Source organism: Nostoc sp. 2RC (assembly GCF_014222165.1).
In the GTDB taxonomy this organism is placed as follows: Bacteria; Cyanobacteriota; Cyanobacteriia; order Cyanobacteriales; family Nostocaceae; genus Nostoc; species Nostoc linckia.
This window is the reverse complement of the sequence record NZ_JACKZU010000011.1, coordinates 1-52,316: the sequence shown is the minus strand read 5'-3', so window position 1 is coordinate 52,316 and position 52,316 is coordinate 1. Positions and strand designations below refer to the sequence as shown.

Sequence of the window (52,316 nt, the reverse complement as noted above, 5' to 3'; positions counted from 1 at the left end):
CCACACTCCCCCATCTTCCCATCTCCCCACCTCCCCATTCCCAACACCCTACCCAGAGGCATGGCAAATAATAAAATCTATCTCCACAGAGAGGGCAAAAGCTTCAGGGGCATATAAAAAAAGACTACGAATAACTTATCGAGTCTCAAGTATGGCAAGAGCAAGAAGAAGAGCAAGTGGCTTTTTCAGAGATTTTCAAGAATTTGCCCTCAAAGGTAGTGTAGTTGACTTGGCGATCGCCGTAATCATTGGCACTGCCTTTACTAAGGTAATTACCTCCTTGGTGGAGAATGTGATTATGCCATTGATTAATCCCCTAATTAGTGTCACCGGTAAAGATTGGAGAACCATCACCATAAGTCCAGGAATTGCCATTGGTCAGTTTCTTGGTGCAATTCTGGACTTTTTAATTATTGCTTTCATCTTATTTATAGGAATTCGCGCCTTACAAAAATTGAAGAGACAGGAGGATGCTGTTATTGAATCTCCACTCTCAGATCCTAAGCTTGCAGCTCAGGAAAGACTGACTGGTGCATTGGATAGGCTCAATCAGACATTGGAAGCCCGGAATAATCAAGTTTTGTAAATCGGAGTGTGAAAAGAGGACACGGGGACGCGGGGACAGGGAGACACGGAGAGTTCTTTTTGTGTGTCTTCTTGTTCTCCGTGTCCCCGCGTCACCCCCTCCCCGCGTCCTCTTCCAATGCTCTATTTTGCAGGCTTGAGAGCTAACAGCATCTCTAATTCGCTGGTGGATTTGTCGGGGCTGGTGGCGGTGATACCAAAGCCACGAATGGAACCGAGGATGGTATTGGCTTCGGAAGAGATGAGACTATTGATTACGGGCAAAGTTTTAGTTTTGTCCATGTCTAGGTAGAAATAGCCGCTGTTGGGTTTTTGCAAAGAACTTGTAACGGCTTTGAAAGCTTCGCTTTTGTCGAGTGATTCACTTTTGCGATCGGCGATGGCGTCAGCAACAGGGCCACCAACGGCAACAAAAACTGTGTCTTGATCTAACCAACCATGTGCTAATAAAGCTCCTTGTTGGGGGATTTGCCATTCTGTTACGTCTTTACCACCGATATTTCGGTTGGCGATGTTGATTTTTTGGGTTTTGGCTAAGGTATCTAATTTTGTTAATGTGGCTTCGGCTGTTTTGCGATCGCTAGTGTCAAATAATAAAGCACCTCCAAAACCAACACTCGCCAATACTCCTTGATTTGAAGGAATGGCAGCTAAGGCAAATTCACCGTTCATCCAGCCAAAAATATCTTTATCTAGGTCAATATTGACAAATTTCAATTGTCCGCGTACTTGTTCTAGGGCTTGCTTCAATTCTGGAGAATCTTTAGACTGTTCTACCACTGTTTCCCAGCCACGACTGATGCCATTTCCACTCACTAAAGCGAAGGTATCAGCAGGAATTTGCTCGACTATGTTTCCAGGAGTTGATTGATACTGATATTTAATTAGTTGCGGATCTAAGTTGGCGATCGCTTTAACTCGCACTCCTGCATCATCAACACCAACACCCGCCACCACAGATTTCACCTGCTTTAGTTGTGCCAAGGTTTGTGGAGGTAACTGGGTTGCCTGGGGATTTGCGGCTGCTAATTGTTGTACCATACCTGCATAGTCTGGTACATAAATTTGAGCAAGGCTGTTTTTGACATCCACTCCTTTAAAAACACTGCTTGCACCTTCTTTACTAGCAAAGGAAGATTGCCCTTTAAATGTGTCAATTGCTTTTTCTACAGCTTGCTTTTCAGGAGCTAATACTAAGTGATTATTATCTAAAACAACGCTATAAGTAGCTTTGCCATTTTCTGTAGTTTCAATAATTTTTTGACCTTGGTAGTCAGATTCTTTAAATTTAACGCCTTTTTCGGATTTCAATTTATTAGCAAAATTCAAGGCACTGATTTTGTCCTTGATTCCCACTACTACCAAGATATTTGGCTCTGGCTGTACATTTGGTGGTGGGGTAGGTGCGCCAGGAGGCAAATTTAGCTGTACTGGTTTGGTAGGATTTGGTGGTAAAAGAGCAATCATCACGCCGCCAGCCCAAGGCTTGATGTCTTTTTCGTAAGAAATGTTACTGTCACTGAACATTTCCTTATTCAAATCTTCCAGACTTTTAGCTACTAACTTTTGTGCTTCTGGAGTGCCAAACTGCTGTAACTTTTCCCAGGCTTTAGGGTCAGTAGTAATATAAGTAGCCATCATCGCTGTTGAAGGTACTACTTTTGCACTGCCCAGAGCATCTGAGCTACTTCCTGATGGCCCGCCTTTTAAAAATGTATAAGCCGCTATACTTCCTACTATCACTACAGCAGCACCAACAGCAGGAATGAGAAATTTTGATTTACTTTCAGGCATTATTGTTATCTATCCTATTTTACTGAGATTGTTACCGAGATTTATACAAGTGTCATTGTAGAGTTTTCGGATTTATTGATAATTTCACTCATCCATTGCTACTGGAGTTTAGACTAACGCATGACAAAAGGATTCAGCAGCACCTTCGTTGATAAGCTGCATGGGGTGAAAATCTCAAAACTAAAAGCTGAAGTTGAGTTTGCTCGTTGGGCTGTACAAGTCAGGACTTATATCATGTCCGGTTAAAGACTTATCATTAGGACTGACGCTCTTAGGTAGGGATGCTCTTACGCGGAGAATTTTTTTGATAAGTGATTAGGGCGACATGATATTGTCCTAACCACCTTGGCTGTTGCTTTAACAGCAGATGTTCAAATATTTGATTTTTTTTACAAATATTTGTGTAAATTTATTGTTAGTTACAGAATTACCAAGCTAATAAAATTTTATCAATCAATGTCATATTATTAATAGAAATTATGAATGTCTTCCAGAGATAGACAATTTAAATTTACAACATAAAGATTTCTCTAATTCTTCAACTATCTTGCTAGACAAGAGTTGGTTAAAATATCAGGGACTAACCAAACTGCCAAGTCATTAATGGTGATGAAGTAGGTCATAGTGAATATTTATCGTCAGGATAAGGTAGTACTCTTTCAGAGAAGCAAGCTACGTGTAAACGTTGCCCCAGGGTAGGTAGACGGAAATAGGATTTTAGCTCAATTAACGTTTTTTTTTATATAGTTTGTTTTTTTCACACCGACTAGGCTTAGTGAGTACATTATCTGATTCTCAATCAATAAAAAATACCTACAAATTTTTATTAAAAATTACTTAACTGTCTTAACTGTCCTTGCGTTTTTATTAAACTTCTGAAAACATATAGAGGACAATTTCAGTTAAAAGAAGACTATTATGATTTTTCGAGACTTGGAAGGAAATTTTTACAGTATTTCAGAAGAAGTTCTGAGCAAACACATAATCCACGAAGAACTTCCAGAGAATGTAGAATTGGCAGGTAGCCAATCTCATTGGACAAGTTCTGCAAAAACAGCAGCATCCTACAACTACACTGCACCAGAATCCGCAGCATCTTATAACTACACTGCGCCAGAATCCGCAGCGTCCTATAACTACACTGCGCCAGAATCCGCAGCGTCCTACAACTACACTGCGCCAGAATCCGCAGCCTCCTATAACTACAGTGGGGCAGAATCGGCACCTGCTTATCGGTACACTGCACCAGAATCCGCAGCATCTTATAACTACACTGCGCCAGAATCCGCAGCGTCCTACAACTACAGTGGGGCAGAATCCGCAGCCTCCTATAACTACAGTGGGGCAGAATCGGCACCTGCTTATCGGTACACTGCACCAGAATCCGCAGCATCTTATAACTACACTGCGCCAGAATCCGCAGCGTCCTACAACTACAGTGGGGCAGAATCCGCAGCCTCCTATAACTACAGTGGGGCAGAATCGGCACCTGCTTATCGGTACACTGCACCAGAATCCGCAGCATCTTATAACTACACTGCGCCAGAATCCGCAGCGTCCTACAACTACAGTGGGGCAGAATCCGCAGCCTCCTATAACTACAGTGGGGCAGAATCGGCACCTGCTTATCGGTACACTGCACCAGAATCCGCAGCATCTTATAACTACACTGCGCCAGAAGCAGCGTCCTACAACTACACTGCGCCAGAAGCCGCAGCATCTTATAACTACACTGCGCCAGCAATGGTAAGTTAAACCTGCACCATTATGGAATCTTAAGTCAGAATAGTCTGCTATTGGAAAGTTGTGACCCACAACTAACTAATTTGGTTGACTTATTTTATGTACAAAGGCAGAAGACAAAAGAGATTTTTCCTTATTTTATTGTCTGAAGCATTTATTGGACTAAAGGCTTAAAATATCCACCAAATTTTCAAATTATTGGTTCTCCTTGAGGTGAGGTTTAAATCCCCATATCAATGAGAACCTGATAATTTTGGCTAATCTCATAACTATTTTTTTAATAACGCGATCGCCTAAGTTGAAACCATTGTGTTACGGTGTTTTTACTTTTTTAACTTCATCGATGAACTGTAACATAGAAAAAGTATTTGCCAAAAAGCCAGGGTTTTTACCGGATAACAAAACCAAGTTTTTAATTTTGGATAAAGTCGAGCTAAGCGCATATTTATAGAGAATTTATATAACTACTAACTGAAGTTAAATTTATGTGTTTAGATAACAGACAAAGCGTTTTAGAGGAGGCAGACAATCTAGAAAAAAAGATTACTGCTATGAACAGGGGATTTGAGTTAATTCCGCCAGGAACGATAAAAGATAAAAAGGACTATGCAACGTTTTACTTAAATTTGAGTCGGACTAATGAAGAAATAGTGCCTTACTTGGTAGATGGGAAAACAGCTTTTCTGATAAATCGACCAGAACACGCTGAATATGTACTGGCCAAAAATCAAAATAACTACAAAAATCCATATCATCAATACGCGGAGTTGGTGGGACAATATAGACCAACAGGTGCGTTTTTGCTGAATTTAAATAGAACCTCTGGAAATCAAGCGGAAATATTTGAAGGCATAGTCAGCGAACTAGCAAAAGCGGGGACAGTAACTATTTTGCAATGGCAAGAATCCTCGAAACTAGCACCTGTTCAAATTGATATCGAAACGAAAAAAATGATGTTTGCTGTCTATGTCAAAATTCTTTTTAACATAGACGCTGAAGATTGGAGCGAAGCATTTGTAAGTGCAACGAATTTTATAGAAGAGTACTGCGCTAATCAATCACACTTGGCGCAAAATCTTTCTGTCACGGAACTACTACCAATAAAACAAAGCTATCAAGAAGCTATTGAAGTGCAAAATGCAATAGCGGCAAGAATTGGGCAGTGTGCTAGGTTAGTAGCGCCTGATACCCAGGTATCAAAGCAACTAAAAACAACTATCGTCCGAACATTGTTGAATAGCTACAATGGCATGGCAACAGCACTGTGTTGGATAATTTATCAATTAGTGCAATACCAAGAAGTACTAGAGCAAGTATATAGTGAAGTCGATCGCGTTATTGGCGATCGCCAACCCACAGTTAAAGATATTCCCAAATTATCTTATATGCGATTGGTGGTCATGGAAGTGTTGCGTTTATACCCACCGGCATGGATGTTGGGTAGACAAGCAATTAATTCAGACCGAATAGGAGAAACACCAATTCCGCCCGGAGCAATTATTTCCATATCACCCTACACAATGCATCGAAAGATCCAACTATGGGAACGACCAAAAGAGTTTATTCCAGAACGCTTTGCATTAGAAAACTCACAAGCACGGCAAGCGTTCGCTTACTTTCCGTTTGGAGGGGGAACACGTAAATGCCCAGCAGGGCAATTAGTCTTTAGCCAGCTACAAATTATTTTAGCGGCGATGCTGCGCTTGTGTAGTTTTGAATCAACCTCAAACGAGATTTTAAAACCACGCGGTCTGGTATCACTGCGTCCTCATCCAGGAGTATCGATGAGGATAACTATTAGGAAATAGGGAGTGCTGACGAGTGTTTGCCGACAACTGACGCTGGTGAATTTTTGCTTTCTTGGTAGAGTATTCTGAATTTTGAATTCTGAATTCTTGATTTAAATTTTGTCAGAATTTCCAGAAGAATAGGGGCGCAAGGTAACGTCTAGGTTGATTGATATACGTTCGCCCGCAGTTTCTACTTGATTAACTCTATGGGGTAAGAAACTTGGAAATAAAAGAAACTTACCGGGTTTTGGGGAAATAGAATAGTGGGCAGTTTCCCAATTAGAGCGAGAAGTAACTCGTCCACTACGGGGATCCACAAGAGTTAAGTTACCAGATGTTTTGGTAGAGGGGGCTGTGGGAACTTCCACATAGTAAATACCAACAAGGTCAGTTTTAGTATGAATATGTTCGTGTTGAAAACCACCTTGTCTCAAAATCACTGCCCAACTTATATAGTTGTATTGAAAAGCTGAAGGAGTAGAAGAACTAAAACTGACTTTTCCCCACTCTTTCAAAAAAATTTCGATTTGATCGTTAATAAAATGTTTAAGGCTTTTAATAGCAGTAAATTCAGAATTTAAGAAATTTAAGCTGGATTGCCAGCCATTATTAACTGAAGTCAATTGTGAGTAATTCCGCCCGTTTTGCTCTTGATTGCGAACATAAGCTGCTAAATCACGATTGAGGGCTTCACAGTCAGGGAACTCTGCTTCTCCTACTAAGGTAGGAAACAAAACATTTATTTTTAATCCTTGATATTTCATGATTTAAATCTTAGTGTTTGCTGAGATATAATATCAGAAAAATGTTAATTTTATACCAATTTAATGAAGCAAATAAGCTTAACAGAATTTAAGTCAGAGCTTTTATCAGAAGCGAAAGTTAGCCTGGGATTGGCAATTCCTTTAGCAATTGCTCAACTAGCTGAAGCTGGTATCCCTGTTGTAAATTCGGTGATGATGGGTTTACTTGGCACTCAAAATTTAGCTGCGGGTGCTTTGGGCACAATCACTTTTGTGACATTATTAGTTGTTTGTGTTGGGACTCTCACCGCCGGAGGAGCGCTGGCTGCGGAGGCTTTTGGAGCTAAAGATATAGATCGTGTCAGCCGGATTAATGCTGGAGGGCTGTGGTTGGCGATCGCCATTTCTTTACCTGCAATACTCATCATATGGAACTGTGGCTCTATCTTGCCATTATTAGGTCAACAAGAAAGTACTGTAGCATTGACAAAAAGCTATTTACACGCTCTTGTTTGGGGATTACCTGCTGCCCTCTGCTTTTTACATTTAAAACGCATGGCTGCTGCGATTAATTTTCCCCAGTTTGGCATCGTAATTATAGTTACTTCTTTACTCTTGAATGTGCCTGCCAATTATGTGCTGATGTTTGGCTACCTGGGTTTTCCTGCCCTTGGTTTAGCTGGTATCGGTTGGGGAAGTACACTGATTTATTGGGTTAGTTTTTTAGCATCAGCTATGGTGTTTTATTTCCATCCCAAAAGCAGAGATTACAAACTTTTTCGCCATCTAAATAAGTTTGAATTAAAGCTATCGATCAAAATTTTCCACACTGGATGGCCGATGGGAATCCAATTAGGAATGCAACTTGGTTTGTTCATGGTTACAGCTTGGTTGATGGGAAGCTTGGGAACGGAAACTTTAGCAGGTCATGAAATTGCTATTCAGACATCAGACCTTTTTTTAACAATTCCAGTGGGAGTTTCTTCTGCGGCGACAACGAGGGTAGGGCAGATGATGGGAGAGAAAAATCCTTTGGGATCGACTAGAGCGGTATTTGTCAATATCGCATTCTACGTAATGTTTGCCAGCGTTGTGGCCTTGGGTTTTGAGTTATTTTCCCAGCGAATTGCCGGCATTTATTTGGACATTAATAATCCCGATAATGCCGTGGCCATTAGTCAAGCAATTTCTTTTCTCAAATTAGCCGGAATTTATCAACTTTCTTGTGGTATTCAAATAATCGGAGTCGGCGCTTTACTCGGATTACAGGATACTCGCGTACCTATGTTAATTAACATATTGATATTTTGGGGTATTGGGTTAGGTGGAGGATATTTAATGACAATGATTTTGGGTTGGGGAGGCATTGGTTATTGGTATGGTTTAATTCTGGCTACGGCAATTTCGGGGACTATTTTAATAGTGCGGTTCTATCTGGTGAATTTTAACAAAATTAGTAACAGTGAAGTTTCATCTTATATGTAGCGGTTATTTAATATAAAGTTAACTTTTTAGCTGCTGAAAATTGTTGCTTTTCACATATATGATTTCATAGGATATAAACTGTCAAAATTTTTAGCTAAATGTAATGTCTCAACCAATAAACGCTCAAATTGCAAGTGATTTTTCCCCAGAAATAGTTTTACTACAAATGAAATATGGCAGTTGGATCTTCCAGTCAATCTATGCAGCCGCCAAGCTAGGGATAGCCGATTTGTTAAAGGATGGTTCTAGGAGTTGTGAGGATTTGGCAAGTGTAACTTCAACTCACGAAGGTTCCCTCTATCGCCTTTTACGGGGACTTGCGAGTATGGGAGTTTTTGCGGAAACAGAACCCAGTTTTTTTACGCTCACACCACTGGGAAATTATTTACGGAGTGATGTCCCTGGCTCCCTAAAGGCGAAAGTAATTATGAATGGTGAGGAACAGTATCGAGCTTGGGGTGAAATAATTTACAGCATACAGACTGGGAAGAGTGCTTTTGAGCGTTTGTATGGGATGAATCTTTTGGATTACTATGCTCAAAATCCAGAAGCCGGAAAAAACTTTAACCAGGCTATGACTAGTAGTTCAACCCTTCAAAACCCAGGAATAGTTTTAGATTATGACTTTTCTGATGTCCAAACTTTGGTAGATGTTGGTGGCGGACATGGGAAGTTATTAACCGACATCCTCAAAGCCTATCCCAAAATGAAGGGAATTTTATTCGACCAACCGGAGGCAATTAAAGGAGCAAAATCACTCATTGAACAAGCCGGAATTTTAGACCGCTGTCAACTAATAGCAGGTAACTTTTTTGAATCTGTGCCAGTAGGAGGAGATGCTTACATACTTAAGTATATTATTCATGATTGGGATGATGAAAGAGCGATCGCTATTCTCAAGAGTTGTTACGAGGCAATGCCAGAGCATGGGAAACTCTTACTTGTAGAGCAAGTCATTCCATCCGGAAATCAAGCCTCTTTTAGCAAGATCCTCGATCTACAGATGTTAGTGCTTTGTCCGGGTGGGCGCGAACGCACAGAAGCAGAGTATCGCATCCTGATGGAGAAATCAAAATTCCAGCTGATTAAGATTGTTCCTACCCAGTCCCCTCTAAGCGTGATAGAGGGAGTAAAGGTTTAATTTAACTTAGAAGATGTCTGAATCTTTAAAACTGAATATGAAGCTATGCATTAGCGACATCTTGCTTAATCAAAGAGCGGCAGGCTGTGAAGTAGACATAGCAAACTTTTGAGTAATCCAAAGTGACAGTGCAAGAATTAGCGATCGCTCCAGTTATATGAGCCAGTTATATGAGATTTTACTGACAAAAGCTTTATTGTCAGCAATTTTGCAATTAAGCCTGTGATATTTTTTGAGCCGCAATTATCAATTGCTTTATATTCAGCCATTTTGTATTTAATCTTAACTCAGGTCGGTATTTACTGATAAAATTAGTAATCCTTCAAATTAGCGGTCTCAAATCAGTCTCAAAAAGACTCCAACCAGATTATGAGCGAATCCGCAAATGATATCTTGTTCATCTCAAACAAAATAGCCCAATTAACACTGACAAGCTATCCTAAGTTATAAGAATAATTAGGAGTATTTGTACTTAATGAAAATCTACCAAGGTGCAAGAGACTCTTGACTTGATGGCAAAAAAGTGCAAAACATCAAGAAAAGTGAATGCGGAGCGATATGGACAAAAGTCCAAGGATCGGTAGGCTACATTGGAAAATTCGGGTGAGATTAATTTCAATCCCGCAATTCCCAAAGGAAGCCGTCACTCCGATATTGCCCTATTTATTTGGGAAAAACATTTACTACACCGCTATTTTGCTTAACAACATCCAGCCAAGCCAGACTTTTCAGGATTACAAGGTCAGTAAGCATCAATGTCGCAGTCTTATTTTGATACAGATAATAATGGACACAAACCTTTTGAGTTACCAGGAGCAAAACCCCACTACAGCCCCGACCGTCCTGGGCAAGTAGAGCATATTTTTCTCGATCTGAGCTTAGATATTCCTGGGCAAAGCTGTCAGGGCAGTTGTAGCATTCGTCTATTGCCAATTCGCAATGGCATTGACCGTTTGACTTTGGATGCTGTCAATCTAAATATCGAGTCTGTGCAGGTAGACGAGGAGCCACAAAATTTTGACTACGATGGCGAACAGCTTTCGATTCAACTTTCTCAAGGCACTCGCATTAGTAAACCCTTGCTGATTGCCATCACCTACTCGGTGACTAAACCACAACGCGGTATTTACTTTATTCAACCAGACAAACATCACCCAAACAAACCAACCCAAGTCTGGACTCAAGGAGAAGACGAAGACTCTCGTTTTTGGTTCCCCTGCTTTGACTATCCAGGACAACTCTCCACCTCCGAAATTCGCGTTCGTGTCCCCAACCCTCTAGTGGCGATTTCTAATGGCGAACTGATTAACACAACAGTTGATGGTGATTACAAAATCTACCACTGGTCGCAGCAACAAGTTCATCCCAATTATTTGATAACTTTGGCAGTAGGTGATTTTGCGGAAATCCGCGATGAGTGGAATGGAAAACCAGTTACTTACTACGTAGAAAAGGGACGGGAGGAAGATGCTAAACGCAGTATGGGCAAAACTCCCCGGATGATTGAACTTTTGAGCCAAAAGTATGGTTATCTTTACCCTTATCCAAAATACGCCCAAGTTTGCGTCGATGACTTTATCTTTGGTGGAATGGAAAATACTTCCACAACCCTGCTGACAGATAAATGCTTGCTAGATGAACGGGCGGCCTTAGATAATCGCAATACCGAGGGTTTAGTCGTCCACGAACTCGCGCACCAATGGTTTGGCGATTTAGTGGTGATTAAACATTGGTCTCATGCTTGGATTAAGGAAGGCATGGCTTCCTACTCTGAGGTGATGTGGACAGAACATGAATATAGTCTCCAAGAAGCCGCTTACTATCGTTTATTGGAGGCTCGTCGCTACCTCAGTGAAGACAGCAGCCGCTATCGTCGGCCGATGGTCACAAATGTTTACCGAGAACCAATTGAACTTTTCGATCGCCATATCTATGAAAAAGGATCTTGTGTTTATCACATGATCCGCGCCCAATTGGGAGATGATTTGTTTTGGCAAGCAATTCAAACCTTTGTCCAAGATAATGCCCACAAAACTGTAGAAACAATAGACTTACTCAGAGCAATTGAAAAAGCAACGGGACGCAATCTTTTGTTTCTTTTTGACCAGTACGTTTATCGTGGAGGTCATCCCGAATTTAACATCGCTTACTCTTGGGATGGAGATGCTAATTTAGCAAAAATTACAGTTACTCAAACCCAAGCTGCTGAAGGTAAAAATGGCACTAAAGATTTGTTTGATTTAAAAATTCCTATTGGTTTTGGCTATACCCAACAACAAGGAGTTAAGAGTGAGGAGTTAGGAGTTAAAAATAATGCGAAACTCATAACTCCTCACTCACAACTCAAAACTTTCACGGTGCGGGTAAATGAACGGGAACAAAGTTTCTACTTTCCACTAGAAAATAAACCGCAATATATCAGTTTTGATGTTGGGAATAATTATCTAAAAACAGTGTCTTTGGAGTATCAATTACCAGAATTAAAAGCACAATTAGAATTCGATCCCGACCCAATTTCTCGCATCTATGCAGCGGAAGCTTTAGCCAAAAAAGGCGGTTTAGAAGCAACCAAAGCACTCTCCAAGGCATTAAAAAACGATCCATTCTGGGGTGTGCGGGTGCAAGTGGCGAAACAACTAACGCAAATTAACTTAGACCAAGCATTTGATAGCTTAGTTGTGGGTTTGAAAGATCTAGATGCTTGCGTGCGACGTGCTGTAGTGGAAGCACTGGCTCAAATCAAAACCAACGACAGCTACAAGGCCGTCAAAGATCTACTACACAAAGGCGATCCCAGCTATTATGTCGAAGCCGCAGCTTGTCGGGCCTTAGGGGCGATCGCTTCTGCAAACTTGCAAGAAAAACCCAAAGAAGACAAGGTATTAAAGCTACTGAAATCAGTTTTAGAAGAAAAGGCGGGTTGGAATGAAGTCGTCAGGAGTGGTGCGATTGTTGGTTTGGCTGAATTTAAAACCTCAGAAGCAGCTTTAAATCTGCTAATGGAATACACAAAACTAGGCGTACCACAACCTTTGCGTTTAACTGCAATTCGCGCTTTAGGACAGATTTCTGTTGGTCAAAGTCCAGTTAATTTAGAACGAATTTTAGAAAAATTATCAGAACTAGCCAAAGAAACCTTCTTCTTAACGCAAGTTTCAGTAGCCACAGCATTAGGACAAATGGAAACATCCAAAGCAATTGGAATTTTGCAGCAGCTAGCTGAGCAAACATCTGATGGCCGCGTGCGTCGCTATGCTGAAGAAGAAATTTCCAAAGTGCAAAATAATATTGGTTCTGAAAAAACACTGCGTCAATTGCGTGAAGAATTCGACCAACTCAAACAACAAAATCAAGAATTGAGAAGTCGCCTAGAAAATTTAGAGGCTAAATCTAAGTAACATCTTGCGATAACAAAAAAGGCATAATTCGCAGTAGCTATTTGGTAATTCGTAATTTTTTGATGAAAATTATTAATTACCAAATAGCTAATGTTATTTTAGATTTTGGATTTTAGATTTATTGCATCTATAGCTATTATCTACTTTCTTTTTAAAATCAAAAATAGTATCAAAAATCACATAATTATACTCAGTAAATATTCTTTCCAATTTGCAACCAATGTTTTCTAGCTAGACGTTCACAGGAACTATCGCATAAAAACATTTCAGTCAAGAGTCAACATTTCCATTCACAAGTGATTATCGATACAATTTTATTTTCCAGCTAAAGTATCTATCTTTAGGAATACAACAAATTGAAGAGGTAATAAAGTTCTAATGTAGATAAAACAAAGATTACCTCTTGTCTTTGTTGAATGTGAATTTGACGAATCAAAACTAAAAGGTTTACTTAGAAATAATTCGTAAATTCAAAATGCACATGTAGTGTCAATTAAGATACTCTATTGAGAAAATTCTCGATAAATTAGCTTTTTTGGCTGTGAAAGGTGCAATACCTGACTACAAATTCTTTTCGACAACCCCAATAGTCGATTGGGTTAAGTTAAACCTCTGACAAATCTGATTTTTGGAGAGGTTCAATCATCTGTAGGTATCAGCTGATAAAGGTTATTGTACAAAGATTTGACAGCTATTTTGCTGCTCTAATTCACATGTTTAAAGATGTAAATATATCTGGATGTTTACATGCAAGTTGTGTTGGGTTAACTTCATGCGTAAACCAGTTCTGACAATTTTTTATCAATTTAATCCTTGGAACAGTAGTATTGGAGGAATTCAGACGTTAATCAAAACTTTTCTCAAATACGCACCCACAGAATTTGAGGTACGGCTTGTAGGAACAGGAGACGAAAAATTTCAGCTTCATCCAAAGTGGCAAACAGCAGAAATCGCAGGTCGAGAAATTAGTTTTTTACCTTTATTTTCCTTGAAAAATGATAATGTTAGAAGCCTGATTCCCACCACACTCAAGTATACAGCCGCTCTTTTAGGACGTTGTTTGTCCTCAGATTTTATGCACTTTCATCGTCTAGAACCAAGCTTGGCTGCTTGGAATTGGCAGGGAGAAAAAACTTTGTTCATCCATAATGATATTCATACGCAAATGCAAACTGTGGATGAAAAAAAGGCGATTCTCTGGCGAAGATTTCCCGCAGCATATTTCGCATTAGAAAGTGTGTTAATCCGCAAATTTAGCCAAATTCTTTCATGCAATAGTGATGCAATTGAATTTTATCAACAGCGTTATCCTGACTTGCTAAATCGCGTTGCATACATCAAAAATTCCTTTGATGATGAAATTTTTTATCCTTTAAGTCATTTACAACGACAAGCCGAACGTCGCCAATTAGCTATCAAATTGAATTTACATGAAGAAACACGTTTTATTCTATTTGCAGGTCGTCTGCATCCCCAAAAAGATCCGCTACTATTAGTCCGTGGTTTTGCTGTTTTAAATCAACCGCAGACTCATTTACTAATAGCAGGTGATGGAGAGTTAGCAACAGAAATACGTGGCGAAATTGCTCGATTGGGATTATCTGACCGGGTGACAATGTTGGGGGCAATTGATATGGAAGAACTGGCAAAATTACATCGGATATGCGATGTTTTTGTCCTATGTAGCGCTTATGAAGGTCTACCCTTGGTAGTTTTAGAAGCGCTGGCTAGCGGGACACCAGTAGTTACCACTATATGTGGTGAAACCCCAAAATTATTAGCTGCTGACAATGGTGTTGTTTGTAAACAGCGTACACCAGAGTGTGTGGCGGATGCCTTACGGCAAGTAATACTACATCCTGAGAATTATGCAACTGCATCTTGTGTGGCGACAGCACAACCTTATAGCGCTCGCACTGTTATCGAGGATGTCTACAGCAAAATGCTAAGTCGTTGGAAGTTAGCAGAACATGGAGTTGGCTGATGATGTGATTTTGGATTTTGGATTGAGGATCGCCTTGGTGTATTTGGGTTTTAGCAATCCATATATTGCAACACATTGCAATGATTTTTCAAATTGTTATGGCTTAAACAAACATTTTTCAGAAAATAACTAGCAAGACATGAAAATAGCCGTCATTGGTGTGAAAGGTTTACCTCCCAAACAAGGGGGAATTGAGCATTATTGTGCAGAAGTATATCCTCGCATCATCGAACAAGGACATTGTGTTGATTTATTCGCTCGCTCCTCTAATATCAATTATCCTTGGTTTGATTATTATGATTTTTGGGGTGTTCGAGTCATTTCCTTACCCAGTTGGGGTTTGCGTGGGGTTGATGCTTTTATGACCTCGGCACTAGGAGCGATCGCTGCATCTACTCAGCAATATGATATTGTTCATTTTCAAGCTCTAGGCCCATCTCTATTTAGTTGTTTACCCAGAATAGCTAACTCCACAAAGGTTGTAGTAACCTGTCATGGCTTAGATTGGCAACGCGCCAAGTGGGGTAATTTGTCTAGTAAGCTAATTCTTCTAGGGGAAAAAGCAGCTGTGCGTTTTGCCCAAGGGCTAATTGTGGTGTCAAAAGACCTCAAATCCTACTTTTTGGAAACTTACAACCGAGAGACAGTCTATATCCCCAGCGCTCCCGCCAGCTACGGTACTTCAGACCCCAAATTTCCCTACGCCACCTCTTTGGGTTTGACACCAGGGCGCTACATTCTTTTTTTAGGCAGACTCGTACCAGAAAAGCGTCCTGACTTGCTCATCGACGCTTTTTGTGCATTGAAACCAACTGGATGGAAACTGGTTTTGGCTGGAGGTGTCAGCGATACCAGATCCTTTAGTGCCAAACTTCTCGAAAAAGTTGCCAATCACCCAGATATCGTATTTGCAGGAGAACTCCAAAGAAGTCGCCTTTGGGAAATTGTCCGTGGGGCCGGGTTATTCGTCCTTCCTTCTGATGTAGAGGGACTTCCTTTGGCAATGTTAGAAGCAATGCGAGAAGGCATACCAGTTTTAGCCAGTAACATTCCACCCCACCAGCAATTGATTAATGATAATCGGGGGATACTTTTTAGAGCTGGAAACCTAGAATCTTGTGTAGATTCACTAGACTGGGCGATTAATCATGTGCCAGAAATGGCACTAATGGCTAAAAATGCCCAAAGACACGTCCAGCTGAACTATGGTTGGGATCGCATTACTTCCGAAACCTTAAAACTGTACAAAACAATTTTGAATTTGCCTGAGCCGGTGGGGGTATCGGAGATGGGGAGATGAGGGAGATGGGGAGACTTGTACTGAGCGGAGCCGTTGGCGCAGCCTCTCGCAGAGAAGTATGGGGAGACTTGTACTGAGCGGAGCCGTTGGCGCAGCTTCTCGCAGAGAAGTATGGGGGGATGGGGAGATGGGGAGAATAATAACTCTTCAGTCATCAGTCATCAGTCATCAGTCACCAGTCAACAGTCATCAGTCAACAGTCAACAGTCATCAGTCATCAGTCAACAGTCATCAGTCACCAGTCAACAGTCATCAGTCATCAGTCAACAGTCATCAGTCACCAGTCAACAGTCAACAGTCAACAGTCAACAATCAACAATCAACACTCCTCGTTTGCCCAATTACACAAAGGTATATGTAATGGAGAAAAGTATTTCGTCTTTAGTAATGGTTTTGAAGCGGCGGAGTTGGCCGGCTTTGGCGACGTTTGTTGCTGTGATTGGGGGAGCAGTAGCCTACTTAGTTTTTGCTCCAAGTTTGTATCGAGCATCAGCAAAATTGATATTGGATGATAAACGGGTGAGTGTTTCTGAGTTGGGGCGCGACCTCACACAAGTACCTGCGGGTGTACCTGGTGGGCCTAGTCCGTTGGCGGAACAGGCAGAATTAGTCAAATCAGTACCTATTTTAGAGCGATCGCTGGCTAAGGTTTTTCCTGTTTCTCAAAGCAAAAGCAAGTTGACAACTAAGAAATTCAGTAAAGGTTTGCGAGTCAAAATTGTCCCAGCGACGAATATCTTGGTTATTAGCTATCAAACCCAAAACCCGATTCTGGCTGCTAACCTCGTGAATGCTGTTTCTCAAACAATGGTTGAGGAAAGTGCCGAACAAATTCGCAAAGAAGCTGCAAATGTCAGGAAATTCTTGGAAAAAGAGGTTCCTGTGGCTCGTGGGCGGCTGGAACAAGCGGAGGCTGCGGAAAACAAATATAAACAAGCTACTGGTTTGATTTCTTTTGCTGACCAAAGCAAAAGTTTAGTTGATAGTTTAGCTACTTTAGAAGACCAGGAGAGGACTTTATTTACCCAACTCCAAGAAAGGCGATCGCGTGATGCATCCCTACGAGAAATTACTACTACTCAAAGCCTTGGCAATGCTTATGCATCCATACGCGGTGGTCAAGACGAGCAACTCCAGAAACTACGCACTCAATTAGCAGATTTGCAAACCCAGATAGCTACTGTGCGTCTGCGGTTCACAGATAACCATCCAAGTTTGATATTGCTGCTGCAACAACAACAAGCCCTCAATGCTTTGTACAATCGCCAATTAGCTAGTCTGACCTCTGGAAATCGAGCTATTTCTCAAAATCACGTAGCATCCGATCCTCTAAGTCAGGATCTCACTTCTGATCTAATTAGCAATGAAATTGAAAGTTTGGCATTGGAAAATAAGCTCAAAGTTGTTCAGTCTTTAAAAGCTAATCTCCAAGCTCGTTTAGCACAACTACCAATTCAACAACAACCTCTAACTGTACTGATGCGCCAACGAGAAGAAGCAGCAGCATCTTTAAAGTTGTTGCAAAGCAAACTCGAAGAAGCGCGAATTGCTGAAGCCCAATTAGTTGGCAATATGCGAATTATCGAAGAGGCTAAACCACCAACTTCTCCCAGCTTCCCCAAACCTCCTTTGGTATTGGCCCTGGCTACTGTGGTGGGGGGTGTCTTAGCTGTTGGTGTGGTATTACTTTTAGAAGCCACCGATAACACCATACACGATACTTCCGAAGCCGAGGAAATACTAACAAAAATTCCCATGTTGGGAACATTACCATCTCTACCTCACAAAGCTTTGAATCTCCAAGCAGCAGAAGGATTTTTAGACGATATTGCTTTGGTAGAACCTTATCGGATGTTGCTTAAGACTCTAGAGTTTCGCAGTTCTCAGAAATTGCGGAGCATTGTCATTAGTAGTACTAAATCTGGAGAAGGGAAATCAGTAGTTGTTTCCCACTTAGCAGCTGTTTGTGCAATGTTATCTCGACGAACGTTGATTATAGATGCCGACTTACATCGTCCGATGCAGCACAAGCTGTTTAACTTACCAGCTAAACCCGGACTTAGCGAAGCCATCACCAAAGAGCGATCGCTATTAAATGCCGTGCAACTTGGAGATATTGAAAACCTTTCGGTGCTGACTGCCGGCGAACTACACCCAAGACCCTCCCAGCTACTAGAGTCTGAGGCCATGAAGTCGTTGATAGCAGATGCTACAGAAAATTATGATTTCGTAATTATAGATACTCCACCATTAAGTATCAGTGCTGATGCAGCTACCTTGGGTCGCTATACCAATGGTGTTGTGCTGATTACACGTCCTAGTTTTACTCTCAAAGATTTCCTGAAAAAAGCAGTATCAGAATTTACACAAAATCGAATACCAATTCTCGGAGTAGTAGTTAATGGTATGGCAGTTCAAACTGAAAAGTCTTACCGTTATTTATCCCGTCCTGCGATCCATTCAACTCCCCCAAGGGATACCGTCAATTCTGGAAACGGTTCGAGGTCGAAGTGATGATATGCAATAGGAGTCAGAATTCAGAATTCAGAATTCAGAATTCAGGAGTCAGAATTCAGGAGTCAGAATTCAGAATTCAGAATTCAGGAGTCAGAAGTAAATCGGCTGTAGGGGCGTACAGCTGTATGCCCCTACCTATATCTATATCTGTATCAGGTATTTCGTGAAATTTATGAAGATGTTCGCCAGTGAACGCTCCTGGATACTAAAGATTGGGTTGGCAGGTTTGGTAATTGGGTTACTTACAGCATTTATGCCTGTTTATCTGGCGTTGATAGTGGGAGCGATCGCGGTAGTTTTCTCGTTCTTTGCCAGCTTCGAGCAAACTGTACTCGGATTATTAATCTTGCGTAGTGCCCTCGATCCTTTTTCTGCTCGACAAATTCCCTCTTTATTCGCCATTGGTGTGGATGTCCTGACTTTACTTTATGTGACAGTGACATTACTAACTGGCCGGGTAGTACGTACTGATAAGTTTTGGTGGTTTTTTGCAGGTTGGGTAGTTCTCCAAGGTTTGGGAGTCATACTCATACCTTTAGGAGAACAGGATCTAGATGCTGGTGCTTTCTTAAATAGTATCCGCGAGTGGGTGCGTCTTTTTTCTTCGCTAATGGTCTATTTGCTAGTAATGCAACTGCAAAACCGACTTCATCCACAAAAGATTATTTCTACATTATTTTTCGCTCTCATCTTACCCTTGACAGCAGCAACAATACAGATGCTTGTTCCCGCTTCCATGCTACCAGGGGTACTGCAAGCTACCAAAGATCCAATCACTGGGGAAATTTCCCGAATTAATGGCACACTTGGTCTAGCTAATACCTTTGCAACTTTTTTGTTGCTGTTCATAGGTTTGACTTATTGGAAACTAAATCAGTCCCAGCGTCGTTGGCCTTGGATAATACTGCTTGTTGTACTCGGCTTTTTCTATGTGAGTACTAAAACTTTGTTTAGCTTGATCATGCTGGGTATTCTGATTTTGGTTTTGATTGCACCAAGATTGAATCTGATTAATTTGATTGGTGGAGCATTGTTATTTGCAGTAGTTATAGTTTTATTTGCTAGCACTGAGTTTGGACAACAACGCCTCGCTTCTTTAACTCAAACACCGTTGTTAAATCCAGATTTAGATATATCGCGGGCAATTTTGTTGTCACATGGAGACGGGAATAGTTTTAACTGGCGACTTGCTCAGTGGTCTTTACTCATACAGGCTTGGGAGCAGTCGCCGATTTTGGGTTATGGTCTAGCAACTAGTCACTATTTAACTATTTACAATAACTACGCTCACAATGATTATGTCCGAGCTTTAGTAGAAGGCGGAATTTTTGGGCTTTTAGCTTTCCTACTGTTTCTTGGTATCCAAGCTACATATTTAATTCAGTTACTTCAACGCACTTCTTCTACTAAACCTCAGCGAGATTTGTGTCGGGTATTGTTAGCTATTCTTGCAGCTGTGGCTGTCGGTATGATTACTGAGAATATTTGGAGTCACACCACCTTCTTTTTCTATTGGTGGACTTTGTTTGCAGTTGCTACTTGGAATTGGGATCGGCCAAATCTGAATTTGAGGAGTGGGGAGTAGATATAACTGTGTATCTGAATAAATTTTTTATGATTCAGCCCTCGATTGATACTGATAATCATGCTCAAATGACGGCACGACATCAAAGATCCTATCGAGTGGTTTTAGTGCATCCGAGTGCGGGAGTTAACTGGAGTGGAGGCTCGGAGATTTTTGCTATAGAACTCGCCGATCGCCTGAGTACCTACTTTGATGTGGAATTATTAGCGGGCGATCGCTGTAGTCAGTTTTACTATCCAGCTGGTGGTATTGACCGCACAAAGGCACGTCAGATTGTGAATAATTTAGCGATCGCTTCCCTATTGAAACGTTTTTTTACCCATTCTGATATTGCCATCGAACACTTGACAAGTTTTTTACCTTGTGCATTTCGACTACTCACCCACCCTGCTGACTTAATTTTCCCCTGCAACGATTACGGAGGCTTAGCGGTGGCAGCTTTTGTCCGTAGTCTAATTGGTACGCCGTTTATTTATACCGAACATACTGGATTATTAGCCCAAGGGCGATTGCTTGCACGTAATTTGCGATTTTGTCCCGATCATCTCGTGGTTTTTTCGGAAGCTATGGCTAATTTTGTGCAAAATTTACGACCTTCTCAACCTACTACCGTTATTCCCAACGGTGTAGATACAAACCGATTTACACCACAAGGAGAACATCTAGACTTGGGTTTAAAAAAACCTTTAGTTTTGTGTGTAGCTTCTTTGAATCGTCACAGTCACAAGCGAGTTGAACTAGCAATCAAAGCTGTAGCTTCGTTACCAAAAGTTAGTCTTCTTATTTGTGGAGATGGCATAGATAGAGCATACTTTCAATCCTTAGGCGATCGGTTATTAGGAAGCGATCGCTTTGCCATCAAAATCTTTCCTAGTAATCAAATGCCCAAAGTTTATCGCAGTGTCAATGCCTTCACTTTACCTTCAATTAATGAACCATGCGCCCTTTCTTATTTAGAAGCAATGGCTAGTGGCTTACCAATAGTGACCACAGACGATGAAATGCGTCGCTATATGGTTGGAGATGCCGGAATTTTATGCGACGTTACAGATATAGAAAATTATGCTGCTGCCATTGCCAAAGTCTTGAGTGGAGATTGGCTGCAAAAAGCAGTTAGAAATGCTTCACGTTTTAGCTGGGATACTATTGCATTATCTTACCGCAATATCATTTTGCAAACGATTTTGCAACCAGGAAAAATATACTCTAAAAATATTTAATTAAAAGAGAATTCAGAACTCAGGATTCAGAATTCAGAATTCAGAACTCCTAACTCCTAACTCCCAACTCCCAACTCCCAACTCCCGATTCCCCAATCCCTAATTATTATGTCAATTTCTCGGCGAATTGCTTTTGCAGTTAGTGTTTCTTGGCTAAGTCGGGTGTCGATAATTTGCTCAGGCTTAGTTTTGACTCCGACTCTCTTCCGATTTATGGGAAAAGAGGAATTAGGACTATGGTATTTACTAGGTAATAGCCAATCTTTTTTATGGTTGTTATCTTTAGGAATCACGCCAACTTTGACACGACATATAGCTTTGGCAAAAGGAAAAAGCGGCTTCGATCCAGAAGTAGAATTAACAGATGAAACTCAACAACATATTGGAGATTTAGTAGTTACAGGTCGGTTAATTTTACAATGGTTAGCAGTAGCTGTTTTCTTTGTAGCTTGGGTTATTGGTTATGCTTTAATCAGTAAAATTGAGTTACATGAAGTGTCTCAAGAGCAAGTGCTTTGGTCTTGGACATTGATGTGTGCTGGTTATGCCATCGCAGTTTGGTTATCTTACTTTGATTGCTTACTAGCAGGTATGGGATATGTTGGTTGGGATGGTTTGATTGCGGTCTTAACCTATTTTTTAATTATATTTAGCAACATGGTTGCAGTCATGTTGGGAGGTGGATTATTAGCATTGGCAACAATTTCTGTAGTGGCTGGGTTAATGCAGCGGTTAATATTTATTACAATTATTCGCTGGCGTTTTCCGAATTTATTGCTTTTTCAAGGCAATTGGAATATTCAATATGCTAAAGCACTGTTTAAACCTTCTTTATACTGGTGGTTAACTGATTTAGGAGTATTTTTAATTTTACGTACTGATACTTATTTTATTGCTTTATTTAAGGGTTCTCAATTTATTCCTAGTTATCAAGCTACTTATAATTTGATGTCTAATATTTCTCAAGCTGGTATTGCTTTTGCTGGTTCTTCAGCAGTTTTTATTAGTCAAGCATGGCAAGCCGGAAATTTAGCAGATATTCACCGAATGACTTTACGGAATGCACGCATAGGATTGTCCATTGTAGCTGCGGGAGTTGCTTTTTTGCTGGTGGCGGGTGGAGGTTTTATCAAATTGTGGTTGGGTAAGGGTAACTTTGTTGGTCTAGATGTGTTGGTAATTTTTTGTATTATCGTCTCCTTAGAAACTCAACATGTAATTTTAATCACAAGTTCGCGAGCCACGGAGGATGAAAAGTATGCTCCTTGGTCTTTAACTTCGGGTGTTTTGAACTTAATATTTACATGGATTTTGATTAAACCTTTGGGTTTACTGGGAGTAGCAATGGCGACAATGTTCGCACAGATACTAACAAACAATTGGTATGGAGTCTATAGACCAATGGTGCGTTTGTATCTCAACTTTGGCATTTATTTACGTCAAGTAGTTGGTTTATGGGCTACTGTGCTGGTATGCTGTTTGGGCTTGTCTTGGTTAGCAAAGAAAAGTCTGTTGCTGTTAGGAATAACTTCAGAATGGGCTGTAATTGTAACTACCGCAGTTATTTGTGGCGCTGTGCTATCAACTTCACTGTGGATGAGTGTTTTAGAAAACCATCATCGCCAAAGTATTCAGGGAAAGCTAAAAGCTTGGCTGAAGCTGCCTGAATTTTAAAATGAAAAAAGTTGACACTGTAATAATACTGTGGTCATCTGTAGCTATTAGTAAATGTAGTTACTAAGGTAACTCCAAAAAATCAATTATTCCGGTTAAAGCGTTGACTGTGAACCGTCAACAGTCAACGGGAACAGTTAACAGTTTTCTATGGAATATTTTTTTACCTGGAAGTTACTAAGTGCTGCCATCGCTCTCGAATTTGTATATCTGATTAAAGATTTATATATTTGTGAATAATAATTAAGAAAATATAAAATCATCAGATAGATGCACAAGTAGTTGTAGTTTTATAAAGTATAATTAAGAAAAAGATAAACAAATCTAAGCAGTAATATAGGCGAAATTTGCCTCGAACGGCATCCGAAAAGGGTAAAGTTCTGATTGTTTTAGATAAAAGACTATTCCTATCCTGTACGTGCAACTAAGTTGCAGTTCAGGAAACAAGGCAGCAAAAGTGTAAATTTCAACAGTTGAAGAGGCAAACAAAGCCGTGGGTCAGTATCAACCTGCTCAGCTAAAAGGCTACAATCCAGAAGCGATCGCTCGCTACTACCGTTACCGTCCCTGGCTAGCTTGGGGGCGACTGGTGAGAATTCTCTGGTCTTTTGCAGGATTTATACTAAATATTAAGTTGGATGAATGGCGAGATCGAGTAGAGCAAAACAAAGTAAAACGAGCTGTAGAGCTGCGAAAACTCCTCACAAATCTGGGGCCGACTTTTATTAAAGTTGGTCAAGCCCTTTCTACAAGACCAGACCTAATACGCAAAGATTTTTTAGAAGAACTGGTGAAGTTGCAAGACCAGTTACCACCGTTCGATAATGCCATTGCTTATCAAATTATCGAAACCGAACTAGACCGCCCAATTCACGAAAGTTTTAGCGAACTGTCAGCGACGCCGGTAGCTGCGGCTAGCTTGGGTCAAGTATATCGCGGTCGTTTGATCACTGGGGAAGAAGTGGCAGTGAAAGTGCAACGCCCCAACTTGCGCCCCGTTCTGACACGCGACTTATATTTGATGCGCTGGGCGGCGGGTTGGCTAGCCCCTTGGTTACCTCTGAATCTCGGTCACGACCTGACTTTAATTGTGGACGAGTTCGGCACCAAGTTATTTGAAGAAATTGACTATATTAATGAAGGTCGCAACGCCGAAAAATTTGCTAGTAATTTCCACAACGATCCCCAGGTGAAAGTTCCCAGCATTTACTGGCGTTACACCAACACCCACGTTTTAACCCTGGAATGGATTAACGGCTTCAAGCTAACAGATACCCAACGCATCCGGGAAGCAGGTTTAGACCCAGAAGCCATCATTCAAATTGGCGTCACCTCAGGTTTGCAACAGTTATTAGAACATGGCTTCTTCCATGCAGACCCCCATCCTGGTAATTTGTTTGCCATGCCCGATGGTAGGATGGCTTACATAGACTTTGGCATGATGGATCAGTTGGAAGAAACCACCAAAGAAACCCTAGTGGATGCCTTAGTGCATTTGGTGAATAAAGACTACACCGATTTAGCCGAAGACTTTGTAAACTTGGGTTTCCTGACGCCAGACACAAACATTTGCCCAATTGTACCTGCATTAGAAGCAGTGTTGGGAAATGCCATCGGTAAAAACGTCGGCGATTTTAACTTCAAAACCATCACCGATGAATTTTCGGAACTGATGTATGAATATCCTTTCCGAGTTCCGGCGAAGTTTGCTTTAATTATTCGTTCCTTGGTGACTCAGGAAGGTATTGCCTTGAGTCTCAACCCGAATTTTAAAATTGTTGAGGTGGGTTATCCATATATAGCACGGCGATTGCTGACAGGAGAATCAGCAGCATTGCGGCGACGACTATTGAACGTGCTATTTAAAGATGGTAAATTCCAGTGGGAGCGGTTAGAAAATTTAATTGCGATCGCTCGTACCGATGGTAATTTTGATGTCGTACCCACAGCCCAAATGGGATTGCAATATTTAATGTCCGAAGAAGGCAAATTTCTGCGGCGACAGTTGGTCATTGCTCTCACCGAAGATGACAGACTGCACACCGAAGAAGTCCAACGCCTATGGAACCTGGTTAAAGACGACTTAAAACCGAATCGTTTATTCAATGTAGCCATCGGTATTTTGACAGAATTATCCAGAGAAGGTGCAGCTGCGATATTACCAAAAGCGACATTTCTTGGGTCTTTTGTCGGAAACCAGCCGGTTCAGAATTCAGGAGTCAGAATTCAGAATTCAGAATGATTTCTGTATTATCACTCGCTGATGTAACTTACTTCTACATCAGAGAATAACTGAGTTTGAGTCACCCATTAATTCATTCTGATTCCTGAATTCACCAATTTTGAATTCTTCTTTTTATAACCAGGAGTTTCCATGTACTATTTCCCCTTGCAACCGCCTTATTTTCTGTTAGTTGTAGGCTTTTTTGCTGCCTTAACCTCTGGTATTGCATTATCTGGAACATTAAAAGTAATTGTACAGAAATGGCCAAGGGAACGCTCAGAAAATACTAAGCCAAATTCCTCATTAAAACAATTATTTGTGCCATTTCTCGGCATCACTGCTGGTATTTGTTTATTTATGTCTTCAGGGTTAGAAATATTTGGTTTTCCCACTTTGCTAGCGTTAGGAGTTGGTTTACCAATCAGTTTGCTAACCTGTTTATTAGTGTGGTTGCAGTTGGGAAGTATGCTCAACTTTGCCCAAAGTAGAGGAATGCAATCTCTAGATTTAGATGCTGAAGGGTGATGTAGTAGTCTGTCCCATTAATTTTGTAATAAAAAAATGTTCGTAGTAAGGACTTTAGTCCTTGATTTTTAATCACTAAAGTCCTTACTACGAACCCATACAAATGTACAAATAATTTGGGATAATTTATTTTCTGGAAGTCCTTAAGAGAACGAACCGCACAGTTACAACCATAGCTCAAGAAGAAAAAAATGAGGGAGAATAACTCTTAACTCCACATTTATCAGTCAACAGTCATCTCTATTTAGTAATTTTATCTTTAAAATTGCGATAATTTAACTTAAAATTGTTGATTTTTTGTTGAATAAAACTGGTGGTAGATTTTTGCAGAACCGTTAACTTGCTGGGGCGCGTAAAGGTTTGGGGGCGTTTTTCAGGCGATTTTAAATAGCGATAGTGTAAGAAAACGTCGCGGTAGGGAATATCAACATCTTCTCCTGCACAAAGGCGAGTAAAATCTGATGAAGATACACTCATATAGTGAAGATATGTAATGGGTGTTTCCTCAGCGTAAAGAATATTATCTACAACATTAAATTTAGAAGCCCAATGGCAACCTGTAGCGCCTTCATAATTGGCATAGTTGTAGTAAGAAATTCCACTTTTTAAAACTAAATAATTAAGAACTGTTTGGTCGGAATCTGCCCATGCTAGGGCATCGGCTTCACCCGCTTCTAAACTAGTTAAAAAATTTGCTAAAGTAGCATCATCAAAAATATGTTTTTTAGAAGCAAACCAACCAGAACAAAAAATGCGGCCGCTAATATTTTCTTGGTGAAAAATTTGTTGTAATTTATCTTCTGTCCAGTCAAAAATATACTTCAAATCTGATTTATATTGAAAGTCGTTTGTTATCCAATCATATTTATCTAATTTTTCATAAACATCATCTAGTGGTTTCATTAATAGAGTATCGCCATCAAAGAAAATAAACTTGTCAAATGGGCCATCTAAACAACAAAGTTTTCTATGTCTTTCTATGCGAAAATTCTCTGCTAAACCATATTCTCTCCACAGTTTTAATGCTCTGGGATGAGCTTTCCAAATACGAGTACCAAATTCTTCCCAGCGAGCTATTGAAGCATCATCTTCAAATAAAGTGACATTATCCCTAGTTGCTATCTCTGCTTTTACTTTGTCTAGCCGATTATTATATGGAATTACGCAAACAGGAATTTTTCTACCAGCATTTGCTTCGATACTGTTGAGCAAAGCAATTAGTTGGTCATATACTACATCATTGGCTAGGGTATAAATACCATCAATCATTGGGGTACTCCTCATATTAAGTGCGGCTAGCAACAAAGGGAAATAAACGGCGAGTTAATTTTGGAAGAAAAGCAAACTTACCCTCGTGAAGATAGCGATAGTGTTCCCACAATTCCCAATAAGGACTACCGACTTTAATGCGTGTCCCCGCCCAATGCAGATATTTTAGTCGTTGTCCCCTGTCATAGAGGGCGTAGCCTTGCTGTTGGAAATTTCGCGAACCCGCCCAACTACCGGGGCCTCCCCCAGGAATTTTAACGAGATTTCCACGTTTAGCAATGAGTTTGAGAACTAAATAATTTAAAATTGGTTGGTCTGTAACTCCTTCGGAAAAATCAAAATATTCGCGATGGGCTGCACATTGGCGCAAAGTTTCATCCATTTGTTGTTCGGTAATTGTTCCTTTTTTAGCAGCCCAAAAACCGCTGTTGAAAACATCTTCTAGTTGAGCATCTGAAAAAATTTGCTGTTGTTTTACCAATGGCGAAAAAATATTTCGTAACTTGTCATTGGCGTAATGATAATCACAACAGAAGAAATCCACTTCTGCAAGTTTATCTAAATTGTCAGCAATTTTTTCAAAAACGACAATATCAGTATCGATATAAATAAACTCATCTAAAGGGCCAAACCACGCCACTAATTTACGCATTTTATTTGGTAAGGCGAGGAAATCTCGGTCAAAAATTTCGCCAATGCGTTGGGTAAATTTATCAATGAAATCTAAATCTGGGAAAATTTGCACGTTGTGTAAGGTTGCAAGTTGCTCTGCTACCTTGTGATAATTTTCGTTAAAAGGTATGAGATAAATTGTGACTTCTGGGTCATAGTAACGAATACTATTGAGTAAGGCGATGGCATTATCCATCACTCTGTCATTGGCAACAATATAAATTCCCCTGCTCATAAATTATCCTTGCTTGATTAACTTCAGTTTTCGTAACGCTCTGGTAAATAAATTTGGTGTGGGAGCTTCATTATAATTCTTCGGAGGAGTTGTAAATGCTGGGCGCTTTTCTGGTTCGTGTAAATAACGATAATGTAGAAATAAATCTCGATAGGCAAAGTCAATATTTTCTCCAGCACACACCGCTTGGGTGAGATTCGGAGGAATACCAATATAATGAATGTAAGTTAGGGGATTGCCTTTGTCATATAAAATATGTTCTCGTTCTTCAAAGTGTTTTGAAGTGGCAGAACATCCTGTTTTGAGATTATCTGGTAGTTCGCGAGCAAAGTTATAAGTAGAAAGCTTAGACCTCATTACCATGTAATTGAGCAGTGGTTGTTCCCCAGCACCTTCATATAAAATTTCTGCTTCACCATTTTGTAAATTAGATATCAGTGAATTTCTTTGTTCTGTATCAAATATTCCCCGCTTTGAACCGTAAAAACCAGAACAAAATATTTCTGTATCTATGCGCTTTTGTGCAAACACTTCTAGTAATTTAGGAGATTTAACATTGTAGATTTTACTAACGTCTTTAAATTGAAAATCGTAAACCACAAAATCATGGTTATCTAACTTTTCAAACACCGCATCAAGTGAATTCATCACCAAGGTGTCTGCATCTAAATAAATAAATTTATCGAAGGGGCCATCGAAGGCACAAAAACGACGATGAGCGCCATAAAGGCGGAATTTACTACGATTTAATCGTTCTGGTGCTGCTGAGAACATAAATTGATCCCAGCGTTCGATTGATTCTTGGTTATCGTAAATAAATACATTGGGCCGATTAACTATTTCCTCGGCAATTCGCTGTGTTCTATCATCGAAAGGATAGATACAAACTGGAGTTTCTTTACCCAAAATTACATCAATACTGTTGAGTAAAGCTATTAGTTGATCGAAAACATAATCATTAGCTAGGGTACAGATACCATTCATAATTTATGAGTGTTGAACAACAAAGTCTGACAACCAGTTAAGCAGATTTAATTTGTGTAAAATGATTTGACGTGCTTCAGCGATCGCATCTTTAGCCTGATACCATGCATCGGGTGTTGCTGTGACTTCTTGGATATAAGCAATGCCTTTTTCATCTAAACTAGGCAATCTTAAAAAACTACCCGGTGGCAATAATTTATCCGCAGCCGGGCCGCCATAATAAATTGGCAAACACCAAGCAAGCAAACTATCCCAAAGTTTCTCACTGACATACCAATTATTATCAGCATAGTTTTCAATTGCTAAGTTGTAATAATATGGAGCCATCCCATACCATTTATTACCCAATTCCCCCGATTTTTTCGCCGATTGTGGTAAATTACGCCCATACAAATCAAACTTTATGCCACTAGATTGTAGAGATTGTAAAAAGTCTAAACGTTGGCGATGGTTGGCTGTGCGGTTAATTCCTGAAGTAATCCAACTACATGGCGCAACTTTTTGCGGAGGTGGCATTTCATTCAAATCTTGAAATGTGTTTGAGTGATACCAAATAGCAGGCATATAATCGGGAGTAGGGGCAAAATCATCAGGGCCAGAAATGTAACTGCAATATTTATCGGCTACTTGATAATTCTTTTTAGTGATTTCTAAAACTTCATCTAAAGGCGGTTCTCTGAGTAAATAAATAATCCGTTCTTTGGGCACACCACGCAATAGAGAATCAACATTGACGACTGATTTTTGCTGGCGTTTGCGTAACTTATCTACCCAAGATTGTTGCGGCGTTGGTTGGGGAAAATCAAATTGATACATGAGCAGAAAATCTGGTTTGGGTGCTATTGCCTGCATTTGCATGTTGCCCCAAATTCCAAAGTGATGCGGGGTTTGTTGCCAAAGCCAATCGGCTCTAGTTTCTAAACCTCGATAACTGCTAATCATTCCTACTGTAATATTCATGTTAATAATTTGGATAGTGAAGAATTGAGACGCGGGGACACGGTGACGCGGGGACACGGAGAGCAAGAAAATAAAATTAGAGATTATGAAGTTTTAGACGAATGGGTGTTAATTGTCCATTGTTCAGGGTGTGAAATCATAGCTACTATTTGACTAAGTAATTCTTCACATTGCCTGTCTAAATCCAAAGCTTGCTCTTTGCTTAAATAACCACATCTGGTGGCAATCTCAATCCAAGTTTGAGTTTCAGCAGCTTCGGTTTCAGCATCACTCAGCTTACTGATAAATGCTGCTGGATACCTTCTTTTTCGCCAAGACTCAGAAATATTAGCTGCTACAGAACGAGAAGAACGTCTTATTTGATCTGTGAGTGAGTAGCGTTCTTCTATTGGAAAACTTTTAGTTAATTCAAAAATTGTCATTGCTACATTTATTGCATTTTTCCATACTCTTAACTCCTTAAATGAACGAATATTTCCCATTTCTAGATTTCCTCATCACTATCATTTCTTTTTCTTCTCTCCGCGTCCCCGCGTCTCCGTGTCTCCCTGTCTTTATTCAATAATTGGAGGACGTAGAGATTCATCAACGTAACTCAGAATTTTCTTTGCTCTCTTTTCCCAAGAAAATTGCTTGACAAATTCGATACTATCTGGATATCCTTCGATTTTTCGGGGATGAGTTTCTAAAACTTGCTTTAAACTTTCGGCAAATTTGTTGGGGTTATCCGGTTCGCACCATGCAGCGATCGCTTGGGTATTTTGAAATTCTGTTAATGATGGAATTTCTGTGGCGACAATGGGAGTTCCGGAGGCAAAATAGTCAAATAATTTTAAGGGAGATGTGAAAGTTGCGGCTTGTCCCGAACAATGAGGATGAGCTAAAACATCGGCTGCTTGTAGCAAAGATGCTAATTCGTGATGTAAGATATAGCCCAAAAATTTAATGTTGTAAATTTGTTTTTCTTTGGCTAATTGCTGATAATGTTCTACTTCTGTTGGCTTACCACCTGCACAAACAAATTGCACTTCTGGCATTTGTTGAGCTACATCAATTAATATATCAATACCTTTAAATTGCTGTATTGCTCCTGCATAAACTACCAATTTTTGATTGTCATTTCGTAATAATTTTTGACGCCATTCTGCTGCTTTTTCTGGTTGTCTTTCCATAAATAAATGATTAAAACCGTTGTGCAGCCTAATCACTTTTTCTGGCGGCATCCCATTTCTAATCATGCTTTCGCGGATAGTTTCTACAACTGTAACGGCAATTTGTAACAGGGGATTATTGACAATTTCTGGGTCAAATGGTTTTTCTTCGTGGTGGTGATGTTCGTAAATTGCCGGAATGCCATTTTTAATGGCAGCTTTGACAAAATTCCAGTTACGGCTGTGGACAAGTTTGGTAGTTGGAAGTATATGAAATGGTAAATAATATTTGCAGGCGATGGTGTTAGAATCTGTGAATTTACTGGGGAAATGGTCAATGGGCCAAGGCATGGGCAAGGGCGAGACTTTTAATTTGTCATGGAGGTTGTAATATTTAATTAGTTCTATTGGTGTTTTTTGCGGTTGAAAAGGACGCGCTAGATTCACTAATTTACTAGGATTTATTTTTTTATCAAGGTATACCAAAACTGTAGAATAACCCAAGTTAGCTGCGGCATTAGCAGCGTTTGTAGATTGCACTAAATGAGCTTCTGGCTTGGGCAATTCATCACCAATGAAGTAAATATAATGTTTTTTGTTATGGTAATTTTTCATCATTTTAATTACTAATACTTTCCTCGAATTTCTCTAAATTATTAATTAGATATATGGCAGATTCATAACTTTCTGAAAGAAATTGAATTTGTTCTTCTAAGCTGTAAAGTAAATTATCAGACAGCGAACGTAGAGAACTAAGAATAAGGTTCAAAGAAGTACGAAATTCGGCTGATATTTGATTAAAATTTTGATAATGGCTACTGATGACATTTTGATTTTGGTCTGAAATTGCAAGGATTTGTCCGCTAATTTGCGAGTTAATCACGTCATCAAAAACATCAATGGTGTTGAGAATTCTCCAAGCTGATTTATAAGAATCTTCGATTAATTCTTGCCGTTCTTGGGCATCATCTACCAAATCATCAAGTAATAAACGCAAAAATCCAATCATTGAGTTTAATTGCGTCCGAATTTCGTGAGAGATGCGGAGTAAACTTTGATTTGGTTTGGTAATCGTTTCAGGACGTTCGGCAAATTGCATTGAGTAGAGGCGTGAGTAGTAACCACCTTTTTGTAAAAGTTCTTCATGGTTTCCTACTTCTACTACTTGTCCTCGATCTAATACGGCAATTCGATCGGCTTTTTGGACTGTGGAAAGGCGGTGAGCAATTACTAATGTGGTACGATGGCGGCTGAGTTCATCTAGTGCAGTTTGTACTAAACGTTCGGAAACAGTGTCTAAGGCGCTGGTGGCTTCATCTAAAATCAAAATTTCCGGATTTTGCACTAAGGCGCGGGCGATGGCTAATCTTTGCCTTTGTCCGCCAGATAACATAACGCCGCGATCGCCAATTAAGGTATCGAATCCCTGGGGTAATTTGCTAATAAATTCATAAGCATTTGCTCGTTTGGTGGCTGTAAGAATTTCATCATCGGTAGCCTCAGGACACCCATAGGCGATGTTATTTTTTACCGAATCATTAAAAAGAAAGGTATCTTGACTGACAATTCCCATCCGCCGACGCAGGGATACCACATCAAATTCCCGTAAATCAACGCCGTCAATGGTAATAGCACCAGCAATGGGGTCGTAAAATCTCGGTAAAAGATCCGCTAAAGTTGATTTTCCCGCACCAGAACCGCCTACTAATGCTAAAGTCGTGCCACGCGGTAAATATAAATTCACATCTTTGAGGACTAACTTTTCATGGCCTGGGTAAGCAAAGCACAAAGAATTAAAAGATACTCCCTCTTGTAATTTTGTGTAGGGAAGCTTACCGTTGCCCATGAATGGCTTATTATTCAAACTTAAAAATTCATTTGTCACATCCACACTAGCGGCGGTGCTAGCAAAGTTACTGCGAATGGTATTTAGTTGAGAAAGTAATGGCAAAACTCGCAGCAACACTAATAAATATGTCAAAAGTACGGTAGAAAGGGAAGAAATTTGATTGGCAAAAAAGGTTTTACTCAAAATTACAATCATCAGCAAAGCCGTAATCCCCATTACCTCGCCTATGGGTGTGATTGCTTCTGAATTCACCTGAGATTGGAAATCTGCTTTTTCGCGATCGCGGATTAATTTTTGAATGCGTTGAAATTCTTTTTCTTCATTTCCTGTGGCTTTAACTAAGCGAATTCCGTTCAAAGTCTCCAGCACAGAAATTGAATATGCTTTTGACATTTCACTGAGCATCTTGCCGAAAATTTTAGAACGAGAAATTGCATACTGATTTACTAATGTCACTAAAGACAACAACAGTGTAGCTGCAATTGTCAACTGCCAAGAAATTGACAGTAATAAACCCACAAAAACTAAAATAGTGATTCCTAAAACCACTATTTTCACTATACTACCCAAAGCACTGGCAGCACGTCCAATTTCTCCACCAAGGCGATTGATTAAATCACCTACTTTAGTTTTCGCATAATAATCTATATCAATTTCTAGTAATATTTTTAATCCCGTTTCTCGCATATCCGCCGTCAATTTACGAGTTAGAGAACTCGACGCCAAGGCGCTAGCATAGGTAGCTAAATTTTTTAGAATAATTGTAAAGATAATTGCCCCAGCCATAATCCCTATGCGATAATTTTCTGGAGCATTATCAAAGGGAGATATCATCTTTCTCAAGATGGGAGGGGCAGTAGTTAAATCTACTTCTTGTCCGACAATTTTTAAAACCACAGGCACAATTAAAGCTGTGCTAATCCCATTAAATAAAGCTCCAGAAAATCCTAACAATATTGTCAACAGAATCAAACCTGGATATGGTTTTGCAAATCTTAGTAATAGTTTTCTGGTAGACATGGGGTATTTTAATTAATATGATTCATAACTTGGCAATTACTGACTTAAGTGTAGAAGCCATCGCCTCTATGCTATAGTGTTCCACACATCTTTGTCTTGCCTTAATACCTTGCTCATTTGCTGAATCTAAATTGTGAAAAATAAATTGAATTTTTTCAGCAAGTTGTTCGGGACAAGCAGGTTCAACTAAATAACCAGTATTAGCTACAATTTCGGGAATATCTCCAACACGTGTTGATAATACAGGTTTAGCCATTGCCATGCCATCTGTCAACTTCAAAGGAAATTGAGCGCGAGTTTCTGGGGTATCTCGCTGGGGAACAACTACAATGTGAGCAGCTGCTACTAAATCAGGCATAACATCAGCTGGATACTTTGGTAATTTGATAATCCAACGTCCCCATTGTTGTTGAAGTTGGCGATCGTAATCATCGTAAGGACTACCACCGACAATTACCAATCTCAAGTCTGGTTGATTAATTTTATCAAGGGCGGTGAGAACATCTTCTAAGCCTTTATAAGGTCTTGGCGCACCAGGAAACATTAAAATTCGATATTCGGATAAACCATAACGACTTCTACTTGATTCTGCATCATATTCAGTCGGGTTAAATAAAGAGGTATCTTTGCCATTGGGAACAAATGTACCGCCAAAACGTTGCTGCAAAAATTTAGTATGTACTGTTATAGCATCAGCTTGATTTATGAAACCTTCCATCCATTTCACATACAAAGGATGATGAGGATTTCTGAGTGCGCCGTCTGGCTTGAATAAATCTCTTACTAATTGTTTTGGTGCAGGATGATAACGCCAATCATCGCCACCATGCCAACTCATTTCCCAATCATCTATATCGAGAATCAATGGCTTATTGCTGAATATTTTCTTGAGTAAGCCAACCCCAAAACTCGCTATTTGGGGCTTGATAGCATAAATTATATCTCCACTAATTTTGGGTAAAAATTCGTGGATTTGTCCAAAGAATTCCGGAAGATTTTTACCGGGGAGATGATAAACTTTTAAATCTTGTGGTAAATTTCGATATAAATTATTTCCAAATAAAAACCCTAGAATTTCAATTTCATATCCTAAATTGATTAGGGCTGTTGCAAGCAAGTATGCACGTAAAATAGCTGCACTTGACAAATCTGAAACCAACAGGGATATTTTTGAAAAATTTTTCACTATTTTTGTACTTAATTTTTATCAACAAGAATTCAGGAGTCAGAATTCTAAATTCTGAATTCTGAATTCTGAATTCTGACTCCTTTTTATTTAATGCGCCAGGGATTTGTAACTTGATTCGGTAAAAATACTTTAGCTAATCTATCAAAAATCCTGGTGTATAACGAACGGGTAACATTTTTAGCGTACTGCGGTCGATAAGGATAGGTACAATGAAGTACTTTAATTTCATCCTCAACGTTATATGCATCCTGCCATTTGCTGAGATAATTATAGGTAGGTGGTAGTATTTTCATGTGGGGACGGACAGATGCGATCGCCGAAGCAAAAGCCCCTTGATCTTTTAAAAGCAATTTATCTTGGTTATTTTTGACAATTTCAAAATAATATTGAAATTTATCAAAAAATATCTGGTTAATTTCTGTTTTGCGAAAAGCTATAAAACCGCCATTATATTGGACGCTATCTGCTTGTAAAGGTAAGCCCACAGATTGCAAAATTGGTAAGACATTTGGTAAAAGTTCTTCCTGTTTGCCACGCAATAAATTTGTGGCTTTAGCAATAGCAGGTTGCACATCTTCAGTTAACAAGAAATCGTATTCATCCATATACTCAAATACGTCGTTGATATCGGAAAGCAAACAAATATCTGAGTCTAGGTAAATAGTTTTATCAAATTCCGAAGCATCATACAAAGCTAATTTTGCTTGTCTTGAGGCTAAAACAGTATTTTCATTCGTTGGTACAGGCTTTAAAATTACATTTTTGAAAGCCTTTAGCAAAGGATAAAGAACTGGTGGAACTTGGTCAATTAAAATAATTATTGGTTCCTGATGAAACTTTCTCACCGCAGCTAAGAAATGAATACAATCTTGAAAAGGGTAAAGCCCAGTTAAAATTGTAATAAATCCTCTAGTTTCTTTTGGCATAATGTGAATAAATAATTGTTATTTAGTCTGGGGTATGTCAGGAAAATTTTCTCTAAATTACTTGATAACTCAATATGATATAAGAGAGATTGATGAAATTTCACCTGGAAATTTTATTAATTTTAAGAACCAAAAATAATCAATTAAATCTAGCTTTTTGTTTGTAGATTTTCCCAGAGAAATTTTACTGATTAATTCATCCGAAGTTGACTTTATTTAAGTATAATTACCGTAAAAGCACGGTTGTATATTATCATAGTTAAAGTTGCACTAGAGCAATGTCAAATCAAGTATAAATACTCGAACTAACCGATGCAGGTAGCATTATTACTGAGTTAAATGTAGGATTGCTACTCAATACTAAACATTGATGTTGTAAGGGAGATAGAGCTAATGCAGGTAATTCGTCTGGAAGCACTCTCAGACAACTATATATTTTTGTTACACGACTCGAAACAAAACATCGCCGCCGTTGTCGATCCAGCACAAGCACAACCAGTATTAAAAAAACTTGCACAATTAAAAGCAGAATTGGTGGCTATTTTCAATACACACCACCATAACGACCATGTAGGCGGTAATAAGCGATTAATGGAACAATTCCCCCAATTAATAGTTTATGGGGGAGCCGAGGATCGTGGTAGAATTCCCGGACAACAGGTGTTTTTGCAAGAAGGCGATGGCGTGCAATTTGCAGAACGCACAGCTGAAGTCATCTTCGTTCCCGGACATACCCGCGCTCACATCGTTTATTACTTTCCCCCCGAAAATCCTGGCGAAACGGGCGAATTATTTTGTGGCGACACCTTATTTTCTGGAGGTTGCGGTAAATTATTTGAAGGAACGCCGACACAAATGGTGGAATCTTTAAGCAAAATTCGTTCGCTACCAGATGATACACGCGTTTGGTGCGCCCACGAATACACCCTCAGAAATTTGAAATTTGCTTTAAATCTCGATGGCGACAACACCGACTTACAACAGTACTTCGAGCAAGTCCAAGCTTATCGGAATCGAGGAGAAGCCACCGTACCCTCACTTTTAGGAGTCGAGAAACGCATCAATCCTTTTCTAGGCTGGGATCGCCCATCGTTACAATCAGCAGTTAATAGAAGGGATGCAGTGCAAACCTTTGCACGTATCCGGGAAATGAGGGATAACTTTTAAATGTTGGGCATTGGGCATTAAAAATGGGGAAAGGGAAAGGGGTAAGGGGAAAAGGTTAAATTTATCCCTTTACCCTTTACCCTTTACCCTTTAACCTTTTACCGTGCTTCATAGTCTCCCCATACGCCATACTTCAACTTTCTCACGAGAATAGTTGCGATCGCCCCCTGCGTTTCGCTAGGATCTGTAAGCTTTAGGGTATTGGCGAAGCCGCTCTTAATACAGCACGGCGAAAGCCAAATTAATCATATCTTACAGGAAAAACGAAAAACGATGGCGAAACGCGTGCAGTTAGTTTTAAGTCAGGATATCAGTAAGCTGGGAAAATCTGGTGACTTAGTGGAAGTAGCTCCTGGCTACGCTCGTAATTATCTGCTTCCTCAAAAATTGGCTATCCATGCCACTCCTGGTATTCTCAAGCAAGTAGAACGCCGTCGCGAACAAGAACGTCAACGGCAATTAGAACTCAAGCAACAAGCTCTTGAGCAAAAAGGAGCTCTAGAAAAAGTTGGCAGCTTAACAATTGCTAAGCAAGTTGGTGAAAACGAAGCTATTTTCGGTACAGTTACCACTCAAGATGTTGTAGATGCAATTAAAGCAGCCACCGGTCAAGAAGTAGACCGTCGCGGTATCACTATTCCTGATATTAACCACCTTGGTACTTATAAAGCTGAAATCAAGCTGTTTTCGGAAGTAACAGCACAAATTGATATTCAAGTCGTGGCTAGCTAAATTAGGCAGGGGGATGTAGCTTTAGCTTTTCTTTGGGAGACGCTAGCGCTAACCCGCAGGGTGGGAGATAGGGGAGACATGGGAGACAAGGAAGACAAGGAGAATAATTCCTAACTCCTAACTCCTAACTCCTAACTTATAACTTCCCACTCCCAACTAGCTTTCTTCTCAACACTAAAATCGTTTTATGGCTGAAGAACTGAGTTTTAAAGGCGATGGTAGCGAACGCTTACCACCCCAAAATATCGAGGCGGAAGAAGCGATTTTGGGGGGGATTTTGCTAGATCCAGAAGCGATTAGTCGAGTGAGCGATCGCTTAGTTGCCCAAGCATTTTATATTAGCGCTCACAAAGATATTTATCAAGCAGCAGTCAGACTCCACGCACAAGGCAAACCCACAGATTTACTTTCGGTTACAAGTTGGTTAACTGACCACGATTTACTCGCTCGCATTGGTGGTAGAAATAAATTAGCAACTTTGGTAGACCGCACAGTTTCAGCTGTGAACATTGACGCCTTAGCAGGGTTGGTGATGGAAAAATACCTGCGGCGACAATTAATTAAAGCTGGCAATGAAATTGTGCATCTTGGTTACGAAACAGAAACCGAATTACCAATAGTTTTAGACCAAGCCGAACAGAAAATTTTCGGCGTAACTCAAGAGCGTCCGCAATCAGGTTTAGTTCACATTGCAGATACTTTAATTAATAATTTCCAGGATATTGAAGAGAGAAATCAAGGCGTTGCCTTACCTGGAATTCCCTGTGGATTTTATGATTTAGATGCTTTAACCAGCGGCTTTCAGCGTTCCGATTTGATTATTGTTGCTGCTAGGCCTGCAATGGGAAAGACAAGCTTTTCGATGAATATTGCACAATATATTGCCAATTACGAAGTTAATATCAAGGGTGATAATAATATTGACCAGAGGAAAAAACTACCAGTTGCTGTTTTTAGTTTGGAAATGTCTAAAGAACAGCTGACACAACGTCTATTAGCTAGCGAGGCACAAATTGAAAGTGCTTATCTACGGACTGGACGCCTTAGCCAAACACAATGGGAACCTTTAAGCCGTGCTATTGGTACCCTTTCTGAAATGGCAATTTATATTGACGATACGCCGAATATTACTGTTACACAAATGCGTAGTCAAGCAAGGCGACTGCAAGCAGAACAAGGATTACTAGGTTTGATTGTTATAGATTACTTGCAATTAATGGAAGGTGCAGGTGATAATCGCGTACAAGAATTGTCAAAAATTACGCGTCAACTCAAAGGTTTAGCGCGTGAATTATCTGTACCGGTTATTGCTTTATCTCAGTTGAGCCGAGGAGTAGAAGCACGTACTAATAAACGCCCGATGTTGTCAGATTTACGTGAAAGTGGAAGTATAGAACAAGACGCAGATTTAGTAATAATGCTTTATAGGGATGAATACTATTCTCCAGATACTCCCGATCGCGGTATTGCAGAAGTGATAATAGCTAAACACCGCAACGGGCCTACTGGTACTGTGAAACTTTTATTTAACCCACAGTTTACCAAGTTTCAAAATCTCAAACTTTGAACTGGGCATTGGGCAAACAGGGCATTGGACAGGGAAAAGGTTAAAGGGAAAAGGGAAAAGGAATAAATTTAATCTTTCCCCTTTTCCCCGGTTGGTGAGCTTGTCGAACCATACCCCTTTCCCTTTCCCCCTTGTCCTCTTCCATGCCCCATGCCCAATTTTTACTTAACTCCTAGCAATTCCACATCAAACAGCAGCGTAGCGTTAGGTGGAATTACGCCACCGGCACCACGAGAACCATAACCTAAATCTGGCGGGATGATTAAGTTACGACGACCGCCTACTTTCATGGTGCTAAGTCCTTCGTCCCAACCTTTGATTACTTGTCCGACACCGATTTTAAATTTGAAAGGTTGACCGCGATCGCGGGAACTATCAAACTTAGTACCATCTTCTAAAGTGCCGGTATAGTGAACCTCTACTGTTTGTCCGCGTTCAGGAGCCGCCCCAGTCCCCTCTTTTATCTCAACGTATTTCAATCCAGAGGGGGTGGTTACGACATTAGCATCAGACATAGTATCGCTCGCAATTAAGATATTGTTTTCAGTTAAAATTGTGGGCGCTGGGAGTGTTGAGGTTATCTGGTCAGCAATGGCAGTATTCTGTTTACTGCCCACTTGCCCCACAAATAAAACCACAACAAACACCGCAATGAACGCCACACTCAGGAAAATTGCTTTCAAAATCAGTTCTCCCTACTTAGGTAGCCTGGTCAAAACATTACCAACAGAACACATTTAGTTTAAATCACAAAGGGCAACCTAGCGCCAAAGCTTATTTTCTAAATCGCGTACTTGACGTTCTAAACGGTCAATTCTACCCCGAAGTTCGTCTACTTCTGACTGGCGAGCCACCCCCAAATCCTGCATCATATTTCGCATTTGTCGTTGCATTTGGGCGTCCCAGTTTCCTTGCTCTGATTTTAACTGCTGGGCAATATCATCTATAACCGCCTTGGCTTGTTCGGGATTGAGTTTACCATCTTTGACCAAATCATCGCTGACTTCCCGCAGCTTTTCTGCAACTAAAGACGTTGTACCAAGACCCACCATCATTAGTTGTTGCAACCAGTTGTTGCTGTCCATACTCCGTATCCTCTTCAATTTATTTCAAACAGCCGACCTTAGCTCCTGAGTGTAGGCGGTCGAGCTATGCTGGAAGCGTAACTCTAGCCTACAACTCTATTCTGGCAAATTAGCGAACGCAGGCATCAAAGGACGTGGTTATAGAACTCCTCAAATTTAAAGTTGCCCCTAATTTACAGGAAAATTTTATCTACAAAGATGCAGAAATTTGGACAACAGCCAATACGGTTCGGATAAGCAGTATGAACCTCCCTTGTGGTCTGGGAAAAGGTTAAGGGGTAAGGGGTAAAAGATGTATTTGAAACCTTTCCCCTTTCCCCCTTAACCTTTCCCCTTTCCCCTTTCCCCCTTTCCCTTTTCCCGACTTATGCAAGAAGTCTAATATTAGTATTCAGCTAGATGCTGGTTGTAATACATTATTTAACAACCTGTAGTCATTCATACCAATTGTAGTTAGGATAAAGAATGTGTAAATTTTTATCTTATAGCTACGGTATTGTTGATTCGCATATAGGTAAAACTACTGGCATGGAAACTAACGAGTTAAAGTTTGTCTTGAAGTTATTGGGATTTAAGGATTATCGAGCAGAACTCAAGGCCTTTGATACTTTTAAAGCTGAGAGAAATAAAATTTGTAAAGCATTGGGCGATCGCGAGCTGGTAGACTATACCCGCGAGGTTACCACAGTTAAAATTTCACCACCTGGTCAAGCGGTACTTAAAAATCCCGGCGAAGTGCCCATTGCAGATAAAGAACTCAAGGTACTAGAGCAAATTGCTAAAGCTTCAGGTAAAATCGCTCCCAGCAAAATCACTTCAGCAAAAAAAGCTGCGGAACGAGATGCGATATTACAGGTGTTGAGCGATCGTGGTTTGATTGAAGCTGAAAAAGGAATTAAAAAAAATAAACCTGAAGTTTGGCTGACTGAAAGAGCAATTGAGTATTTACGAGACGATTACATTCCCAAAAAAGGCTCTAACCCCGTCCTCAGCTTAGAATTGCTGGGTAATTACCTACGCTTTTTACGAAAAACTCTGCGGGTGAAGTCTGAGGAAGTTTCTATTCCGCTACCTGTCAATGTCGCTGATAAACAAATCAGCGATGAAGAAATTTTACAACTTATTGAAAAATTAGACCGAGAATTGGGTACTGACAATTATTTGCCCATTTTTCATCTGCGGGAAAAATTACAACCGCCATTTTCACGGGATGAATTGGATAAGGCTTTATATCGTTTGCAAGCAAGCGATCAAATTGATTTGAGTTCCTTATTAGATCCAACACCCTACACTCCAGAACAAATTGATGCTGGAATTTTACAAAAAGTGGGTGGTTCGCTGTTCTTTATCACTGTGAACTAAAAATACAGAGACTTTTTTCCTGGACATTAAGTTTGCTCAATTATCCCAATTAATTATGGCATCTATCAACGACATTATTAAACGCGAGGTTAACCCGTTTGACCTAGTAAATTTGAAAACGGGTAATTTTTGGGGTCAAAATCAAGAATTAGAGTCTGTGGTCGAGTCAATTCATCAAGAGGCAATAACAGAAATTGAAGGATTTCTCGATTTAGTAACTAAAGATAATTGTAGTCGTACTGTTTTACTTGTAGGTGATGCTGGTTCTGGCAAAAGCTATCTTTTAAGTAGACTAAAACGCACCTTTAACTCAAAAGCCTTTTTTGCTTATATAGGGCCTTGGGTTGATAACGATTATATGTGGCGTCATCTGCTACGTAATACAGTTGATAGTTTAATTCAAGTACCAGAAGGACAGGAAGAGTCTCAGTTAATACTCTGGCTGAAAAATTTATCTGTTTTCACAAAAACTAATCTGAAAAAGCAGCTTTTTAATGATAGCTTTTGGCAATTATTATTAGGCGATCGCCAAAAATTTGTTAACCATCTTAAAAAGACTTATTTAAAAGCAGGTATTTACAATCCTGATGTGTTTTTTGGAGTGTTACACGATCTCACAGATCCAGAACTTTACCCTATAGCCTGTGAATGGTTAAGAGGAGATAATTTAAGTGAAGAATCAATGCAAGCTTTGAGACTTAGACACTGCATTGATGCAGAAGACGCAGCAAAGAATATTTTAGCTAATTTTGGTAAAATTTCTACTGCAACTCAACCTATTGTCTTATGCTTTGACCAAGTTGAAACCTTGCCAAATTGGACTTCTAATCCTCAACCTTTATTTAATATAAATACTACTATCCATAGCGAAAATCTCAAAAACTTTCTAATTATTATCAGTATAGTCACCAATGCTTATAAGCAAAGTTATCGTTACATTCAACAGTCAGACAAAGCCAGAATCGAACGATTAGTATCACTAAAACCCATTAATTTGAATCAAGCAGAAGCACTTTGGACTTACCGATTACAAAGTATACATCAAGAAGCTAATCCTAAGCCTGATTTACCTATTTTTCCCTTAAATAGACAATTGTTAGAGGAAAATTTTCCTGGTGGTAAAACTATGCCAAGAACTGCGTTTATTGTTGCCAGGTTAGAGTATCAACAATATAAACTTTCTCTATTGAAAGAAATTGTAGTAGTTAATATACCACCAAAGACGCCAAAAAAGTCAGAAGGTCAACAAGGACTAATAGATATTAAAATAGTAAAAAATGACCTTACCTCAAATATTAGCGATCGACAAAAAGAACAAGCTGAATTTGAATTAATCTGGCAGCAAGAATATAAAAAAATTCAGGATAAGCTAGTTAAAATATCTCTTTTAGCAGCACCTGACCTCATACGAATGGTGCAAGAAACTTTAGAGGCATTACAAGTACAGGCAATTAAACCTAAACTCATCAGTGGCACTTATGCCAGCTATTCCTTAAGTTATCAATCGCCATCTAAGCGAGAAAATATAGGAATAGTGTGGACAGAAGATGCTAATATGAATAGTTTTTATAACGTGATGAATGCTTGTCAAAAAGCTATTCAACAAAATGTTTGTCAAAGGCTTTATTTAATTAGAATTGGAAGTATAGGAAATGCAAAACTCGCTGGATATAAAATCTATAGTCAAATTTTCACTGGTACTAACCATATTCACATCAAACCAAATCTTGCTTCAGTTCACTATTTAGCGACATACCATAGCTTAGTTAATTCTGCACAGGCTCAGGAATTAGTTGTTGGTGGTCAAGCTATTACTTTACCAGGATTACAATCTTTAATACGTGAGTCAAAAATTTTAGAACAATGTACTTTATTACAGAATTTAGGAATTATTACTAAACAAGAACCTAAAAAACATAATTTAAATAAAACTAAAGATTTGCGACCAGTCAAAGATTTCTTGTTGAATCTAGTAAAAACCCAAGGTTATATGGGAGTGCCTACTTTAATTTCACAAGGAGTTAGTCAATTTTCTTACGTGGAAGAAAGTGAAACTCAACATTTAATTGATTTATTATGCCAGGAAAAGAAAGTAAAAATTATTAACCCTAAATCTAAGTTGGAAGACCAGTTAATCCGTTTACTCACTCACTAATTAAATAGATTAACTTTGATTAAATTTTAGCCAATGCACTACCTAACAAAAGCCTCTGAAATCCAAACAAAAATTGCAAAATTCGCCTTGGCTAAAGTGCTATGGTTAGATACAGAAGTAGCTAATTGGAATACTCCATATCCCAAACTATCATTAATTCAGATATTAGCAGAACCTACAGACTATACAGGAAAATTTGCTTATATTCTTGATGTATTGAATAAACCTGATTTGATTGCACTGTTTATTCAGCAAATCATGGTTAATTCTCAAATTGAGAAGGTATTTCATAATGCAAGTTTTGATTTAAAGTACTTGGGTGAAAAATCAGCACAAAATATTACCTGTACCCTGAAGTTAGCAAGAAAGATTACCCTCAACAAGTTACAAACATCGAATTTAAAGCTGAAAACTTTAGCGGCGGAACTTTGTCAATTTTCTCATGTCGATTCAGAAGAAGGTAGAAGCGACTGGGGAAGGCGTCCTTTGAGTGACAAGCAGCTACATTATGCGGCTATGGATACAGTCTATTTGGCTGCTGTTCATCGTCGGTTATTAGAAATTGATAGCTCTAATTTTGTAACTAATATTTTTAATTTTATGTCTGATGATTCCAAAAATATATCTTTAACAGCGACTAAAGTCAGAGTGGCTTTTGAATGTCCTCGGCTATTTTATTTACATCAAAAATTTGGCGGAAATACTTTATTTATACCACAAAATAATCAAATTGGTATTGGTAATAGTTTTCATAATTTGGCTGATAGTTTTATTAAGTTAGCTGTTAGCGAATCAAGATTTACAGAAATATTCAAAAATAGTACATCTCAATTAAACATAGACGAAATTGCCTCTCTTCTGCAACAGCTTTTTTATGAAATTAAATTTTCTACTTATTTAGAAAAAGCTGTTGAACAAGACGCAAGTGCAGCGCAACCACTGTACAAAGTTTGGCAAGGATTACAAGGATTAATCAGACGCTTTGCAGAATTACTTGTTGTTAATCGACGTTATTGTAGTGCAGAAGCAGTTATTCGCAACACTTTTGTTTCTCAAGAACGTAAGCTTGAGCATTATTTTCAATTACCTGATGGCACACAACAAAGGGTAGGAGGAGAATTTGATTGTTTGGTTTATAATTTGGAAGTCAAGCGATTGTGCGTACTTGAATTTAAAACTTATCAGCCTGTAGATCCATCAGCACAATTAGCTCAAGTTGCTCTTTATAGTTATATGCTTTGGCATCAAAAAAAGGTAGCAGTTGATTCGGCTGTTTATTGTGTTTTGCCAGAGTTTAAAGAGTATCAATATTCTTGGGAACAGCTAGAAAATAACGTGCATCAATTGATTCCCTATAAATTACACCAGATGCAACAATGGTTAAGTTGGGAACCACCTCATCCTAATTCGCCACCGCCAACAACTCAGCCTTATCTGTGTGAAATTTGTCCGCAAGAACAAAAATGTCAGACTTTTTTTGTTTCGCCTAGTTTACCATCTAAAGATGAGAGAAATGGCGGGCAAGATGCCCACCCCACAATAAAAAATTCTGTTGATGCTCATGCAATTGGTGAAGAGTTAGTTACTACTTTGCAATCATTTGGCATTAGTGTAGATTATCACGGTGCTGCTGTTGGGCCGGCTTTTATTCGAGTGAAACTTAAGCCTCATTTGGGTGTGAAAGTTAATGCACTTTTGAAATTGTCAGCGGATTTACAAGTGCAGATGGGGTTAGCAAATCCGCCGTTAATTGCGCCGCAAGCTGGTTATGTTAGCGTTGATTTACCTCGTCCAGATCGGCAAATTGCGAGTTTTGAAGAGTATATTCAGCCGCAATTTTTACCTCCAACAGTACCTATAAAAATTGCGATCGGGTTGAATATTGAAGGAGAATTGGTAGAGGCTGATTTATCTGATGCTAATACTTGTCATTTTTTAGTTGGTGGTACAACTGGTAGCGGTAAGAGTGAATTTTTGCGATCGCTCCTCCTCAGTCTCCTCAATCGTCATTCTCCGCAACACCTGAAAATCGCCTTAGTTGACCCCAAGCGAGTCACCTTTCCAGAGTTTGAGAAAATGCCTTGGTTATATTCGCCAGTTGTTAAAGATGGCGATCGCGCGATCAGACTGATGGATGAGTTAGTCGCAGAGATGGAATCGCGTTACCACCACTTTGAAAAAGCTGGGTGTGCCGATTTAAGTACTTACAACCAACGCTCTACAAAGATTTTACCTCGTATTGTCTGCATTTTTGATGAATATGCCGACTTTATGGCAGAAAAAGAAATCCGCACATCACTAGAACAAAGTATTAAACGACTCGGAGCAATGGCACGCGCCGCAGGAATTCATCTTATTATCGCCACTCAACGCCCAGAAGCGAAAGTTGTTACACCCATAATTCGCTCAAACTTACCAGGAAGAGTGGCTTTGCGTACCGCCAGTGAAGCAGACTCAGCTATCGTCTTGGGAGGAAAACAAACAGCAGCAGCTTATTTACTGGGTAAAGGTGATTTACTCTACCAAATAGGCGCTCAAATGCACCGCTTACAAAGCTTATTTGTTAAAAATATTCAACTGCCATCAATATAGAAGATATGGCAGGGAACAAATAGGCAATAGGGGTGATTGTTGACTGTTGAGAGATATTGCTGTTTACGCTGCTTGATTGAATCAAAAATGGATAAAGTCGAGCTAAGTATGTGTAGGGTGTTTTGTGGCCAAGCACTCTAGAGACGATTGTCGGACTTTGAAGTTTTAACGTTTAGTGGCAAATACACAGTAAACACTGCTCCCTGATTAGGGGTATTAGTAGCTATAATTGCACCTTGGTGAGCTTCAATAATTCGCTTAGAAATTGCTAACCCCAGACCATTACCACTACCTTTGCGTGCCGGATCTGTTGTATAAAATTGCTCAAAAATTCGAGGTAAATCGCTCTCTTTTATACCTCTTCCCTGGTCTTGAATTTGAATAATAGCTTGTTTACCTTGGCTATATCCAGAAATTAATATTTGAGAGTTTGGTGGTGAATATTTAATTGCATTATTTAACAAATTAAGAATAGCCTGTAATAGCCTTTCTGCATCGCCCTGGATGGTTAAGTTTTCTACATTTACCTGTGTAGAAATCTCCAGAGTTCGCATTTGTGGTTCGACTGCATTAACAGCACGATTAATCAATCCATGCAGGGAGATGCTTTGCTTTTCTAGTTGAGTAACTCCTGCTTCCAAACGCCCTAAATCCAGTAAGTCATGAATTAATTGTGATAAACGCTTGGTTTCACTTTCGATAGTTTGGAAAAAGCGATCGCGCAATTCTGGTTCATCATACGCTCCTCCTTTGAGTGCGTCTACTGTCACCTGAACGTTACTGATAGGGGTACGCAATTCGTGGGAGACATTGGCTAAAAATACTCTCCGCTCTTGGTCTAGGGAAGCTAAACGCTCGCTCATCCGGTTTAATTCCCTTGATAATCGATCTAATTCATTGTTTTCATGGATAATTAGCTTATCGCCAAAATGACCGCTACCCAAACGAATGGCAAAATTTTGCATCATCTCAATTGGTTTTGAGAGACTGCGAGCAAACCGACTGCTAATTAAGGCACACAGGAAAATCGTTACTCCTAGCGTTCCTAAAATACTCCAAATCACCTTCACAAACTGTCGCTTAATCTGCTCTAAAGTCATAGACATGCGGATTACGCCTAACAATTGACCGTTACGCTCAATGGGTCTAGCTATGTAGAGGCGATCGTCCTTTGATAAAACACCTTTAGCAATCCCTTGTTTTACATGATTTTGTAAGGCTTCCTGCATACCAGGAACTTCAGACCAATCTTGAACCCGGCTGTCTAATTTGGGGTCGGAAGTGGCTAATAGAAGACCTTGTTGATTAAAAACACGTAGCGTTACAGTTTGCGGTGCGCCATAACGTTCCACTAGCGTCCTGACGTGGAGAATATTTTTTTCTTCTAGTCCATCTGCAACACTTTCACTTAACGCACTCGTCCAATTATCCAGATCTACTTGTCGCGATCGCATAAAGTAATCATAAAACGACCACAGGATATAACCTGCCATCAACGACGTTCCCAAAGCTGTAAGCATCAAGTATGTAGCTAACAACTTGGTATAAATAGTATTTAATTTAATCCGAGGTATCCAGCTTCTCATGAAAGCTACTCCTCAGAAGGGTTATGCAACACTGCTTTAATACGTGCTAATAGTTCGCGGGTGTTGAAGGGTTTAGTAACATAATCATCTGCACCTGCTTCTAAACCCCAAATTTTATCCATATCCTGATCCTTGGCTGTAAGCATGACAATAGGTACATTAGAAAATGCCCGAATTCGCCAGCAAACTTCCATACCATCAACTTCTGGTAACATTAAATCAAGCAAAATTACATCTGGAACTTGCTTGTGAAACTGTTTGATAGCACTATGCCCATCAGCTGCTGTAGTCACCGTGTAACCTTCTCTTTGCAGAGTATAGGTAAGACTATCACGCAGAGGAGCTTCATCATCTACAAGTAAAATGTGTGCCATTTTTGTATAAAACTAATCTGATTTTTTTTATAATTATAATTTATCTAAAAAACTATTTATCAAGTAAATCCTAAGAAATTTTAATTCAGAGCTAGTAACTATAGTAGGGCGAACGCATCTTATTTACTAATAAAAACTAAGAAAGATTTCAAAATGATATAGATAATTGTAAAAATTGAGTAACTACAATAAATAAATTATTTGGGTTAAAGCGTTGACGGTTCACAGTCAACAGTCAACAGTCAACAATAGCAATGAATATTTTTTTACTTGGAAGTCCCTTTTCTAACCATTTCTTATGGAAACTGCCATATCTTCCCAAAAGGCGCATTCCCAAATTTTCTTTTAGAACTGGGATGAGCTTAACTCTCAGTTTGACTTGTACCTGGAATAGACATATAATTGCGATCGCAATAGAAGGGGAGTAGCTGCTGGCGCAAAAATTAACAGCCAGTACATCTGAATCAACATACTGGCGATGAGCCTGGTTCAGGTGGCAAATAATTAAAACATTTGAAAGCGAGACCTTCACTAAGTTCACACCGCAGAGTGTAAGCTTGGTGAAGTTTTTCGCTTTCATCAAGCTTCACATCGGTCAACGATTCTTTAGGAGCTTGAGAGAGTGTTAACAGCTTTTACCGCAGGTTTGTTATTAATTACAGTTTCAGAACTAGGCGATAAAACATTTTTTATTGCTGTGATTTTGGCAATGCATCACTCGCGGCGGCTAGTATTTACAGGTGTGGTAGCTGCCTTAGCCGCCATGACAATACTTTCAGTGGTATTTGGACAGGCGGCATCTTTATTGCCGAAAATTTATATCCACTATGCTGAAATAACTTTGTTCATTGCCTTTGGAATCAAACTCTTGTACGACGGTAGTAAGATGCCTACCTCTGCTTGTGACACTGAAGTTGTAGAAGAGGCCGAAGCTGCGGTAAAACAAGCAGATTCACAGTTACCAAAGCGAAAAACTTCCCTATCAATTTTAACAGAGGCCTTTGTATTAACCTTCATGGCAGAGTGGGGCGATCGCACTCAAATTGCCACCATAGCTTTAGCAGCTGGGAATAACCCAATTGGAGTGACCATAGGTGCAATTTTGGGACATGCGATTTGTGCAGCGATCGCCGTTCTCGGTGGCAAAATGATTGCCGGTCGCATTTCAGAACGTCAACTCACCTTAATTGGCGGATGCCTGTTTTTCATCTTTGGTATCGTTGCTGCCGTTGAAGGAGTGTAAGGGGAGTAAGGAGGTAGGGGAAAAGGTGAGCCAGCGCGGTCTTGGGGGTTTCCCCCATGAGCGACTGGCGAACCCCGAAGGGGTTAAAGGGTAAAGGGAAAAGAGATCGATTTAACCTTTCCCCCTTCCCCTTTCCCCATTCCCCCAATCCTAATGCCCCATACCCATCACTTCGGTTTACTTTCCACTGGAGGTGCGCTAGATGAAGTGGGATTGGGTATCAGAGGAGCTGTTGCAGCTTTGTTAATTTCGTCTTTGTATTGAGCGGGTGCTAAAGCTGCGGCGCGATCGAATAAAGGTTTTGCCTCTTGGTTTTTGCCCTGTTGCTTGAAAAGCATTGCTTTTGCCACAACTGGGCGAAAATCTTTCGGATCTTTTTTAATTGCCTGGTCATATGCAGAGGCGGCTTGGGTGTAGCGTTTCTGGGAAGCGTGAACAGAACCTAACAACACTTGCACGGCCACAGTGTCGATGCTTCCTGGTTGATTTGTATTTGCTTGGGCAGCATCGGTGAGAGTATCTTGCAACAAGCCAATGGCTGCTTCGGGGCGTTGCTGGCTGAGTAACAGAGCCACCATTCCTTGTAAAGCCTTCAAATCACCGGGTTTGGTGTCTAAAACCGAGCGATAAGCTTGGGCGGCTCCTTCGCGATCGCCTATTTGCTGTTTGGCTTGAGCCAGCAGGACTGAATATTCTGATTGTTCGGGATTGAGTTTAGCAAGCTTTTCTAGAGGTTCAATCACAACTTGGATATCAGATGGTTTGACCTCACTTTTTTCCTTTTGACTGAGTAATTGTAGCCGCGCTTCTAATAAACCTTTGAGCGCAGTCTGATTTTCTGGTTCCCTTTGCAAAACCAGCTCGTATCCCCTTACTTGGTCTTCCAGTTTTGATTTTTGCTGGGAGTCAGTTAAATTGCCTCCAGTGCTAGCGGTATTCTGGCTAGAGAATGGCGTATTATTCAATGCTCCCAATAAAGGAATCACCGAAACACCAACAAAAGCGAGAATTGCCAGCACCAGGATAACTTGAACTATCCAGCGATTGCGCGGTTGAGACACAGTTTTGTCTTTCTCCTGAATTCTAATGACATTATCATTTACACAAATCCTAAAGTTAAAAATTTCCAAAACTTTACGGAATACCGCTCATAGTCTGTGAATTTTATAACAATTAACTATCCACACTGCTAAAGTAAGTGATGACTTTAGGAGGAGCCGTCAGAATTGTAGCTGTGATATGCTTCCGAAACTAGTGTCTGGAACGCTAGATTAGACTTTTAGTGTTTACACACTCAATTTAACGCCTTTAGGATTGTGTAGAGTACTCTAGTGTGACTTTGTAAAAAGTAAATATACTTTCTTTACTCCACACAAACGCTCTTTTCAGCTGCCTTTTTTTTAATCCCACAATGGGATGTGTCTGTGCCGCAAGGAGTTTTTATGAATTCCGACCTGATGCCATTGCCCGAATCTTCCAATTCTTCTGCCTCTAACCAGGGAAAAAATACCATAGAGGTAGCCGCTAATGTTATTGATACAACAGCAAACCAGTCCTCTAAAGTTGAAAATTCCCCTGTTAACCCCACTGAAACTGACTCAAATGGGAACTTAGTGAATCGACAGCAACCGATTCCGCCTCCCAGCGAGCCAATGCAATATCGAGCCATTGGCTTAGTCCGGGGTCGTTATCTTGCTAGCAGCGAACAATTTACCCAAGGTACGCTGCTGACCACAGATGGTGTAGAACTCAATGCCGTCCTGCTAGGGCGGATTATGAGCCTAGTCAAGAATCACTTAGACTTAGACAAAGAACATTTGTGGGTGGTATATCCACGTACAAGACAAGAAAATGATACTTTGCACATCCAAATTGTTGGAGTTTGGGAGCCAGAAAATCTGGCCAAAAACTTGATAATTGAGGATGAGCCAGACTCCGAGTCACAAGAAGTAGAAACACCAGATGATGGCTTATCCGAAAACTCTGAACTCAACACAATACCCCTAATACCGTCATCAGAAATTACAGATGGTGGTTTTTCTGTGCGCGGTGAGGTAGTATACCAGTCTTTTGACGCTAAGAGCTTGGTAGTCAAAATTAAACAAGCGCCACGCAAACCAACAGACAAACCCAAATATTTTAAGTTGAAATTAAGGGGTGTGCTAACCACCAAAGCAGTGGGGAAATTCTGGGATTTCCAAGCCAAGCGAGAAGCTGATGTTTTAGTGGTAGAAAAAGGCGAAGCGATCGCTGATTTACCCAAAAAACGCAAACCAGGATTTAAAGGAGGCCCCCGTGGTGGTAGGAAACCATTCCCTCCCAGACGTGGTAGTGAAACTCCCCGTCCCATCAAGAAAGGAAGTGCAGGTGGCGATACTCCTGTAATTTCCAAGCCCATACCCAAAACAGCCACTCCTAAGCCCATCAAGCGGCCGAAACCACCGCAGGAGTAGGGGGATTGGGCTGGGAAGGGGCTGGGGAGCTGGGGAG

At 40.0% G+C, this 52,316-nt stretch carries 41 protein-coding genes; 23 read left to right on the top strand and 18 right to left on the bottom strand.

What is annotated here, in order from left to right; genetic code table 11:
* Window positions 1-586, top strand: a 586-nt coding sequence (gene mscL, locus GNE10_RS02990; protein ID WP_260446745.1) for a large conductance mechanosensitive channel protein MscL, incomplete at its 5' end; no start/stop codon positions are given.
* A 122-nt stretch (window positions 587-708) separates the two neighbouring features.
* On the opposite strand, the gene GNE10_RS02985 is transcribed toward mscL, so the two are convergent.
* Window positions 709-2,379: a DUF3352 domain-containing protein gene (locus GNE10_RS02985; protein ID WP_185563583.1), complete on the bottom strand. Its 1,671-nt coding sequence runs from the start codon at window positions 2,377-2,379 to the stop codon at window positions 709-711.
* A 120-nt stretch (window positions 2,380-2,499) separates the two neighbouring features.
* Between GNE10_RS02985 and GNE10_RS35725 the strand changes: the two genes are divergently transcribed.
* The 3 genes from GNE10_RS35725 to GNE10_RS02975 all read left to right on the top strand — a co-directional run bounded on the left by GNE10_RS35725 (window position 2,500) and on the right by GNE10_RS02975 (window position 5,930).
* The gene (locus GNE10_RS35725; protein ID WP_260446743.1) at window positions 2,500-2,625 is read left to right on the top strand and encodes a hypothetical protein; all 126 of its coding nucleotides are present in this window, start codon (window positions 2,500-2,502) and stop codon (window positions 2,623-2,625) included.
* Window positions 2,626-3,297: 672 nt separating this feature from the next.
* On the top strand, window positions 3,298-4,134 hold the full coding sequence (locus GNE10_RS02980) for a hypothetical protein (RefSeq protein ID WP_185563582.1): 837 nt from the start codon (window positions 3,298-3,300) through the stop codon (window positions 4,132-4,134).
* A gap of 473 nt (window positions 4,135-4,607) precedes the next feature.
* Window positions 4,608-5,930 (top strand): cytochrome P450, encoded by a 1,323-nt coding sequence (locus tag GNE10_RS02975; RefSeq protein WP_185563581.1) that lies wholly within the window; start codon window positions 4,608-4,610, stop codon window positions 5,928-5,930.
* Between the two features lie 92 nt (window positions 5,931-6,022).
* On the opposite strand, the gene GNE10_RS02970 is transcribed toward GNE10_RS02975, so the two are convergent.
* On the bottom strand, window positions 6,023-6,676 hold the full coding sequence (locus GNE10_RS02970; RefSeq protein ID WP_185563580.1) for a TIGR02466 family protein: 654 nt from the start codon (window positions 6,674-6,676) through the stop codon (window positions 6,023-6,025).
* A 63-nt stretch (window positions 6,677-6,739) separates the two neighbouring features.
* Here GNE10_RS02970 and GNE10_RS02965 point away from each other — a divergent pair, with 63 nt between their 5' ends.
* Both GNE10_RS02965 and GNE10_RS02960 read left to right on the top strand, forming a co-directional pair.
* Window positions 6,740-8,140, top strand: coding sequence for an MATE family efflux transporter (locus tag GNE10_RS02965; RefSeq protein WP_185563579.1), 1,401 nt, complete (start codon window positions 6,740-6,742; stop codon window positions 8,138-8,140).
* A gap of 103 nt (window positions 8,141-8,243) precedes the next feature.
* Window positions 8,244-9,281 carry a methyltransferase gene (locus GNE10_RS02960; protein ID WP_185563578.1) on the top strand — a complete coding sequence of 346 codons (1,038 nt, stop codon included), beginning with the start codon at window positions 8,244-8,246 and terminating at the stop codon, window positions 9,279-9,281.
* 137 nt (window positions 9,282-9,418) lie between these two features.
* Here the strand turns inward: GNE10_RS02960 and GNE10_RS35720 are convergent, their stop codons facing one another.
* Window positions 9,419-9,550 (bottom strand): hypothetical protein, encoded by a 132-nt coding sequence (locus tag GNE10_RS35720; protein ID WP_260446740.1) that lies wholly within the window; start codon window positions 9,548-9,550, stop codon window positions 9,419-9,421.
* Window positions 9,551-10,036: 486 nt separating this feature from the next.
* Between GNE10_RS35720 and GNE10_RS02955 the strand changes: the two genes are divergently transcribed.
* The 9 genes from GNE10_RS02955 to GNE10_RS02915 all read left to right on the top strand — a co-directional run bounded on the left by GNE10_RS02955 (window position 10,037) and on the right by GNE10_RS02915 (window position 25,708).
* Window positions 10,037-12,679 (top strand): M1 family metallopeptidase, encoded by a 2,643-nt coding sequence (locus GNE10_RS02955; RefSeq protein ID WP_185563577.1) that lies wholly within the window; start codon window positions 10,037-10,039, stop codon window positions 12,677-12,679.
* Window positions 12,680-13,451: 772 nt separating this feature from the next.
* Window positions 13,452-14,663, top strand: a complete 1,212-nt coding sequence (locus tag GNE10_RS02950) for a glycosyltransferase (RefSeq protein WP_185563576.1) — start codon at window positions 13,452-13,454, stop codon at window positions 14,661-14,663.
* 139 nt (window positions 14,664-14,802) lie between these two features.
* The gene (locus tag GNE10_RS02945; RefSeq protein WP_099071732.1) at window positions 14,803-15,963 is read left to right on the top strand and encodes a glycosyltransferase family 4 protein; all 1,161 of its coding nucleotides are present in this window, start codon (window positions 14,803-14,805) and stop codon (window positions 15,961-15,963) included.
* 360 nt (window positions 15,964-16,323) lie between these two features.
* Window positions 16,324-18,477, top strand: a complete 2,154-nt coding sequence (locus GNE10_RS02940; protein ID WP_185563587.1) for a GumC family protein — start codon at window positions 16,324-16,326, stop codon at window positions 18,475-18,477.
* A gap of 181 nt (window positions 18,478-18,658) precedes the next feature.
* Complete coding sequence (locus GNE10_RS02935; RefSeq protein ID WP_185563575.1) at window positions 18,659-20,065, top strand: O-antigen ligase; 1,407 nt, start codon at window positions 18,659-18,661, stop codon at window positions 20,063-20,065.
* Window positions 20,066-20,094: 29 nt separating this feature from the next.
* On the top strand, window positions 20,095-21,285 hold the full coding sequence (locus tag GNE10_RS02930; RefSeq protein WP_185563574.1) for a glycosyltransferase: 1,191 nt from the start codon (window positions 20,095-20,097) through the stop codon (window positions 21,283-21,285).
* A 108-nt stretch (window positions 21,286-21,393) separates the two neighbouring features.
* Window positions 21,394-22,959 (top strand): lipopolysaccharide biosynthesis protein, encoded by a 1,566-nt coding sequence (locus GNE10_RS02925; RefSeq protein WP_185563573.1) that lies wholly within the window; start codon window positions 21,394-21,396, stop codon window positions 22,957-22,959.
* Between the two features lie 493 nt (window positions 22,960-23,452).
* On the top strand, window positions 23,453-25,201 hold the full coding sequence (locus GNE10_RS02920; protein ID WP_185563572.1) for an AarF/ABC1/UbiB kinase family protein: 1,749 nt from the start codon (window positions 23,453-23,455) through the stop codon (window positions 25,199-25,201).
* A 132-nt stretch (window positions 25,202-25,333) separates the two neighbouring features.
* Window positions 25,334-25,708 carry a hypothetical protein gene (locus tag GNE10_RS02915; RefSeq protein WP_185563571.1) on the top strand — a complete coding sequence of 125 codons (375 nt, stop codon included), beginning with the start codon at window positions 25,334-25,336 and terminating at the stop codon, window positions 25,706-25,708.
* 240 nt (window positions 25,709-25,948) lie between these two features.
* On the opposite strand, the gene GNE10_RS02910 is transcribed toward GNE10_RS02915, so the two are convergent.
* The 9 genes from GNE10_RS02910 to GNE10_RS02870 form a co-directional block, all read right to left on the bottom strand.
* Window positions 25,949-26,977 (bottom strand): Npun_R2821/Npun_R2822 family protein, encoded by a 1,029-nt coding sequence (locus GNE10_RS02910; RefSeq protein WP_185563570.1) that lies wholly within the window; start codon window positions 26,975-26,977, stop codon window positions 25,949-25,951.
* 16 nt (window positions 26,978-26,993) lie between these two features.
* Window positions 26,994-27,884: an Npun_R2821/Npun_R2822 family protein gene (locus GNE10_RS02905; RefSeq protein WP_185563569.1), complete on the bottom strand. Its 891-nt coding sequence runs from the start codon at window positions 27,882-27,884 to the stop codon at window positions 26,994-26,996.
* Between the two features lie 3 nt (window positions 27,885-27,887).
* Entirely contained in the window at window positions 27,888-28,868 is a 981-nt protein-coding gene (locus tag GNE10_RS02900) for an Npun_R2821/Npun_R2822 family protein (protein WP_185563568.1), read from the bottom strand.
* Between the two features lie 3 nt (window positions 28,869-28,871).
* A complete protein-coding gene (locus GNE10_RS02895) occupies window positions 28,872-29,828 on the bottom strand; it encodes a glycosyltransferase family 10 domain-containing protein (protein ID WP_185563567.1) in 957 nt (318 codons plus the stop codon).
* Window positions 29,829-29,911: 83 nt separating this feature from the next.
* On the bottom strand, window positions 29,912-30,310 hold the full coding sequence (locus tag GNE10_RS02890; RefSeq protein WP_185563566.1) for a four helix bundle protein: 399 nt from the start codon (window positions 30,308-30,310) through the stop codon (window positions 29,912-29,914).
* Between the two features lie 72 nt (window positions 30,311-30,382).
* Window positions 30,383-31,594, bottom strand: coding sequence for a glycosyltransferase family 4 protein (locus tag GNE10_RS02885; protein WP_185563586.1), 1,212 nt, complete (start codon window positions 31,592-31,594; stop codon window positions 30,383-30,385).
* A 4-nt stretch (window positions 31,595-31,598) separates the two neighbouring features.
* Window positions 31,599-33,848 (bottom strand): ABC transporter ATP-binding protein, encoded by a 2,250-nt coding sequence (locus GNE10_RS02880; RefSeq protein WP_185563565.1) that lies wholly within the window; start codon window positions 33,846-33,848, stop codon window positions 31,599-31,601.
* Between the two features lie 22 nt (window positions 33,849-33,870).
* Window positions 33,871-35,034, bottom strand: a complete 1,164-nt coding sequence (locus GNE10_RS02875) for a glycosyltransferase family 4 protein (protein ID WP_185563564.1) — start codon at window positions 35,032-35,034, stop codon at window positions 33,871-33,873.
* Between the two features lie 86 nt (window positions 35,035-35,120).
* Complete coding sequence (locus GNE10_RS02870; RefSeq protein WP_185563563.1) at window positions 35,121-35,963, bottom strand: hypothetical protein; 843 nt, start codon at window positions 35,961-35,963, stop codon at window positions 35,121-35,123.
* Between the two features lie 393 nt (window positions 35,964-36,356).
* Between GNE10_RS02870 and gloB the strand changes: the two genes are divergently transcribed.
* The 3 genes from gloB (at window position 36,357) to dnaB (ending at window position 39,429) form a co-directional block, all read left to right on the top strand.
* Window positions 36,357-37,130: a hydroxyacylglutathione hydrolase gene (gene gloB / locus GNE10_RS02865; protein ID WP_185563562.1), complete on the top strand. Its 774-nt coding sequence runs from the start codon at window positions 36,357-36,359 to the stop codon at window positions 37,128-37,130.
* Window positions 37,131-37,403: 273 nt separating this feature from the next.
* A complete protein-coding gene (gene rplI / locus GNE10_RS02860) occupies window positions 37,404-37,862 on the top strand; it encodes a 50S ribosomal protein L9 (protein ID WP_185563561.1) in 459 nt (152 codons plus the stop codon).
* Between the two features lie 187 nt (window positions 37,863-38,049).
* Entirely contained in the window at window positions 38,050-39,429 is a 1,380-nt protein-coding gene (gene dnaB / locus GNE10_RS02855; protein WP_185563560.1) for a replicative DNA helicase, read from the top strand.
* Between the two features lie 161 nt (window positions 39,430-39,590).
* Here the strand turns inward: dnaB and GNE10_RS02850 are convergent, their stop codons facing one another.
* Window positions 39,591-40,112, bottom strand: a complete 522-nt coding sequence (locus tag GNE10_RS02850; protein ID WP_185563559.1) for an FKBP-type peptidyl-prolyl cis-trans isomerase — start codon at window positions 40,110-40,112, stop codon at window positions 39,591-39,593.
* A gap of 78 nt (window positions 40,113-40,190) precedes the next feature.
* Window positions 40,191-40,514: a phasin family protein gene (locus GNE10_RS02845; protein ID WP_185563558.1), complete on the bottom strand. Its 324-nt coding sequence runs from the start codon at window positions 40,512-40,514 to the stop codon at window positions 40,191-40,193.
* Between the two features lie 528 nt (window positions 40,515-41,042).
* On the opposite strand from GNE10_RS02845, the gene GNE10_RS02840 reads away from it, so the two are divergent.
* The 3 genes from GNE10_RS02840 to GNE10_RS02830 are packed head-to-tail and all read left to right on the top strand — an operon-like array spanning window position 41,043 to window position 46,623.
* Window positions 41,043-41,876, top strand: a complete 834-nt coding sequence (locus GNE10_RS02840) for a transcription factor RcaD (protein ID WP_185563585.1) — start codon at window positions 41,043-41,045, stop codon at window positions 41,874-41,876.
* Window positions 41,877-41,931: 55 nt separating this feature from the next.
* On the top strand, window positions 41,932-44,031 hold the full coding sequence (locus GNE10_RS02835) for an ATP-binding protein (protein ID WP_185563557.1): 2,100 nt from the start codon (window positions 41,932-41,934) through the stop codon (window positions 44,029-44,031).
* A gap of 33 nt (window positions 44,032-44,064) precedes the next feature.
* Entirely contained in the window at window positions 44,065-46,623 is a 2,559-nt protein-coding gene (locus GNE10_RS02830) for a DNA translocase FtsK (protein ID WP_185563556.1), read from the top strand.
* Between the two features lie 137 nt (window positions 46,624-46,760).
* Here the strand turns inward: GNE10_RS02830 and GNE10_RS02825 are convergent, their stop codons facing one another.
* The 3 genes from GNE10_RS02825 to GNE10_RS02815 form a co-directional block, all read right to left on the bottom strand.
* Window positions 46,761-48,209: an ATP-binding protein gene (locus GNE10_RS02825; protein WP_185563555.1), complete on the bottom strand. Its 1,449-nt coding sequence runs from the start codon at window positions 48,207-48,209 to the stop codon at window positions 46,761-46,763.
* Window positions 48,210-48,214: 5 nt separating this feature from the next.
* On the bottom strand, window positions 48,215-48,583 hold the full coding sequence (locus GNE10_RS02820; protein ID WP_099071596.1) for a response regulator transcription factor: 369 nt from the start codon (window positions 48,581-48,583) through the stop codon (window positions 48,215-48,217).
* A gap of 235 nt (window positions 48,584-48,818) precedes the next feature.
* Window positions 48,819-49,163 (bottom strand): hypothetical protein, encoded by a 345-nt coding sequence (locus GNE10_RS02815; protein WP_185563554.1) that lies wholly within the window; start codon window positions 49,161-49,163, stop codon window positions 48,819-48,821.
* Window positions 49,164-49,205: 42 nt separating this feature from the next.
* On the opposite strand from GNE10_RS02815, the gene GNE10_RS02810 reads away from it, so the two are divergent.
* The gene (locus GNE10_RS02810) at window positions 49,206-49,826 is read left to right on the top strand and encodes a TMEM165/GDT1 family protein (protein ID WP_185563553.1); all 621 of its coding nucleotides are present in this window, start codon (window positions 49,206-49,208) and stop codon (window positions 49,824-49,826) included.
* Between the two features lie 167 nt (window positions 49,827-49,993).
* Here GNE10_RS02810 and GNE10_RS02805 read toward each other — a convergent pair whose 3' ends face one another.
* The gene (locus GNE10_RS02805) at window positions 49,994-50,887 is read right to left on the bottom strand and encodes a tetratricopeptide repeat protein (protein ID WP_185563552.1); all 894 of its coding nucleotides are present in this window, start codon (window positions 50,885-50,887) and stop codon (window positions 49,994-49,996) included.
* Window positions 50,888-51,268: 381 nt separating this feature from the next.
* Here GNE10_RS02805 and GNE10_RS02800 point away from each other — a divergent pair, with 381 nt between their 5' ends.
* Complete coding sequence (locus GNE10_RS02800; protein WP_099071592.1) at window positions 51,269-52,279, top strand: hypothetical protein; 1,011 nt, start codon at window positions 51,269-51,271, stop codon at window positions 52,277-52,279.
* The last annotated feature ends 37 nt before the right edge of the window (window positions 52,280-52,316 follow it).

Bases quoted from the DNA above. Each gene is read 5' to 3' on its own strand.
- GNE10_RS02935 (WP_185563575.1), top strand. From the start codon at position 18,659: ATGTTCGCCAGTGAACGCTCCTGGATACTAAAGATTGGGTTGGCAGGT.
- GNE10_RS02965 (WP_185563579.1), top strand. From the start codon at position 6,740: ATGAAGCAAATAAGCTTAACAGAATTTAAGTCAGAGCTTTTATCAGAA.
- rplI (WP_185563561.1), top strand. From the start codon at position 37,404: ATGGCGAAACGCGTGCAGTTAGTTTTAAGTCAGGATATCAGTAAGCTG.
- GNE10_RS02975 (WP_185563581.1), top strand. From the start codon at position 4,608: ATGTGTTTAGATAACAGACAAAGCGTTTTAGAGGAGGCAGACAATCTA.
- gloB (WP_185563562.1), top strand. From the start codon at position 36,357: ATGCAGGTAATTCGTCTGGAAGCACTCTCAGACAACTATATATTTTTG.
- GNE10_RS02930 (WP_185563574.1), top strand. From the start codon at position 20,095: ATGATTCAGCCCTCGATTGATACTGATAATCATGCTCAAATGACGGCA.
- GNE10_RS02800 (WP_099071592.1), top strand. From the start codon at position 51,269: ATGAATTCCGACCTGATGCCATTGCCCGAATCTTCCAATTCTTCTGCC.
- GNE10_RS02815 (WP_185563554.1), bottom strand. From the start codon at position 49,163: ATGAAAGCGAAAAACTTCACCAAGCTTACACTCTGCGGTGTGAACTTA.
- GNE10_RS02955 (WP_185563577.1), top strand. From the start codon at position 10,037: ATGTCGCAGTCTTATTTTGATACAGATAATAATGGACACAAACCTTTT.
- GNE10_RS02950 (WP_185563576.1), top strand. From the start codon at position 13,452: ATGCGTAAACCAGTTCTGACAATTTTTTATCAATTTAATCCTTGGAAC.
- GNE10_RS02825 (WP_185563555.1), bottom strand. From the start codon at position 48,209: ATGAGAAGCTGGATACCTCGGATTAAATTAAATACTATTTATACCAAG.
- GNE10_RS02925 (WP_185563573.1), top strand. From the start codon at position 21,394: ATGTCAATTTCTCGGCGAATTGCTTTTGCAGTTAGTGTTTCTTGGCTA.
- GNE10_RS02905 (WP_185563569.1), bottom strand. From the start codon at position 27,884: ATGAGCAGGGGAATTTATATTGTTGCCAATGACAGAGTGATGGATAAT.
- GNE10_RS35720 (WP_260446740.1), bottom strand. From the start codon at position 9,550: ATGGCTGAATATAAAGCAATTGATAATTGCGGCTCAAAAAATATCACA.
- dnaB (WP_185563560.1), top strand. From the start codon at position 38,050: ATGGCTGAAGAACTGAGTTTTAAAGGCGATGGTAGCGAACGCTTACCA.
- GNE10_RS02845 (WP_185563558.1), bottom strand. From the start codon at position 40,514: ATGGACAGCAACAACTGGTTGCAACAACTAATGATGGTGGGTCTTGGT.
- GNE10_RS02820 (WP_099071596.1), bottom strand. From the start codon at position 48,583: ATGGCACACATTTTACTTGTAGATGATGAAGCTCCTCTGCGTGATAGT.
- GNE10_RS02840 (WP_185563585.1), top strand. From the start codon at position 41,043: ATGGAAACTAACGAGTTAAAGTTTGTCTTGAAGTTATTGGGATTTAAG.
- GNE10_RS02870 (WP_185563563.1), bottom strand. From the start codon at position 35,963: ATGCCAAAAGAAACTAGAGGATTTATTACAATTTTAACTGGGCTTTAC.
- GNE10_RS02890 (WP_185563566.1), bottom strand. From the start codon at position 30,310: ATGGGAAATATTCGTTCATTTAAGGAGTTAAGAGTATGGAAAAATGCA.
- GNE10_RS02985 (WP_185563583.1), bottom strand. From the start codon at position 2,379: ATGCCTGAAAGTAAATCAAAATTTCTCATTCCTGCTGTTGGTGCTGCT.
- GNE10_RS02910 (WP_185563570.1), bottom strand. From the start codon at position 26,977: ATGATTGATGGTATTTATACCCTAGCCAATGATGTAGTATATGACCAA.
- GNE10_RS02900 (WP_185563568.1), bottom strand. From the start codon at position 28,868: ATGAATGGTATCTGTACCCTAGCTAATGATTATGTTTTCGATCAACTA.
- GNE10_RS02980 (WP_185563582.1), top strand. From the start codon at position 3,298: ATGATTTTTCGAGACTTGGAAGGAAATTTTTACAGTATTTCAGAAGAA.
- GNE10_RS02895 (WP_185563567.1), bottom strand. From the start codon at position 29,828: ATGAATATTACAGTAGGAATGATTAGCAGTTATCGAGGTTTAGAAACT.
- GNE10_RS02940 (WP_185563587.1), top strand. From the start codon at position 16,324: ATGGAGAAAAGTATTTCGTCTTTAGTAATGGTTTTGAAGCGGCGGAGT.
- GNE10_RS02830 (WP_185563556.1), top strand. From the start codon at position 44,065: ATGCACTACCTAACAAAAGCCTCTGAAATCCAAACAAAAATTGCAAAA.
- GNE10_RS02945 (WP_099071732.1), top strand. From the start codon at position 14,803: ATGAAAATAGCCGTCATTGGTGTGAAAGGTTTACCTCCCAAACAAGGG.
- GNE10_RS02970 (WP_185563580.1), bottom strand. From the start codon at position 6,676: ATGAAATATCAAGGATTAAAAATAAATGTTTTGTTTCCTACCTTAGTA.
- GNE10_RS35725 (WP_260446743.1), top strand. From the start codon at position 2,500: ATGACAAAAGGATTCAGCAGCACCTTCGTTGATAAGCTGCATGGGGTG.
- GNE10_RS02880 (WP_185563565.1), bottom strand. From the start codon at position 33,848: ATGTCTACCAGAAAACTATTACTAAGATTTGCAAAACCATATCCAGGT.
- GNE10_RS02960 (WP_185563578.1), top strand. From the start codon at position 8,244: ATGTCTCAACCAATAAACGCTCAAATTGCAAGTGATTTTTCCCCAGAA.
- GNE10_RS02915 (WP_185563571.1), top strand. From the start codon at position 25,334: ATGTACTATTTCCCCTTGCAACCGCCTTATTTTCTGTTAGTTGTAGGC.
- GNE10_RS02835 (WP_185563557.1), top strand. From the start codon at position 41,932: ATGGCATCTATCAACGACATTATTAAACGCGAGGTTAACCCGTTTGAC.
- GNE10_RS02885 (WP_185563586.1), bottom strand. From the start codon at position 31,594: ATGAAAAATTACCATAACAAAAAACATTATATTTACTTCATTGGTGAT.